The following is a 57,671-nucleotide window of genomic DNA, read 5'->3' as shown; positions in this document are numbered from 1 at the left end:
ATCAACATGCAATGTTTGTGTTAAATCGCCCTCTGAACTTGCCAAATTATCAACCCGTTGCTGTATCTGCTGAAGAGGAGCGACGATAGTACGGATCACCAGCAACATGATCACAAAAGCAGCGCCTGCGATAATAATTCCGGTGACTAAAATCAATCCTCCAAGCGTATTAGCATTTTCGCTCATGCTGTCAGCTAATGCTTGCGGCCCTTCAAGAGCAAGTTCAGTCGGCACTTCGATTAATAAATTCCACTGCTTTTTAGCAAGCTTAATGGTGATGGGGTAGTTAACTAAATACTCGTCCTCGACCTTAAAAATTCCGTTTTGTTTTTTTAATCTGTTGTAGTTATCAAGCATATTTTTAGGCACGACTTCTTTAAGTGGTCGGCCTAATTTATCTTTGTAATGACTGCTCCCTACAACCAAATCAAGCGAGCTTAATAAGGTTACGCGCGCTTTTCCGTTATACAGCTCTTTTGACAGTTTTTCTGTCATTGTTTGGAACACGGGTAACGTTAAATCAACCCCTGCAACACCAATGAACTCACTATTTCTAATAATAGGCACCGTAAGTGAGGTCATCATTTCTGAATAACCTGGCGAAATTTCGTATAGGTACGGCTCCATAATGCACGGGACTTTCGTGTCTTTTGCACAAAGGTACCATTCGGCTTCTCGTTGACCGAATTCACTCAGTTTATCTACATATTTTTCTTCTACGTCTTCAACCACTTGCTGCTCAATAGCACCATCACGATTACGCGTAAAATAAATTTCTAGGGTACCTGCCCCTGCAACTGAATGATCATAACCACTTATAAAATTCGCATCACGGCCATCAAAACCATTGCGTTCGAATTGGGTATAGATAGATGAAAGAAGTGTATTTTTTTCTAATAATGCGCGGTTTAATTCAACCACAGCATCACGCGTAATGGCATTTGCAGCTTGTTCATCACCGAGGATAGCTGCAAATGAATAAGGCACACGGTAAGCTTCATTTATAAAGCCAGCGACTTGTTCGCCATATGCTGCCGCATTGGAAGAAAGTTTATCTTCAACCTCTGCAACAATTAATTTTTCAGACTGCCCAGCAAGTTGCTCATTACTTTGTGAAAGCTGCCACCAGAGCACACTAGAAAGTACAAACACTGTAATAAAAATGCTTCCTACGGTAAGCCATAAAAGCTTTTTTGCTAATGCTAACTGCCGCATTGAATATTCCCGTTTTTATTGTTTATTTGATAATAGTTTAGACTATCTTGCTAAACTAACAGCAACAAACATAAAAAAAAGTATGAGTTTTTACTTTTTATTCAACGACCAGGTCGTAACAGATGCCATTGCTAATAAAGCCACACTCACCCATAAACACGCAACCAGCCCGAACACCTGAAACACCCAACCAGAGAGCACCGTTCCCACTAGTCGTCCTAACGCATTTGCCATGTAATAAAAGCCCACGTCGAGCGACACGCCATCGTTGTCTGCGAAACTAACAATTAAGTAGCTATGCAACGATGAATTGACCGCAAAAATGAAGCCAAAAATCAATAAACCAATCAATAAGCTTAGTTGCATAAACACGTTTAATGTCAGTGCTGTAGCCAACAAACAAGTGAATAGTGTTAATGCAGTTACCCACATTGCAGCTTGGCGTGTTGGCAAAAAACCTACTTTTTTATGGCCTGTGATACGCGGTGCCTGAGTTTGCACTAAACCGTAACCAATTACCCAACACGCTAAAAAGCCACTCACCCACCAGTGTTGCCAACCAAACTGCGTTGCCAAATACACAGGCAGTGCCACTACAAACCACACATCTCGCGAAGCAAATAAGCACATTCGGGCAAAGCTGAGTAAATTAATTGCCCGCGATTTTGAGAATAAGGTTTTAAATTTTGGCTTATTCTTAGCTTTTCCGATGTCAGCATTAAGCGTAAGCAGGCTTAAAATCCAAACCACTCCCAGCATCACTAACATGGCAAAAATAGCGCCTGTGAAACCAAATAATGTGAGTAACACGCCGCCTAAAAAGAAGCCGAGTCCTTTCAACGCATTTTTAGAGCCGGTTAGAATAGCAACCCATTTATACAGGGTTGACTCTCCCTCATGGCCTTTAGGTACCAAATACTTTATCGCACTTTTAGCACTCATTTTATTCAAGTCTTTAGCAATACCACTCAGCGCTTGTGCAGTCATGACAAACCCGACCGTTAACCAGTGACTGGGCGCACACAACATGGCGAGCGCAACAAGTTGCAACAATAATCCCAAATTCATGGTTTTATTGAGCCCCAAACGTGCCCCGAGCCAGCCACCGACTAAGTTGGTAATTACACCAAATACTTCATAAAACAAAAACAGCATGGCAATTGCTAATGCTTCATACCCAAGCTGATGAAAATACAGCACCACCAGCATTCTGAGCGCCCCATCGGTGAGGGTAAACGCCCAGTAATTACCGGTTATTATTAGGTATTGTTTTAATTCGTTTGGCAAAGCTGCCAATTGTTCACGCATCAAAATACCTTAAGACAATGCCACTTTACGAACCAGCTCAGCAGTGCGATTTGCATAACCCCACTCGTTGTCGTACCAAACGTAAAGCTTTAATTGGGTATCGTTAACAACCATTGTTGAGAGCGCATCGATAATGCCACTGCGAGGATCGGTTTTATAATCAATAGACACTAATGGCTTTTCTTCATAACCTAAAATACCTTTTAACTCACCATCGGCGGCTTCTTTAAACCACGCATTGACTTGTTTTTCAGTCACGCTTTCTTTTAATTCAAACACACAGTCGGTGATTGACGCATTGGTCAGTGGCACTCGCACTGCATGACCATTTAATTTTCCTTTTAATTCAGGGAAAATATGGGTAATAGCGGTAGCGCTGCCTGTTGTGGTGGGGATCAAACTTGTGCCGCAAGAACGCGCACGACGCAAGTCTTTATGAGGCGCATCAATAATAGTTTGCGTGTTCGTTATGTCATGAATGGTGGTCATTGAGCCGTGCTTAATACCAACCTTTTCCTGTAGTACTTTTACAACAGGCGCTAAACAGTTAGTAGTACACGACGCCGCTGTAACAAGTTGATGCTGTTGTGGATTATAAAGATGATCGTTCACCCCCATCACAATATTTAACACGCCGTCTTCTTTAACCGGCGCAGTGACAACAACCCGCTTTACACCTTGCGCTAAGTATTCATCGAGTAAGGCTTTGGTTTTCATTTTACCGCTGGCTTCAATCACGATATCGCAGTTTGACCAGTCAGTTTCTGCGATGGTTTTGTTGTTAGACACAGCAATTGTATGATGAGCAACACGAATGGTATCGTGATCCACCGTGACAGGCGTCTGTAATCGGCCGTGCACCGAATCAAACTCAAATAAATGAGCATGGGTAATTGCATCACCGGCAGGGTCGTTAATTTGAACGCATTCAAGTTCAGGCCAATTCAGTGCTGCTCTAAGTGTTAAGCGTCCCATGCGGCCAAAACCATTAATACCTATTTTAATTGTCATTGTGCTGTCCTCTTTAACAACAGTGCGCTTGACGTTCGGGGCGATTCCCCATCGTTTCAAGTCGGGTTAAGTCAGTGTCGATTAGCTGAAAATTTGAGTCTAACGTCGCTTTTAGAATTTGCTGCGTCCAGTTAGGTAAATCTGAGTTTAGTTGGTAGTAAACCCACTGGCTTTGTTTTCTATCTGATAATAGCCCTGACTTTCGAAGTAGTGCCAAATGGCGAGAAATCTTCGGTTGGCTCAATGCCAAAGCAGCCACTAATTCACACACACACAATTCTTGCTGATGCATGATCAGCAACAACGTTTTTAAGCGTGTTTCATCTGCTAAGCATTTAAAAAAAGCCGTAGGTTCTAAGTTATTCATAGCATCACCTTCGTTAGATAACGCTACTATATATGGAAAAACGAATATAAAAAACTCATATATGAAAAAACATATATTAAAGTTTTATGACACCCCGTGCTGTGTTTGCCACTGTGTTGGTGATACCCCAAACCAGGCCTTAAAACGACGACTAAAAATAGACAATTCTGCATAACCTAACCGCAAGGCTAAATCGGTCATACTTACATTACCGTGTTGAAGTAGTCGAACGGCTTCTGACTTTCTAACATCATCAAGCAGTTGTCGATAAGTCGTTTCATGCATAGTTAAAATACGCTGTAACTTTTTAGGGTGAACACCCATACTTAATGCCGTGTTTTCTTTACTACAGTCCCCTGTTGCCAATAGCATTTTCATGGCGCTTTCAATATGCAGCATTTCATCTGGGAGCTTATTTATACGCTGCATCTCAAGCTGATCTGCAATGAGGGTATCGAGAATGGCATCATTGAGTTTTGGTTTATACATTAAAAACGCACTCGAAAAATAAATAGCATCAGTATCAGCATTAAATTCAACCTCACAGCCAAACACCTTGGCAAACAAGGCCGTGTGTTCACTCACTGGCGACTGCCGAAGGCATACTTTATCGGCTCGCCACTTGGGACCCACCAGCTCTTTCATTACTTTATTGACTAAACACACAGCCAGTTGCGCTTTTTGAACAAATTCCTGCTTTTCATCAGACAAACGGACAAATCGTACTTCGCAGCTATTTTGCCCATATAAAGCAAGGTTAAGCACAATGCCCTCTGCATGTAGATAAATATATTTTTGGGCTACGTTTAACGCATCAAGAATCGTTGGCTGGCGCGACATATACGCCCCAATAAGGCCCACGGTGCTCATACTTTGTTGACTCCCTAATTTTAAGCCAAAGCATGGTTCGTCGCAGGCTGCTGCAGCGAGTTCTAAAAGCTGTAAATAGTGGCTATAAACAACAAAGCTGTCGGGGTCACGTAATTGTGCAGGTAAAATGCCCGCGTGTTCCAATAGCGTATTCGGGTTTACCCCGTAACGCCTGACTAAACCTTCAAAGCCCGCCAAGCTTGATGAGCGTATTAAACTTTCCACAAAAATACCATATGTCCCAAAGAGTCATTTCAGTGTCCTAAAAAGTCAAATTAACTGCAAGTATTTTATTTAAGCTATCAGTTACCTTTGCTATTAGAGCACCGACATGAACATTGCAAAACATCCAGTCATTATCGACGACATTCTGCACACCACACTTGCAAAGCAACGCGCTTTTGCAAAAGCCCAAGGGATAGAAAGCTATGAACAACGTCGTGAGCACTTACTTGCCTTAAAAGCCTTAATTACCAATAACCAAGAACGTATTATTAAGGCTATTAATCTCGACTATGGTAATCGTTCACGCCACGAAACGCTGCTTGCAGAGATCATCAATGCCTGTGCCGATATTAACAGTACACTCAAGCAACTAAAAAAGTGGATGAAAGTACAAAAACGTCATGTAGATCATCGCATGTACTTTGGAGCTAAAAACCGAGTGATACCACAGCCACTAGGGGTGGTTGGGTTGATCATTCCGTGGAACTTCCCAATAAATTTGGCATTTAGTCAGTTGGCAGCTGCCTTTGCCGCGGGTAATAAAGCCATGGTTAAAATGTCAGAGAATTCCCGTCATTTAAGTGCCCTACTCGCTGAGCTTGTTGGTCATTATTTCAAACCTGAAAAATTAGCCTTTTTTTGTGAAACAGGTGAAGTAGGGATTGCCTTTTCAAAGTTGCCATTTGATCACTTAATGTTTACCGGTTCCGGCGAAACGGGTAAAAAAGTAATGGCAGCGGCGGCAAAGAACTTGACCCCAGTTACCTTAGAGTTAGGTGGTAAGTCGCCTGCTGTCATCGCAAAAGATTACCCAATGCAAAAGGCTGTAGAACGAATAATGTATGTTAAACAGCTTAATGCAGGGCAAATTTGCACTAATGTTGATTATGTATTTGTGCATCAATCGCAATGTGAGCACTTTATAGAAACAGCGACCCATTGGGCAAAAAAACACCTACCCGATATTCACAGTGAAGACTACACAGCCATTATTGATGACCGCGCATTTAAGCGTTTAGTTGATTGCGTTACTGACGCTCAGCAACTCGGTGCCAAAGTGATCACACTGGGTAAACAAGCTGCCGATGCAAAAACACGAAAGTTCCCGCTCACGATCATTATGCATAGTAATGACAATATGCACATTGATACTCGCGAAACTTTCGGCCCTATTTTAATGCTCAAAACTTACCACTCTCCCCAACAGGTGGTTGATTACGTCAGCGAACGAGATAGACCGCTGGCCTTTTACCCGTTTAGCTACGACAAGTCATTAATCAACTACTATATTGATAACATTATGTCTGGTGGTGTTAGCGTCAACGACGCGTTATTTCATGTTGGGCAACATGACTTACCTTTTGGGGGAGTCGGTGCCAGTGGTATGGGGCATTATCATGGCTACGAAGGGTTTTTAACGTTCTCAAAATTACGCCCGGTGTTTTATCAAGCCAGATTTACTAGCATTAAGTTTTTAACACCTCCGTACGGTAAATTTGCTGACCGGCTATTAGCCTTTTTAACCCGAATAAACTCATAACAATAAACCCCAACAGGTGACAACAATGCAGCAAGATAATTTTGATTTTGACCAAATAGTTATTGGTTCAGGCTTTGGTGGCTCTGTGAGTGCCTTGCGTTTAAGTGAAAAAGGCAATCGGGTTTTAGTACTCGAAAAAGGCCTACGCCGAGATGATAAAGCGTTCCCCAAAACCAATTTAGATATTAAAAACTACATGTGGCAACCCGAAATTGGTTTAAAAGGCTGTATTCAATTTTCGTTTACCAATAAAGTCACCGTGTTACACGGTGTGGGTGTCGGGGGAGGTTCGCAAATTTATGCTAATGTGCATTTAATACCGGATGACGAAGTATTTCAATCTCCCGCATGGACACGCATAAAGCCAGACTGGAAAGAAAGCTTAATGCCCTATTATGGGCTTGCTCAGCGTATGCTCGGCAGTGCCAAAAACACCTACACCAATGTCGCCGATGACACACTCAAACATGTGGCAGAAGAAATGGGCCAAGGCAGCTCATTTAAAACCGTCAATACGGGAGTACTATTTGCCAAGCCCGGTGAAGCGTACAATAAAGAAGTACCCGATCCTTACTTTAATGGCGATGGCCCACGTCGTCACACCTGCAACTACTGTGGCAGTTGTATGATTGGCTGTCGTAACAATGCCAAAAATACGCTAATGAAAAACTACCTCTTTTTTGCACAGCGAAACGGGGTTGAAATTAGACCCAGCTCCGAAGTCATTAAAATCACGCCTCTTAATGACGATGGCAGTGCAGGCTATAAAATTAAAATAAAAGATACGAGCCATAAAAACAGCCATATCTACACCCTAAAAACCCGCGGAGTAGTGCTAAGTGCAGGCGTAATGGGCACAGTACCGTTGCTATTGAAAATGCGCGACCAAGATAAAACACTTCCCCATATTTCGCGATGGCTTGGGCAACAAATTCGCACTAACTCAGAAACGCTCACAACCGCAAACAATACAACTAAAAAAGTGGATGACGGCGTTGCAATCAGTTCGTTTATTTCTGTAGATAAAGACACCAATATTGAGATTTGTCGTTTTCGAGAAGGCTCAGATGGTACCTGGCTCTATTTGCCCTACGTACCAATGGTGACAGGCACAGGAGTTAAACGTATTGCAAAATTTTTACTAAACACAGTACGCCATCCAATTAAAACCGCCAAAGTACTCAGACCGAAGGGAAAAGCTCGCAGCTCTATTTTGTTCTTAGTGATGCAAAAATCAGAAGCTTTTATCCACCTTGAGTGGCGTCGAAAATGGTATCGATTATTTAAAAAGGGTATCACCGCAGTACAAAAAGCCGAAGATACCCCACTGACAGTCTCATTTCCAAAAGCAGAAGAAGCCACCAAACGCTATGCGGAGAAACTGGGCGGCGTACCCGGTTCAGCATTAACCGAAGTGTTATTTGGAGCCCCCATGACGGCACATATCATGAGCGGCGTAGCTATGGGTGCCGATGCGCAAACAGGCGTGGTCGACACCTCTGGTGAAGTTTTCGGTTACAAAAACCTACGCGTTATCGACGGTTCAATTATTCCGGGTAACTTAGGTGTTAACCCTTCTTTAACCATTACTGCCCTCTCTGAGTTTGCGATGAGCCAAATACCTGTTTTTGATGAGCAACGCGCAAAAACAATCAAGCCCATTTCGTTTAGCGAACCTTTAGCCGGTCAAACATCATCACTCACAGGCTCTGGTGATTTATTGGCACAAATAAAAAATGTATAAAAAGAACAACACCAAGGACACAAAAATGATAACAAAATTAATAAATCTCAGCCTATTAGCGTGTGTAATGTGTACTCATTACACACAAGCAGAAAGTGACCTAACGAGTAAACCTGCAAGTAAATTCACCGTTCAAAAAAACCAACAGTTGTTACAAACACTCCCTTTTAATGATAAAACTGACTTTGCACTTGCCAGTAAAGGGCTCATTGCTAAACCCCAAAATAAGCACATATTAAATGCAAATGGTGAGGTTATTTGGGACTTCAATCAATTTGATTTTTTAAAAGAACACGACTTTATCCCCTCCATAAACCCAAGCCTTCATCGCCAGGCTTTACTTAATCTAAATTACGGGCTTTTTAAAGTTTCTGAGCATATATATCAAGTAAGAGGCTTTGATTTAGCGAATGTAACTTATGTCAAAGGCGATACCGGATGGATTATATTTGACCCCCTCACCGTTCCTGAAACAGCCAAAGCAGCACACGATTTAATAACAAAGCACCTAGGTGATAGACCCATTAAAGCCATTGTTTACAGCCATGCACATGCCGATCATTTTGGCGGGGTAAAAGGCATTATTAGTCAACAACAAGTCGATAATAACGACGTACAGGTAATTGCCCCCGCGCACTTTATGGAACACGTTGTAAAAGAGTCTGTTTTGGCTGGCAATGCAATGCAGCGTCGCGCTGGGTATCAATATGGAAGTATTATTGGTAAAAATGAACTATCTACAGTTGATAGTGCGCTAGGTAAAGGGATTGCGTTTGGCTATGTTAGCTTAATCGCGCCTACCCGTATTATTGAACAGCCTCAAGAAACCATTGTTGTCGACGGCATTGAAATGGTAATGAAAAACACACCGAACACCGAATCGCCTTCAGAAATGAATACCTGGTTTCCTCAATTTAAAACCTTATGGATGGCCGAAAACACGGTCGCAGGCATGCACAACATCTATACAATACGCGGGGCAGAAACGAGGGATGCATCACAATGGAGCAAAAAAATAAACCAAACTTTACAACAGTTTGGTAAGCAAGCCGACATACTAATTGCTTCACACCATTGGCCTCGATGGGGTAATAAGAATATTGTTCATTACCTTGAAAAACAACGTGATATGTACGGATACATGCATGATCAGGCTCTCAATTTAGCCAATCAAGGGGTTACGATAAACGAAATCCATAACCAATTTACAGTACCGGAAAGTTTATCGAACGAATGGTTTAACCGCGGCTATCATGGCTCTGTTAGCCACAACGTAAGAGGCATTATTAATAAGTATCTTGGCTTTTTTGATATGAACCCTGCCACACTTAATAAACTCAGCCCTGCCGATTCTGCAAAACGATACGTAAAACTCGCAGGCGGTAGCAAGGCAATGCTAAACGAGGCACAAACGGCATTTAATAATGGTGAATATAGATGGGTAGCAGAACTGCTAAATCACTTAGTTTATGCGGAACCTGAGAATCAAGCAGCCATTGCATTACAAGCTGATACATTAGAACAATTAGGCTACCAAGCTGAAAATGCAGGTTGGAGAAATGCATACTTATCTGCAGCTTATGAGCTTAGAAATGGCATGCCAAGCAGTGTAAATAAAACAGAAATTGGGCCAGACATCATCAAAGCAATGAGTACTGAACTCGTCTTTGACTATTTAGGTGTGCGATTAAATGCCGAAAAAGCGGCTCAACATCAGTTTATTATCAATATTCAGCTGCCCGATACCCAAGAACAGTTCGTTATTGAGTTAAACAACGCCCACTTAAACAACTTAGCAAACACACAAAGTGAGCATGCTGATTTAACGCTAACGCTTAATCGTGCAGATTTAGATTTACTTTTAATGAAACAGGTCGACTTTAAGCGCTTACTTGAAAGCAATAAAGCCAGTTTCAAAGGTGATATCCAAAAATTTGCCTTATTGATTAGCTTAATTGACAACTTTGACTATTGGTTTGAAATAGTAAAGCCTTAACGAAGGAGGTGGGCTATTTAAGCCCACCTATCAGCATACTAAATCACTGATAATTCAACAGCAATGTTGCCGCGCGTTGCATTTGAGTAAGGGCACACTTCGTGTGCCTTATTGACTAATGTTTGCGCAGTTTCTTTGTCTAAATCGCCCACTGACACCGCCAATTTAACAGCAATACCAAAACCGCCCTCGATTGGACCAATTGATACTTCAGAGTTGATATGTGTATCACTCGGTAGTTTAACTTTAGCTTGGCCTGCCACTAATTTTAGTGCACCAATAAAGCATGCAGCATAGCCCGCTGCGAATAATTGCTCTGGGTTTGTGCCTTGACCGTCATCACCACCTAACCCTTTAGGTGTTGATAATGCGACATCTAAACGACCGTCATCTGATTTTGCAGTACCTTCACGGCCACCTGTTGCTGTGGCTTTTGCAGTATAGGCAACGCTTTGTAGTTCTTTCATGATTACTCTCCTTTGTGAGTGAATATATTTTGCATACAAAATATATTAGAACAGCTTTTTGAATATTGCAAATATTTTGTATGCAAATTAAAATACACTCACTGATCTTAAGGAATCCACTATGAATTACCCGCAATTAAAACTCGATAACCAACTTTGCCATCGCTTATATATGGCATCGAATAGCATTGCTCGCGCGTACCGTGATTCACTCAACCAGTTAAATTTGACCTACCCACAGTACGTCGTGATGATGGCATTATGGGAAAAAGACAAGATCAGCATAGCTGAATTACTCGAAAAAACAGCCATTGATGGCGGTGCTATGACGCAAATTTTAAAAAAGATGAGCGAAAAGTCGTTATTGAGTATTTACCAAGACAGCCAAGATAAACGTAAACGCCTAGTTCAACTCGAAGCCAAGGGTAAGGCCTTACAAGATGACGCTGCCAGTATTCCTGAACAAATTCGTTGTCGCTTTCCTAGCATCAATGAGCAACAGGCTTTGCAACTTATTCAGCTTCTCGATTTGGTAAATAGCGATCTTGATTAACAAAAATTATTTGAAAGTGAATTTCGATTACACCGCTTTTTAATAGATTTAAATGCGTTATAGTGGGTAAAACCCACTAAAACGGACACGATTATGAAAGCATTTGGTTATAGCAAAGCCACCCCAACGCTTGGTGAACATTCCTTACAAGCAATTGAATTACCAGATCCAGTTGCAACGGGCAGCGATATTTTAGTTGCTGTTGAGGCTATTTCAGTCAACCCTGTTGACACTAAAATCCGCGCAAACGTTTCTCCGCAAAGCGGCTATAAAGTCATTGGCTGGGATGCAGTAGGCACAGTAAAAGCCGTTGGTGAAAACGTGTCATTATTTAACGTTGGCGACCGAGTCTATTATGCTGGCGATTTAACTCGCCAAGGCAGTAATGCGCAGTTGCAACTAGTTGACGAACGCATTGTTGGTAAAGCACCCGCAAGCTTAACCAATGCAGAAGCCGCCGCCCTCCCTCTAACCAGTATTACAGCATGGGAATTGTTATTTGACCGTCTGCAAATTACGCAATCAAAAGACAGCAAACCCGCCTCAGTATTGGTAATTGGTGCAGCGGGTGGGGTTGGCTCAATTTTAGTGCAGCTTGCTAAACAGCTAACAAACTTAACAGTTGTTGGCACAGCGGCACGTCAGCAAAGTGTACAATGGCTAACCGACTTAGGCGTAGATTATGTGCTAGATCACAGCCAAGATCTCAATCAACAACGTATTGACGCAGAACTTGATGAATTTGATTATGTAATCAGTTTAACGCATACCGATAAGCACCTTGACAGTATTGTCGAGGTAATTAAACCACAGGGTAAATTAGCACTGATTGATGACCCCGCAAGCTTCGATATTTTAAAGCTTAAGCGCAAAAGTATTTCGCTTCATTGGGAGTTTATGTATACCCGCTCAATGTTTCAAACCGACGATATGATTGCTCAACATCAACTACTAACAACACTTTCAGAGCTTGTTGATAAAGGCATCATTAAAACCACCTTGGGTGAGCATTTAGGAAAAATAAATGTCGAGAACATACTCAAAGCCCATGCTATTTTAGAATCGCATCAAGCACGCGGTAAGTTAGTGCTTGAAGGATTTTAGCGTTACCAGCTTTCGTTAACATAGCCATTAATTAGCGCTAACGAGTTAGCGCTAATTATGTTCTCCTCTTTTTTTATTTTGTCGATATTCATAACGCACTGCCTTAATAAAACCCACCGCATCATAAAAGTGCAGTTTTTAAGACTTGCTTCACTATTTTAGTGCTTAGAGATTGCTACAAATATTTCCACAAAAAATAAGTCACTGATTTTAAATAATTTAAAATAAAAATAAAGAGTGGCACAGTTCTTCCAATAGTGAAAAAGGAACTTGCACCTAAAAGGAGACGAACGTGACTAACTTTTATCACACTCTTTACTTACTTTGGCGTTTAGATATTAGCACATGGCATGTGCATGAACCGGACGATCCACATACCACTGCAGATAAGGAGCGTCGCTATGTTAAATAACGATCCTGAATTTATAGAAGCACTGCAAAAAGTATCTGTTCATCATCTTACAATTACCGAAGCCGCTGAACAGTATGACATTCCCAAAAGAACGCTTTATAACGCTGTAAGGCAACAGCACGCAAAATTAAATAAGCAAAAAGCTTATTTAATTGCGACACAAAAACGGCTTAAACAACACCTTCGTAATGTTGAAATGGAGTTGGCTCGCTTCGTTTAAAAAAAATCTGTATGGTTTAAAAACACGCATTTAACAAATTGGAATGAGTATGCACGCAGTAGAAGTAAACTTTGATGGCTTAGTGGGGCCAACACACAATTACGCGGGATTATCGTATGGCAATGTTGCCTCATTAAGTCATGCCTCATCACATTCAAACCCTAGAGAAGCCGTATTGCAAGGGTTAGAAAAAATGAAGGCAATGCATGAGCTCGGCTTAGAACAAGGTATTTTTGCACCCCATGCTCGTCCTGATATCAACGTATTAAAACGTTTGGGATTTACTGGCAGCGACAGGCAAATTATTGAAAAAGCATTTAAAGCCGATCCCATTTTACTGCGAGCCTGTTACAGTGCGTCTGCTATGTGGACTGCAAACGCAGCAACCGTGTCTCCCTCTGCTGATACGCTTGATGGCAAAGTGCATTTTACAGCTGCAAACTTAAACAACAAATTTCACCGCTCATTAGAACCGACAACGACAACAGCGTTGTTGAAAGCCATGTTTAACAACGACCACTATTTTAGCCATCACTGTCACTTGCCTGACCAAGGTTTTTTCGGTGATGAAGGTGCTGCCAATCATAATCGTTTATGCGATAGCCATGCAGATACAGGGTTAGAGGTATTTGTATTTGGTGCGAGTAGCTTTAATAATGCACTCCCCAAACCAAGTAAATTTCCTGCACGGCAAACACTCGAGGCATCACAGGCTGTTGCTCGTTTGCACCAATTAAAACCCCACAGCCAGCTATTTATTCAACAAAACCCTGTTGTGATTGACCAAGGTGTGTTTCATAACGATGTAATTGCAGTCGCAAATGGCAATGTTTTACTGTGCCATGAGCAAGCTTTTTTAAACCAAGCACATGCCTTAGATGAAATAAAAAAAGCCTATACCGGTGAAAAAACCCTGCATATTATTGAAGTACCGACCCAAAAAGTAAGTATTACCGATGCTGTAAGCAGCTACTTATTTAATAGCCAACTTATTACACTTGCCGATGGCAGCATGCTGTTAGTCGCTCCACAAGAATGCCAACGTAACTTAGCTGTGCATCAATATATTCAAGAATTAATTTTGTCGGATAATCCGATACAACATGTCCGTTTTTTTGATTTACGGCAGAGCATGCAAAATGGCGGAGGCCCTGCGTGCTTACGCTTGCGTGTTGCATTAAACGCCAACGAGCTTAACGCGGTAAACCCTGCCGTGCGCTTTAGTCACGACAAATATGACCAACTAGTCAATTGGGCTAACACACATTATCGCGATTCATTAACGAGCAATGACTTTGCTGATCCTCAGCTTTTAACTGAGAGCTATCAGGCACTTGATGAGCTTACCTCGTTACTTAATTTAGGTTCTGTTTATCCATTTCAACAACAATAACGCCATGAAAATTAAAGCAGTACATTCAATAAAAGGGGTCGCCAGTTCGTTAAATACCCTGCTCATTAATAGTGTAGAAAGTGGTGCATCCATCGGTTTTATTGCACCGTTATCATTACACGCAGCTCATGACTATTGGCAGGGCGTTAATACTGACTTAGCCACGCCATATCGACGCCTTTATTTAGCTATGGAGGATGAGCAAGTGATTGGCTCTGTTCAATTATCTTTGTGTTCAAAAGCAAACGGAATGCACCGAGGTGAAGTAGAAAAACTGATGGTGCACACTGACTATCAAGGCCAAGGCATTGCAAAACAATTAATGAACACCCTAGAAACCGACGCTAACGCAATGGGGATTAGTTTATTAGTACTTGATACCCGTATGGGGGATATCGCATCCACTCTATATCGTAAGCTTAACTACATTGAAGCGGGCTCAATCCCAGGTTTTGCAAAAAGTTCCGCGGGTACGTTTGATGCAACAGTTTATTTCTATAAGCAAATCGGCTCTCGTTGATGGGGCCGAATTCAATCACTGATGACATAATTTTTCATTGTTATCCTGGGTAAGCATGTTCACTTTTTTTCAATAATAGTAAAAAATACGCACACTATAAGTTTAGCGAAAGCAGAAAAGCCATTATAAGTTGTTAAATTAATATACTGTATATGTAAGATAGCTGCATATTTCATCCTGCTTTTTTGATAAACGCAACGAGTTAATAACAATTCAAGTTCTATTAAGTTTTCGTTACTTATACTTCCTAGCATACACATAACACACTAAAGGAATGAATCATGAACTTTAAGTCAACAATGCTTAGCAGCGCTATCTTACTTGCTCTCGTTGGTTGTGGCTCAGACAACGACAAAAATGACAACATAGCTCAGCCGCAAATGGCTAAATTCACTCTGGGTGTATCTGATGCGCCAGTAACAGGCTTAAAAGCTGTCAATGTCGTATTTGATTCAATCACACTGAGAACGCAAGGCGGTGAAGATATCACTTTTGAAACGCGTGAAGACGATGATGAAACAAAACCTGAAATGGTCAACTTACTTGACTACACAGGCGACGATGTTTTCGCTCTTTTAGAAGATGAAGAAGTGCCTGCAGGCGAGTATCAGTGGATCCGTGCTGATGTTATCAATGGTGATACAAACGACTTAACAATGACATCACATGTTGTGTATGAAGATGACAGCATTGAACCATTAATCGTTAAACGTAAAGGCAACGACGGTGTGGGTGAAATTCAACTTGATGGCTTCACACTTAATCAAGCTGGTAACGAATTTGTTATTGAATTTGACCTTAAAAAATCATTAGTTGACCCGCAAAATAGTTCTGAAATTGTGCTTAAGCCTCGTGGTGTTCGTTTAGAGAACTTGGCTGAATCGCAAGATATTGAAGGCACAGTAAGCGACGTATTAATTGCTAACTGCGAAACCGATAATATTGCTATTGCTGCTGAAGATGGCTCGTTTGGCCACGCTGTTTACCTATACAGCAGTGACGTAGAAACACCAATGGACAACTACGAAGTAAATGAGAACGAAACACCGGCAGATGCACCACTTGCAACGGCTAATGTGGTTTTTGATAGTGAAGATAATCAATACGAGTTCGAACTTGCGTTCATTCAACCTGGTGATTACCAACTTGCTTACACATGCGCTGCACACATTGATGATGCAGAGGCAGAAGACCAAGAATTTACGCTTCATCAAATTAAACCTGTTACCGTTACATCGGGTGAAGACCTAACAGTGTCATTCACATTACCTGAGTAATAAAGGTTAATACCCCACTTAAAAGCCCGCTTTGCGCGGGCTTTTCTATTCTTTATCATATGAAACAGCCAAAGACTAAACCAACAGAGTCTTTCCCTTGTTGCTGTGCTGGTTTTCTCGTTGTGGCTATTTGAATATGTTAATATTATAAGCCTAACCAAAACAGTCTGGGCTATGTTATGACATCGCGTATTTTAAAATCGATTTTCTATTCCTCTCTTATGTTAGGCTCAGCCCTGTTTCTACAAGGCTGCCAAGACCAACCACAATCCGACCATGTAGCAGTAAGTGGCGGCCTTATTCAAGGACAACAGCAAGGGCGAGTTATTGCCTATAAAGGCATTCCCTATGCAGCGCCCCCTGTGGGAAACTTACGCTGGCGAGCCCCTCAACCGGTTACTAAATGGCAAGGTGTCAAGGTATTGGAAAATTATGCCCCCGATTGCATGCAAAAACCATTTGCTGGCGATGCTGCACCATTAGCAACCACGCCATCAGAAGACTGTTTGTATTTGAATGTGTTTAAACCCGCCAAACACAGTGATAGCCTTTACCCTGTTGTAGTTTGGATCCATGGTGGCGGCTTTGTAAACGGTGGGGCTTCACCAGCAGTATACTCTGGCGAAAGCTTTGCAAAACAAGGTGTTATTTTTGTCAGCTTTAATTATCGTTTAGGTCGATTCGGCTTTTTTGCGCACCCTGCCCTCACACGATTTGAAAATGATGCACTGGGTAACTACGCATTAATGGACCAAATTGCAGCGCTTGAATGGGTGAAAAAAAATATCGCTCAATTTGGTGGCGATGCATCAAAGGTGACATTAATGGGTGAATCTGCAGGTGGTGCATCAGTGCATGCGATGATGCAAACGCCGGCTGCTAATAATTTATTTCAGCAAGCAGTTATTATGTCTGCTGGTGGCCGAGACCTATTTAAACAACGGCCTTTACACAGTAATGACGACACGGTGTTAAGCGCAGAACAAATCGGTGAAAACTTTGCTAAGCAGCATACAATTTTAGGCAGCGATGAAAACGCGCTGGCTGCACTTCGTGAGTTACCTGCCGAAGATATTATCGATGACCTCAACTTAAGCACGCTACACCAACAAAATACCGACGTACCAAACTATGTTGGAGGCCCCATTATTGATGGCACCATTATTAGTGCATCAACCGAAACGCGTTTAAGAAAAGGGACATTTAGCCACATACCAGCCATGGTTGGCACTACAGACAGGGATTTAGGGTTTGCAGGATTTGCTTCAAAAGACGCTTTATTCGACAGCTTTGCTGGGCACAGCACACAAGCAAGAATGACATACGACGCCAATGGCGACACTCCACTGCCCGTGCTTAATTATCAGATTGGTCAAGATGCACAAATGCAAGAACCTGCTCGATTTGTTGCTAAACGCATTTCAGATATGGGCAAGCAGGCTTATTTGTACCGCTTTGGCTATGTGGCGCAAACTTTAGATAAACCAGGAGCTGAGCATGCCAGCGAGATTCCGTATTTCTTTAATACGGTGCAAGCAAAATACGGTCATGTTACCACCGAACAAGACAAGCAAGCGGCTAAAATTATGCACCGTTATGTTACTAACTTTATTAAATTAGGCACGCCAAATGGCCCGGGACTCCCGAAGTGGTCTGCGTTTAAACATGATGAGCCATTTTTACTGCAAATGAATAAAACAGGTACCGCAGAGTTTTTACCTGACCCATTACAAGCTCGGTTAAACATCACCGAAGCAAAAGCAGAACAACAATAATCAATAGACGAGGCGCGTAATATAAGCGCCTCGTTAGCTTTTAACCTTGCTGCTGTACGTACTCAAGTGCCGTCATTTTTTTGTAGGTCACATTAGGATGAAACACATGCGTGGGTTCTGGGTCTACCACTTCGATAGGCGTTCCCTGACTTCGTGCAATATTAAGTGCCATTTGCGTAATATTGACACTAAACGAGGTGCCTATAAATACAATTTTATTAGCATCGAGCATACGTTGCTGCGCCTCAGAAATACGATAAAGTTCGGTGTAATACTCATCGAATAACAACACATACGGCTTAAACGATTGATTAACAATAGGACTTTCATTACTAATGTTGAACACCTCAAGTAATGAATGGTGTAAGTTATCTTCGTTTACTTTATCCCATGGAGCGTTGAAGGCCATCACTTCATCACCTTGATTGTGAAAGACCGTCATTTGATCTAAACGACCGTGAATCGCAATGTAATCGGTGTTACCCGCCTTTCCATCAAGGCCATCAATGTTTTGTGTTATAAGGTTTTTATCGCTCAACCAATGATGAACTTCGTTCGGACCATGATGTCGGTACGTTGCAAAGCGATGGTAATACCACGCTAAAAATTCGCGTGGGTTGTTTTGATACATCGCACGTGTTGCCATTTCCATCGGCGTGTAGTTTTTGCTGCCAATGGTCCAAAATCCATCTTCGCCACGAAAAGTTGGGATCCCGCTTGCGGCACTCACCCCTGCGCCTGTGATATAGAGTGTATTCATAATGATAACTGTACCTTGTAGCCTAGCGCATCGGGTGTTACTTGCTGGTTATTGTTCATGCCCCCAATGCGATACAAACTGCCTTGATGTTCTAATAATCCGCGGTGATCCATACTGGCGGTATTTGCCTTTGGCATCGCGTGCCAATCATTGCTGTCGACATCAAAACGCCACACATGATCGCTTGCAGGGGCTGGTTTACCATCGTAACCCATGCCATTGTAATTATAGGGATTCGCTGAACCACCCATCATATATATATCGCCATTAAAGCTGGTTGCTGCCATGCGATAATGTGCCACGCCAGTGGGATGAGGAATCGTTCGCCAATCAATTTTTAAGGGGTTATTAGCATCAATGGTTCCTTTTAGGCACTGTGGAACCGCAGCAAACGAGCGACGTTTATCAGCATTCGCTTTGGTTTCTACGCCATCACAAACCAACATAGTATTGCCGCTAATGGCAGCCGCTTGACCAAACACCGGTTTCCCTAAAAATGGTGAAGCCTGTTGCCATGTATCCGTTTTAATATCGTAAACTTGCACTAAGTTTACGTTACCATCGTTATGCCAACCACTGACTAAATAAATATAACGTTGTTTATATGCCAAAGCGACACTGTCATCTACCGGCACTGGCATGCTGGTAAGTGGGGTGTATGAATTAGTAATCACATCATAACGATACACATCTGGGGTCGATACCTCTTGATGATCATGGCTTACTGTATAGCCACCAAACACATAAGCCTGTTCACCAACTCCTACCGCGGTACTTGCTAAACGACCCGTTAAAGGTTGAGTGCTCGGTACCTCTTTAGCTGCGTGCCAAGAATCATCACCAACTTTGAGTACCCATACTTTATTGTGAATATCATGATGTGCTTTACCCTTACCTAGTCCCATAAAACTTAAAAAGTAAGCTTGTTCATGAATAACTACTTTAGCAACCGCATTATTGGCTACCGGTTCTGGTAAGGCTGGAATTGTTGCAAGTGCAATAGAAAATAGCAGGCTCATAAGATGAATAAACGACTAAAAACAGACGTTAAGAATACCATTTTATGAGCCCGAGGAAAGGCCTAGTAAGCAATACTAATACGTTGATTTAAATGTGCTGCAGATTGCGCTTCATCAAGCATGGCTTTAGCATAATCGGTTACTGATATTTTGCTTTCGCCGTTTGAGTCAGTAAAGAAGCTGTCGCCTCCTACACGATAAGGGCCCTCTGAATCACCAGGATAAATTACCGCAGCAGGGGATACAAAGGTCCAAGGTGTATCTGCTGTTGATGTTCTAAACACCTCAAGCGCTTCACCTTGCGCACGTGCTTCATCTTTATATTCAGCTGGAAAATCAGGGCTAGAGATCAACGTGACACCCGGTGCAACCTCTAAACTACCGGCGCCCCCTACCCATAAAATACGTATGCCAGTGCCAGCCAATGCACTCAGTAATTGTTGAGCACTGTTAGCCACAATCTCATGATTACCAAGAGCACGACCACCAATAGCCACAATTACTACATCGCTGCCTGCTGCGGCGTTTGCTATATCGTCTTTTGTTAAATCAAATTCAGTTACCGTGACATTATCTTGGGTTACTTTACCTGCGTCTCTTACTAACACATTAACTTGGTGACCGCGTGTTAATGCTTCTGAAGTAATGTGGCTACCAATCCAGCCTGATGCGCCTAATACTGCTAATTTCATGAGGAATACTCCGTTGTTTGTTTCATTAACAGCAGTTTACTTGTTCACCATTTACTGATAAATACACTACATAGATACACATTGTTTCATATTAAGATACCAATGGATAAACTCAATTCAATTACAAGCTTTGTCGAAGTGGCGCGCACAGGGAGTTTTACACAGGCCGCTGAACACTTAGGTTTAAGCCGACTACAAGTATCAAGACATATTCAAGATATTGAAAAGTGGCTTAATTTAAGATTGTTTCATCGAACAACGCGTAAAGTCAGTTTAACTATTCAAGGCGAAGAAGCGCTAAGCTATTGCCAGCAAATATTAAATCAAGTGTCTGACTTACAAAGCCGTGCTCACAGTCATAACAATGAATTAGTCGGTACAATTCGACTCGCATCTCCCATTGGTCTTGGGCAACATAAACTGTTTGAGGCCATTGAAGCATTTACCAAGCGCCATCCACAAACTCGGTTTGAGTTATTACTGTCCGATAGTCTATCGCAGCTTGTTGATGACCGCGTAGATATTGCCCTGCGCTATATCCACCAGCCTGATGAAGGGTTAATTGCTCGCAAGCTTATGTATATAGCAACAGCGGTATGCGCATCGAAGGCGTATTTAGCACAGCACAATACAATAAGCGACCCCAATGACTTAGCTACGCATAATTGCCTTGTCCATAAAAAACACAGCGTGTGGCAGTTTCAACGTAACGGTAATACACAAAAGGTCACCGTTAAGGGCAACATAGTCGCCAATGATATGGGCGTATTACTCAAAGCAGCTAAACAAGGAATGGGGATTGCTCACTTACCCTGCGATTTAGCGAATGATCATTTGTTATCCGGTGAGCTTATAAAAGTGCTGCCAGAGTATACAACCGTTGGTTCACATATATGGGCAGTGTATTTATCGCGAAATTTTCAACAAAATGTAGTGCGAGCCTTTATCGACTTTTTAGCAGAGCAGTGGCATCACGATATTTTGTAATCTAAATGCGCTGCAGGCACGTACAACTAGCAAAAAGGAGTCGTAATGCAGCACTTAGACCACGAAATATCACGCATCATTGAAATGGCGTGGGAAGACAGAACCCCGTTCGAAGCAATAAAGCAACAATTTGGCTTAAATGAAAAAAGCGTGATCGCTTTAATGCGCCAGCAGCTAACAAACTCAAGCTTTAGACTCTGGCGAAAACGCGCAACAGGCAGGCAAACCAAACATTTAAAACTTCGCCACCCCGATATCTCAAGAGGTTACTGTAAGACCCAATATAAGCACAGGTAAACCTGTAGACATATCGGTTTAGTACAAAGGCGATTCGTTGTTAAAAAACGCCAAACAGACTTAGCTATGTTGCCTCAGTTGTTAGCTGTACATATTTTTCAGCAAGCTCATCGAGTGACTCGCGGTGATTTGGATCAGGCTTAATACAATCAATAGGACACACACTAACACAGGTCGGGTTATCATAATGCCCGACACACTCAGTGCATTTATTAGGATCAATTTGATAAATCTTTGCGCCCATGTAAATAGCTTCGTTCGGACATTCTGGATCACACATATCACAGTTAATACATTTGTTATTGATGAGTAATGCCATGACAAACCTTACAGGAAGATAAAGAAGTTACGCTTTTAAAACCTTCACCGAAAATTTCAAAACATAACAAAAATTGCAGCCGCGTAATATAGTTTGCAATGAGCAAACATTCTTTGATCTAGATCAAGCTCTACACCCGCATCACGCTCTAATCATTCAAGATTGAATGATTAACTTTAGTCAGGAGCCATCAACCGAACATAAATTGCGTAAAGAGATTAGTGAGCTGTTTTATAACATTTAGAATTGGCTTATCCCTACCAGCGTTGTTAGCAAACTCCACATAAGAAACAAATTTTTCGCAGAAATGTGGCTATGAGGAAGGGTTCTAAATTGGACTTAACCGAGTAATGTCGGGAGATATAATTTTAGGAGTCCTATATGAATAGCAAAGTTGGTATTTTTTGGTTCGTTGAAAACACATTAGTCTATAAAGCTCAAAATGCTATCGACTTAAAGGCAGATCAACTTGGTTTTATCGATAGCCCACTGCAACACCAAGTCGAATGGGAGGAGAATAATATTTACCAATTGTTTGGGTTAACACTATTCAACAGTGACTACTACAACTTTCCCAGAGGCCGAGTTATTTTTAATACAAAGCTCAATACATCGTATGTCTATTTAGACAAAAAATTGTTTAAAAAGTATATAGTTAAAAAGATAAAAGCTAATTTTTTTTGGCGCATACAAACATCAAGTTCTTTACAGATCCTCATTACCATTGCTTTGGTAGTATTTAGTAAAAGTTAAATATTATCTAAATCTGAGCGCTGATACACAGTGTATAAGCGCTTAAAAGTTACAAAGCTATTTACCTGAAGGTGCGGGAGATTGGCTACGTATAAATGCTGGAATATCAAAAATATCATTTTTAGTAGATACAACTCGTTTAGGCGCTTTTTCTGGCTCGGCTTGAGGTGGCGTTTCTTCCCATGAATTAGATTTAATAAGCTTACTTTTTGCACCTGTAGCAATCACTAATATTTCAAAATTATTAGCAAGACTAGTTATTTTGGAAGCACCGCAAATAACCACCGCATTCGGGCTCACTTGTTGGCGTACTGTATCCATAATGGTGTTGTAACTGCCTAATGAAATCTCATCGACACAATTAATTTGTACAATAACACCTGTGCTTGTACTCATATCAACACTACAAACCAGAGGGTTGCTCAGAGCTTGCGTAAGAGCTGTTTGTAAATCGCTTTCATCGGCGCATTTACCTACCCCCAAGACAGCATCGCCTTGTGCATCCATTACTCTTTGAAAGTCGCGAAGATCTACGTTAATTAATCCCTGATAACACAACATATCAATAAGAGACGTAATTAAAGAATGTAAAATTTGATTGCTGTGTTTAAAGGCATCAAATAAGCCTATGTCATTGCCTAGCACTTCAATAAGTTGATCATTTGGCAAAGTAACTACAGCATTAGCATATTGCTTTAATTCATCAAGCCCTTGCTCGGCTACTTTTCGCCTAAAGTCCCCCTCACTGGTAAAGGGTAAAGTGGCAATACAGATTACGGGCTTATTTAGATCTTTGGCTAACTTAGCTATGTATGGGCTTGCGCCTGTACCTGTGCCTCCGCCTAAGCCAGTTGCGCATAAAAGAATATCGCAGCTTTTAATAAGCGTTAATAATTGCTCTTCACTTTCTTGTGCGGCGAGTAGCCCTATTGCTGGGTCTGCACCAGCACCATAGCCGTTTGTAAGCTCTGCACCTATCAACACAAAGTCATCACTTTGAGAGTGTTCTAATACAACCTTATCGGTATTAACGTTATAAAACTTCGTTTGTGGATTTTGAACCTCATTAAAAATGGTATTAACTGTGTTACAGCCACAGCCGCCAATACCAAACACGCCAATAGACAAGCCATCTAACTTTTCAACTAATTCAAACATTGCAGCTCCTTATTTTTTAAAGAGCATAGCAACAAGGTGCGTCAATATTTGACGCACCTAAACTTACTGATTATAAATATTAGCGGCAGCCTTTATTTTTTTAATGACTCTGTTACGAATAACCACAGGCTCGATGACCTCTAACCAATGAGCTAATTTAAACAATTCATCAATTAATTGTTGAGTATCATCTACTTTAAAAGTGAGTAAGGAGGTTTGTGCGTCTAATTGCTGCTTTTCGATTAGCTCTCCAAGCTCTATAAACCCTTGATTAATTGCCGATTGAGTAGGCACTTTGATGACCAAGTTAATTGGCTCTTGGCGTTTACCTTTATTAATTGCCAATCGTAATGAGCTTAACTGCTCAAGATTTGGTTCACGCCGTGTTTTTTGGAGTACCTTAACATTACGAATCCGATATACTGGCATTTGATAGCATTTATCGTGAAGCTCACCCACCATAAACTGCGCCATTAAAATACCATTGTCTTCCTCAAGCCCATAAAAACTGAGTTCAGAAAAGGCCAACCAGTGCGCTTGGTCATATAAAACGCGATAAATCTCAGCACTAGCTGAACGATTATGTTTTATTGCATGCTCGATTTGTTCAACAACCTTGCTGTCAAGATTCACCTCAATCGAGCTATTACTTTTTAGCTTTAACCACTCAGGTTTGATGCCATTTAGTCGCTGTAACGCAATATCAGCTTTAGCATGAATTGCTTGTTTAATATCTACAGGAATATTTTGCGGCAGAAGCTGCTCAAGCATTAAGTAATGCTGAGCAAGCTCTGTGCTCATCACTGTCGAATTTCCACGCCATTCCTTACTAATAGACCAACCATAAGGCTTTGTTCGCGTGTCTTTTTCAAGGCCAAAACAGCCTTGCTCGTATAAAGATTGCAGGTCGCGTTGTAGCATGCGAGTAGAGAGCTTAATGCCACTATCAAAGAGTTTATTTTTAAGCTGGTTAATAGAGATAGAGCTTGGCTGTGAAGGCAAAAGCTCTAGAATTGTTAAATGGCGTTGTGAGCTCATGGTAAAACACTAATTATGTAATTATATTTCATCATCTTCGGAGTTTTTATAAAAATATCTCAACCTAGTTTTAAAAATATTATTCATTAAATACTAAATCAAAGTGCTCTTCTAATGGTTCAATACGGCTTTCAAACCAACTTAAAAGCTCTTTAATAGCCTGCTGATTTTTAGTAAACAAATCTATGTTGTGGTAGTTCACATTAAATTGCCCATCTTTATAGAATAAGCTTTGCTCTTCATCAAATAATCTATTCGATATACCGTTTTGATTGATTATCCACCCCTCTGGTGGGGTATCATCTTCATTAAGGTCCTCAAGGAAAAACTCGTTTGTTATTGAGCAAAGCATAATGCCAAAAAACACTAAAATTTCGTATGTGCTCAAGCTACAATGAGAAAAAGTTAATGGCTTTAAATTTAAGGTAAATAATAAAGCCTGCCTCATATCATCATATTGCTCTTTCGAAGCAATACTTCCGAAAACAGAAATTTCATCAGTATCAATAACAACTTGGCAAACATCGTCGTCTTCACTCTGGTAGTTTATTTCTAGCGTGTCATCAAATCTAACAATTTCTATTGTATTACTTTCGTATCTAATGGTTTGAATTAATTCATCTACATTATTTTTAATTCCCAACACTCTTAATTCTTTAATACTGTCTGCTAATTGATAATGAAGAACTTCAATAATTTTAAAAAAGTCTTTGGCTAATTTTTTGCTCTTTCTTAATTCGTAAACGTGAGTAATAACGTCACCCTTCAATAAAAAAACTAATTGAAGAAGGTTGTTTTCATCAAAAATTAAAGCTTTATTTTTGTAAGCCTTATATTTATATGGAGTTCCTAAAACATTTTCATCAGGAATAATTCCATTACCGTTTTTATTTAAAAAACTATCATTAACGTGATTGTCTTTATGTCGAACGCTATGCTCTGAGTACTCATCAGAATAGCTATTCCAAGGGATGTTTTGCATCATAAATTCGTATGCTTCAGGGCTATTACCTGGCGCTTGAATTTTAACGTCATGCTTTCTTGCTGATAGCTGCCTTACTAAGCAGCCAGCTTTGAGTTTACTGTTATATGAGCAAATTACTTGTTTAGTCTGTAATGTCTCAAAGTAATCATCTACGACCCTTTCGTATACTTTAATTCGTTGATCTTCTGATTCATCAATTAGTTTCCACCCTTGCTTTGGTTTTAGAACTTTCCCGTTAGAGATAGTAGGGGTAAGGTGTACATTTCCGGTTTGACTGTGCATGAGATCAGGAAACGCATCAATATGTTTGCAAATAAATTTAAGTTCTCTATTTCGTTGTTCTTTACTTGCAAATCTTTGAGCAAATCTATTTCTATTATCGACAACGTGTGAGCCATCTAGGTCATGACTGGTTAATTTTTTTACCCCCCATTTAGAGTACTGATACCATAGCTCACCGTCTAACTCAGAAAATACAAAGTTACAATCTGTAGAAAATTTATTTGCTGTTGGGTCTTTCCAATATAAACCACTGCTTGAAAACTCTTGTAATTGGCTAAGATCAAACCACTCTGGCGTGATTTTGTTATCGTAAGCTTGAATTAACGCTACGCAAATTTCATCTATTACCTCAGGGGAAACATCTCTATTTAGTTCATATTCAATATCAAACTGAAGTGAAGGTGATGTTTGCTCACAAATAGAGCCTAACTGAAAGGGGATGATACATTTAAGTAATTTAGAATATATTAACAGTGTCTGTTCTTTTTCATCGAACATGGCATAAGCCGGACTATCGTCGTTATATATTTTTATATCTGTTTGGCCGTGTATTTCCAAAACCTCGGTAGCATCTTCGGATGTGGCGCTGTAATTATTGAACTTAATAAGCTCAAGTAACTGTTCTCTATATTGAGCTGCATTTTCTAATCGTTCATCGCCATCTTTACCTCTGCTCTCAAAATCCGCTAACTGATTATCCATAAAAGCAGCTACAGCTAGTAAATTTTCAGAACGAGAAAACAGCCCCCAAATTTCAACTTCACCATTTTCAAGCTCATCATGGTAATGGCCATCTGCTAAGCAATTCCCTCCCAATCGCTGGCCCCAACGCTCTATTTCTGAAGTTTGGCTTGCAGGTGACCAGAAGTAATCCCCTAGGTCCAAGTCTTTCTTTGCTTCGTTTGTATTTTCTAAAAACACCTTGCGGTCAATATTTCTAAACCAATCTTCAGCAAGATTTAATAAGCCTTTAAAATGGGAGTGTTCAATGGAACGCATGTTTTTTAGTGCTTTTGCATGTAAATCGCCCTTAGTTTTCTTTTTACTAATTTCAACGAGTTCATTGATAAACTTTGTAATTTTATGTAGGTCTTTTTCTAGTTGCTCATTTGGTTTAAAGCGATGGACCTCTTCACCTTTACTCAATAGTGAATTCGCCCAGTCTGGTAAATGATCTTTACTTATTTGGGACTGGATAGCAAAAGAGTCATTTGCTTTTGCATATTTAACTGTTTTAGAAACGATTAAGTCTCGGTAGTCCGCTGGTAGCTTTTTAAACTTAGATGCTGCATAAGCTTCAATTGCTTCTGGGTAAATGTAATTAGGCATGAGTTTATTCCATCCTTGTTAAAATATTTATATTTATAACCTTTCAAAGTAACAGCCAAAAATTATCAGTTATTAACTTAGCCTTTACGCACCAAAAAAGGTATATCGCTTAATAGTGTTTCGAAAATATTCTTGAAAACAAACCAACAAACCAACAAACCAAATCCTACATATCATATTAAAACTCAAAAGATAATTCCCTTTTTAAGTTCTGAGGAAATTCCATTACTATTACATAGTACTCATTTATTTCTTCAATCAAATACCTAAACTCATGCGAGTTTAGAGCAGGCCTTTCTTTCCCACACTTGACCATAAAAAAATTGCCGTATAACTCTTCAAACTTCCCTAAAGTGTCTAATGCACTTAACGTAAGAACGGCTAGATGCACTAAGCCCTAGCTTTAATCAATTCCTGACTTTTTATATTCTTCAACAACTCCGTTTTTAATTCTATTTTTATCAATCAACATAAAACTTAACCTTAAATTTTTACACGTAAAATGACTGTATACTTTTTAACGCTCAAAACGGTAACTCTATACGGTTTTCACTTTTGGGATTAATATCAAAAGGAACAACCCAGAGCTTTAACGTGCCACCTTCATAATTAAAACTGTGCGGGAACGCGCTAGTAAACACTTCCGTTTTTGGGTAAATAAGCACTAGAAAGCCTTTACCCTTTAAGTAAGTATGGCCATAGCCAAGCATCTGGTAAAAGTCAGCTTGAGAGAGACCAAACTTGTCTCTTCGCGCTGAATGTTTCTCGTTTATTACCTTCCATTTAGTATCCAAAACAATGTCACTATCCACTTTACGTGATATGTATAAATCAGGCTTTAGTAAAAAGTAAGGTATACTATCGTAATCAACTAACGATTTAGAGCCAACCTGCGCAGACAACTCGCCAATACCGGTTATATGCTTTTTTAAATACTGAGCAACAAAGCTTTCAAACACTGCTTCCATTGGAAACAACAACGAAAATGCATTACTTTTGCCCTGCAAAGTTAACGGGGAAAACCCATCAATAATTAGCTTTGTCCACGCCAGTGGGGCTTCGTAATACTTCATTCCTCTATCTAGCTTAACGCTGGCAAAGTCATTTTTTACATTATTACTTAGTGGTATGTCTGCAAAAGCAAATAATAACTCTTGCAGTAATTTTTGGTTATTAGCACAGCGGCTATAACCTTTCACCTTCACAAGTGCGGTGTGTATTAATCGATTAACAGGTCTATCTTGTAAATACTCTTCGTACTCAACATAAAACTTATGTTTATTGATAAAGTTATGCTTAACTTGCTTACCTACCAAAAGCTTACCTTTTAAAAAGGCAACGTTACCTTCTTTTAGTACATAGTCACTTTTAAGCCCGCGCTTTATTAAGGTATTTACAGAAGCTAAAAACTGGCTTATAAAAACCTCTAGTAAAGGTATTTTATTTTCAGCTAAATTAGCGTTATTAGTTTGTAAGTGCCTAAACTGCTTGAGTGATTTAAGCATCATTAGTAATGACGCACGCGAGGTGCTTTCATCACTATTTTTAGCTACTTTAGGCAATACCTCTATTTGAGTTCCATCGGGTGTGAAAATCACACCAGCATAGTTTTTAACTTGTAATACTTCACAGTTATCAACTTGCCCCAAGCGCATAAATCGACTTTCTGAGTCATCACATAAACATAACTTTCTTAAATATCTATATGCATTTCCAGAAATAGGTTGTATTTTAGGTGATGCTTGCGCTTTGACACTTATCTCATCATCATTACCTAAATAGCCAAACTCAAAAACTGTAGTTTGCTTTTTAACTTCCGACATTACTGAGCACTCAAAGGTATAACTTCACCTGCATCATCACTAATATTCGCAGGCCTTTTAAGCAATGTATCATCATAAATAGCCTGATAAGCTTTCGGGCTATTCCATACTGAACCTTCAGCGTTAAAATCAGCTAAGGTGTATGTGGTTTTAGTGTCTTCGTAGGTTTCTAAGCCATGATTTTCACCAAAAATATGGTTATATTCTTCGCTTTTAGATTCCACAAAAATATATTGTTTTAATTCACTTTTTTCTTTTCTGTTGTCACCTAAAACTAAGCGAATTTTATTCCAATCTTCAAAAAAGTACTCTTCAAGTAGCGGGATGATTTTATTTTTAAACGTGTTTTTAAGTTCACCAAAGGCTTTTTCTTCAGAACTATCTTCACTATTTAAAGCGTCTAAAACAGGAATTAAAAAAGCATGCCCTAATGTATGCTCTCGATCGTAAAGCACCTCAATACGCTTATTCATTGTTTTAAGTAACTGTTCTAAATTAATCCCCTTAACCACTTTATCTTTGAACAACTCAGGTTGTGGCATCATTTCAACAAAATCAAAACGGCGGCGCAGTGCCGTGTCCATCATGGCTAATGAGCGGTCAGCTGTGTTCATAGTGCCAATGATATAAAGGTTTTCTGGTACTGAAAATTTATCACCAGAGTATGGCAACCTCACTTCAAGGGCTTCATGCTTTCCTGAACGTTTAGATGGTTCGATTAAAGTGATCAACTCACCGAAGATCTTTGAAATATTTCCTCGGTTAATTTCATCAATGATTAAAACGTAGTTATCGGCTTGTTTTACTCTATGTGCAGTTTCTACATTGATACCCTGCTCAAGTAAATATGATAATGTGTTATTTACATTAAACCTGGAAAGTAAACAAAAAGTTGGGATGTGGAAGTTCTTACTATCATTTAAGCTTTTTAAATCAATTGAAAGATCTTTAGCTAACCATTTCACCGGAATTTGGTGGCAAAAATCAGGCCTTGTTGGCACTCCTCTTTCATTAAAAAAGTAATCTCCAGTTATAACACCAATCGCTTCAATTGAAGATTTACTATTTATACAAAGAATTAAATCGCCAACATCAGCTTCTTGAGTAAATGAAGTCAATGAGTTCTGATTGTTAGAACCAAGTCCATTAAAATAATCATTACGTTCCCCCGTACTTAAGTCACCAGTATCACTCCAGCCTATGACTGCGATATCGTTTTCATAACTATAAGTTTTTGCAGGGTTTTTGTTTGTACTTTCTATTGATATTTTCCAAACATTTCCTTTTGGATTAATTAAACTATCGGTGTCTAAATCAACTTGTTTAGTGGCAACATTACATATCTCTTTAAATATGCCGTCTTTTTTATAATAACTTAACTGCTCATTTTCAGTTTTAGCGCTAAGCCCCTCAACAAACTCTTCATACCCATAGCTTTGGTGAAATGTCACAAAACGAATACGATCATCATCTACCAAAGATTTGTAGAGTTTTGTAATCTCTTCTCTTTGTGTTTTTGCTGTACTCATAGCTGGGTTTCTTTTTAGCGCTTTGTATTTCTCTGGCTCAGCGGCTCTTACTGCGGCTTCAATTGTATGATAAGTTTTACCTGTTCCTGGAGGGCCATATAAAATTTGGTTTAAAGGACATAAAGAATCGTCATACTCACAGCTATCATTAATGAACTGTTGCTCTGTAGTATCTTGCTCTGTGGCTTCCTCATCCCCAGAATAATCTTTAGGGTTTCTTTGGGCCCCATCCATTTCACCATTTAATTGATCCTTTATATTTTCTAAAAATGGCGATAGCTCTTCAATTGAGCTTGGTTCTATAATTTTTCTTTCTTTAAAAAAATGTCTATTAACAGATACTCTTAATGTATCTGCAAAAAAACTTACTGAAATTCGTGGCTTTCCCTTTCCGTTTCTATCTTTTACACCAAACTTAAAGAAACGTTTTTTTTCTTTGGCGTTGTGTGTTGTGTAGCAATCACACTGTGGGAAATACTGACGAATCAAACCATAAACTTCAGTAAACAGTGCTTGCTGATCACTACTTCTAGACTTTAAGAACTCAGAATTAATTTCACTCATATAAGTACTTAAAAACTCTTCAAACTCCATTGTCACTCCTTTTATATTTTTTTGCTACACAATAATGCTAGCTTCAATAACTGTAGCGATGCATCTAATACATCGCTATTTATATGGCTTTGCATTCCGTAAATACATTTAGATTATTAATTATAACGTTTAAATCCTTGCTTAATTTTTTCACCTGTCATGCGCCAGTTGTGGAAGTTGTCACATGGCATATCCTAAGTACTGGCATCAAAACAGGTTGACCGTTTTGATCTTCAATACGCCAAATATTTTTCTCAGAAAACTCAATCTCTGGTAATTTGTAGTCTGTTAATAACTGTTGAAAATGACCTTGTTTGAATAGCCCATCTACCAGCAAAGGCTTGGCACTTTGAGTAGTGATTACATATAGTTCGTTTGGCAGACTTTTACCTTGCTTATGGATAGCAAACAAGGTTTCGGTAAGTACTTGAGGGCTAGCCCCTGTGATGATGAGTAATATGTGTTTCATTCAATTTCCTTTTGATGAAACTGAATAATATCTGAATATTAAATAAAATCAAAAAGTATGAGACTAATGCTATTTTTATGACTTATTGACGATAAATGTTTTGCGAACTTTCTCTAATACCTAAATTTAAAAAAAGAGTAGCACGCTACTCCTTCATTGCCCTCAAGCCACGCCTTACATTATCGTTGGCAATACGCTTTGCATTACCAAAATAGAAAAGTATATTTGCATACAATTCCCTCACTCGTATTATCAGAGTGAACTCAGATCTAGATCAAACAACACACCCGCATCACTCTCTAATCATTCAAGATTGAATGATTAACTGTAGTCAGGAAATACCAACCTAATTAGACAGTGAGACTAGTAAGGCACTTGAAGGTTAAAAATTAGGTTTTTAAATACACAGAAGTATTAAAAGTAGGCTTTGCAGATGTTCAAGAGAACTATATACACAAAAGGGAGTTAATAAATTAATTGGGTCTTTTATTAAGCACTTATATCTTGCAAAGTTAGTCTAACTTCAACGTAAATCCTAAAAAGAAGCTACGACCGCTTTTAGTTGTATTATAAGCACGATCATTAGAATCACTATACAGCTCTTGCCTTTCATCTGTCAGATTCAAACCTTCAAATGTGAGCTCAAGTTGATCAGAAAGCTTATACTTCGCCGAGAAGTCAATATAGTTTGTAGCATGATAACCAGACTCATCTTGGTCTGTATTACCAGACTCTACTGAAAGTATGTAGTTGCTCCTATAGGCCGATGAAATTCTCGCTTCCCAATCATCGGATTCATAATAAAAAGTTAGGTTATAACTTTGTTTTGATAAGCCTGCGAATGTTTTGAACTGATTCTTACCGGAGCCTTGTACGTTGCGATAAAGGGTTTTTCCATCTGCCCAAGTAAAGTTTGCATTGATACCAAAATTACTAAATGGGGAAGGTAAGAAATCAAAGTCTTTAATTAATGAAACTTCGAAGCCTTTTATGGTGGATGAGTCTGAGTTAACTGGTTTTGAAACCATAAATAAGTCATCAATTGAGTCCCCACTTTGTAATAATGAGGGTGGTAACCCCAATTCACTGTATTTGATCAAATCGACTTGTTCAATGACAAAGTTATTTATGTTTTTATAAAATAATGAAAATGATAAAAGGCCTTGATCATTAAAATACCATTCGTAGGACGAGTCAATATTCACAGACTCGAACGGGCTTAGTTCAGGGTTTCCAATTGAAATATTCCCAATTTGACCTTCCGCTCTCGATGCTTGAGAAACATTCGCAGAATAAGACAAATCAGATAACGAAGGGCGTGTAATATTTTTACTCGTTCCAAATCTCAGCAACATCTCATCTGCAAAGTCCCAAACCACGTTGAAGCTTGGCAGCCATTTTACGTAACTTCTATCACGTTGAGTTAGATTACCTTTTGAAAGCCCAATAGAGCTTAAATCTGTTTGAAACCAACGCAGGCCTATTTGGTAGTTTATAGGGTAAGTATCAGTGTTATTTTCTGATTTTAATACTGCATAGAAAGCGTTTGTTTTCTCTTCCACATTAAAATTTGTTGAGGGTATAACATACTCAGAACTCAATGAAAGATCGTTTAGGCCATAATAAGATTGAATTTCATCGATATCGGCTTCCACCCATTCCAAATCTGGATGTTGGCTAAACACCTGTGTGTTTTTCGATGACAATAACCCACTCTCACCATGTTCTGCTGATTCAGCAGTCGGATAATAAGAAAATACTCGGTCATGCCCTGAATTTTTTAAAGTACTATGAGTTAAGCCTAATTGCAGCTCTACCTCATGATTCACATCGTAAATAAGCTCTATTTTTGAGTTAAATACATTTGTGTCGACATAATTCTCCTGAAAATAGAGATCTTTTACTTTAAATTTTGAAGGATTAGTTGTATCAAAATTAGGTGAGTAACTAGTACCATAAAAAGGATCTTGCCTAAAATCAGTTATGATATGTAGATCATCCGCAATAATATTAACTTTATTTAATTTAGGCTGTTGATAGTCTGAGTCATTTGCCCCGATTACAAGGTTCAAACTCAAATCATTCTTCACAGTGTAATGTGTATCAATTGAAATTTGCTTGAAAACTGACTCATTAAAATCTTTACGGTTTTCAATTCTCCATGATGCATCTGGATACTCTGCATAAATTACTTCATTTTCAGTATTGTTTTCTTCCCAGATTACATTTGCTACGCGGTAGTTATTTTTAACCGCAAGATGATGTTCATCTAAGTCATTTTTTAGCGAGTTATACAGTAGATGTATTGCAGTCTCGAATTTACTGTTAGGCTTAAATTGAAATGCAGCTGTAACTCCCAACCTTTTTTGATTGTTATTCCATAAGGAGTATCGATGTCCCCTCGGATACCATAAACCTAATCTATCGAGGTACTCTTGCTGGTGGGCTAGTTTACCAACATACTGTTTATTTTCTTGCCTCCAACGAGTTGTATTTGTTCCATATTCTGTAGCGTTCCTTTCAGAGTATGTCGTTAAAATTAATCCACCCCAGTTATTCCATAAACCAGAATACATCATAGATACTCGGGGATCTGATTGCGGATTATTTGAATTGATACCATGTCGATATGAAAAAATACTAACGGGCTTTTTTAAATCGAAAGGTAAGGGGGTGCTTAACGCTACATTACCGCCTATTCCGCCTTCAAGCATGGAAGCGACGTACGATTTTTGTACATCAACTTGGCTAAACAATTCAGCTGAAAATAAGTTAAAGTCAAATGCCCTCGTACGTGATACAGCTCCTCTAGCATCCATTGGCGATGAGGTCATGCCCAGAGCTTCAATGCCATTGATTGTTACTTTTGTAAAATCAGGTCCAAGTCCTCTTAATGATATTTGCCTTCCTTCTCCTGCCTCCCGCGTGATAGAAACACCTGACACTCGCTGTAAAGAATCAGCCAAGTTTAAATCCGGAAAATCAGCAATATCTTCTGCTAAAATTGAATCCTGAGAGATTAATGCCAGTCGCTTGAGCTCACTCGCCTTTTTTAATGAATCGCGAAATCCCATAACAACGATTTCTTCGGGAATAGGCGAGCTTTGAGAAACGAAAGTATTTTTTAACACAGGCACGGAAGAAGGTTGTGATTTTTTTTGTTTAGGACAAATTGACAATACCCAACCAGAATTAATTTCACTCGCGCACAGTGGCGTCTCTTTAAGTAATCTAGAAATTAGCTGTCGCGCTGTAAAAGTTCCACTAACTGGGCCTGATTTATAACCTTGAATAAGGTTAGGATCATATAAAATTGTCTGTTCAACAGTCCGAGAAAACAAGTTTACAGCTTCCTCTAAAGACTGCTGTTCAAATCTAACCTGATATTGACTCAGCTGTGACGCCCATGCCCCACTCGACAGCAATAATAATCCCAATACCCAATATTTTATTAGCATAATCTCATGGCGTTAATATGAGGTAGTCATTGTTTTCTGAGATATTTAGTGAGTACATTTGACTCAACATATCTACAACTTGGTCTGTATCATCTAGACGAAAGCGACCTGCTACTTTCTGGTTCATTAGCTGCGTTGTTTTTAGAATTATTTTCTTTTTACTATATCTATTTAAATGCTCAATCAAATATGCCAAGTTTTGATCTGATATTTCAATCCACCCTGAACGCCAATCAACGATGTTTGCTAGATCAACTTTACTTATCTCACTCGTTAATTCAGCTTCAATACGAACCCTCTCACCTGCTTTTACGAGCGTGTGACGACCATTTACTCTGTTCTTCACTTCAACGATGCCTTCGTACACCGTTAATTCAGCAAAAGACGGGTGTGTATCGACATTAAATTGGGTTCCTACAGCTTTTATCTCACCAAAATCAGTCGACACAATAAAGGGCCGGTTTTTATCTTTTGCAACAGAAAAATAGGCTTGCCCGTCTTGGAGTAGAAGCTCTCTAGTTGATGACGAGTACGCAACTTTAATCGCACCCGATGTTTGCAATTCTAATTGGCTTCCATCTGAAAGTTTATATGTTACAGACTGATTTTTAGCCGTTAATAAATAAGCTTCTGGCGTTTGCTGACTGGGGTAAAAAAATACGGCAAAGCACAATACAATAGCACTACAAAATGAGGCGACTAGCATACCAAATTGATATTTAGGTTTTGCTTTTATTGCCTTCAACTGTTTAAAAGCAATTTCAATATCAGGGTCTTGCCATGTTGCTAACATAGATTCAAAAATCTGCCTATTCTGTGGTGTTAAATCAAGCCACTTTATAAACCGGCGTTTTTGTAAATCATCAAGTTTTCCATCTGCGAGCGTATCAATCCACAATGCGGCTTCTTGGTACACATGCTCATTCATTTTTTGAGTGTCTTTTATTGGCATTTACTTTATCTTTTCATCTAGGTAGCGCTGAATATCAACCATTGCTCTTGATATATGACGTGTCACGGTTTCTGATGAGATATTCAGTTGATTCGCGATAGACTCTCTACTTTCTCCGTGTAACCTTCTTAATTCAAAAACACGCCGGCGCTGCTCTGGCATTCTCTCTAATGCTTGATAAATTAACTCTAGCTTTTGTGTTCTTTGTAAATTTAGCTCTGGATTTGTTTGAGTTGTTGAAAGTTCTTCAATTCCATCATCATTATGTGGTGTTCGTTGAGACAAAAGATTTTTAGCAATACTGATAGCATAAGCAATAGGATTAGAGATAGGGCTTTTTTTAGCCTGCTCTAGCACACGAACAACTGATTCTTGATAAATATCCGCCGCTTCATCTGAGCATTGTGCTCTTCGAGATAAGTACCTTCGTAATTGACTACTTTCTGAAAGAGACTGCTGCTCACGTGGCTCTTCAACTTCAGGCATTTTGATTACACTTTTGGGATTTGTTTGCGACAGTACAACAGCATTATTACAATTGTATTGTCGATTATAGTTCTGCATTTTCATAAGTTACTTTATGTACACGGGGTTGCTATAAAACCATAAGTCATCCCAAGGATTTTCACCTTTTAGATCAACTTCTGGTTCTAATTCGTTGAGAAGATTAGTTCCTCTAACCCTGATATAACCTTTTTTCGTTCCCATGGGTAAAGTAAAAGACATCACCTGATAATCGCCTTGCTCTTTCCAGTCTTTAGGATAAAAGCGCTTCACTACTTTTGTTGTTGGATTAATGTTTTGCTTAATAAACTTTTTATCCTTTAATACCTCACCATAAATTAGATCTACTCTTGCTACAGAGGGGGAGTCGCCATTAAAGTTTTTTTGTTTTGGGGTTTTAAATGCAATGTTTACGACAAGAGGAGCTGAGTTATTATTCGTTAGTGACTCTCCAATTTGTGCCTTTTGTTCACCTTGTGAAACAGAGACAAATAAGCTATCGATGAGATCACCTGTAGTTATAAACACATTTCCTGCTCTAAATGCCTCTAATACGCTAGCGTAATCTTTTTTAGCATACACATAGGTTTTCGCATATTCTCCTGGCCAAAAGTCTGTGCGCCCTTCAGTGTAATGTGCATGGCTATCAGAAACACCTGTGACACTCCATTTGCGCCCCTCACCCAATAAACTATCCCAAACACCCCCTACAATCGCCGACATTTGATCTGTTCCACCATGGGTTGGGTAGCCATAATATTCAGCACGTTCGGCTGTGGGATCATTTGAACCATCAGGGTTAATACTTGCAGCCTGATGACCTGGAATTGCAGTCATACCGGTAATAACATCCGGTGCAGCATCTTGCCATTGACGCATCTTTTCAGGCGTTACTTTAGTAAACACATTTAGTTTTGGTGCTTGTCGTGAGGGGTGATTAACTGCCAATATGGGCTTGGGTGACATTGTTTGCATATACTCAAGCGCTTTGAGCATAAACGCTTGCGTACCTCTTAAATACTCATGAGGTGATACTTCTCGACGATTAAATTTACTTTCAATTTCGAAAAGTTGTTCAGCCTCTTTTTCACTCTTTGGAATAATTAAACTGCCATGACGAGCAGATGGCATGTCAAACTCCATACCATAAAACTGTAATACCTGCGGAACAGCCTTTCTTGAATCTAGCAATTCTGGGTAAGCCTGCTCTAAATTCAGTTTACTGTGCCCGGGGCCACCATGGTCTGTCGTCACCATCCAATCTAAACCATGCATTTTCGCCATCGTCGCATTGAGCGCAGTAAAATAATGTGCGTCGCCAAAGAGAATTGGAGTCGGAGGGGTTGTTTCTAAGTTCCATTTTGCACTGTACTTACCGTGGATGTGATGATCACCGGCTAGCCAAGTCCTGTCTCCTTCAGGGATGATAAATTCTTCATGCGGGCTTTGAGGTGAATGAGTTGAACAGCCAGAAATAAAAGTTACAAAAAAAAGCGTGTATCGATTAATCATTATAAAAATCTCAGCAAAGCCACAAAACAGGTGTTTTGTGGCTTTTAAATAAAGTTAAAATTCAGCTGTCAAGCCGAGCATATAAGTACGTCCACTTGTCGTCGTGTTATACGCTCTGTCATGTGAGTCGCTATAAAACTCTTCGCGCTCATCAGTTAAATTAATACCTTCAAGGCTTAACTTTACACTGTCTGTTAACTGATAAAATGCTGAAAAATCAATATATGTTGTACTATGGAAGCCACTTTCATCTTGATCACCACTTGATGACGCTCCTGCAATATAAGGACTACGATAAGCAGCTGAAACGCGCGCTCCCCATGAGTCAACTTCGTAATAAAGAGTAAAGTTATAACTATTTTTTGAGAGGCCTGTGAATGGCTTAGTTTGGTTATTACCTTCAACCCCGTAAATGTCACGATACATAGCTTCACCATCGGCATAGGTATAATTTGCGACGATACCCAAGTTGTTAAATGGTGCACTTAAAAAATCAAAGTCTCTAGAGAATGCAATTTCAGCGCCTTTGATTTTTGATGAATCCATATTTTCAGGCCGTTGTAAGTAAAATATACTGTCCATCGACTTATCCGCAGGTAGCAGTTCTGCGGGTAAACCTAAAGATGAATACACAACTTCCGTTGTTGTACTTACAATAAAGTTATCAATGTCTTTGTAGTAAAAAGCAGCTGATGCGTAGCCAACATCTTCGAAGTACCATTCAAACGAGGTATCAAAGCTCACTGACTCGAACGGCTCTAGTTCTGGATTACCCATATTCACGCTAGTAATCGCCTCACCGGAGGTTTGAGACACTGTCGCGTTATAACTTAACGAGCCCAGTGAAGGACGAGTGATATTCTTACTGGCAGAAAAGCGCCATAAAATATCTTCATCTAGCTCATAAACCATGTTTAAGGTAGGTAATATATCTGAGTAGTTTCGCGTTGACTCAATATCGATACCATTTGAGATACCCGACGCTTTAATTTCTGTATCAAAGTAACGCAGGCCAGCACTAACATGTAAAGGCTTACCTGCTATAGAACTTTCAAATTGATACTCAGCATAAGCAGCCTGGGTTGTTTCACTTACTGGAGATTTGTCATTTTCAGTTAGCATTGAGGCGTCGATTCGATAGTTAGATAAACCATAAAAATCTAGTAATGCACTTAAATCGCCTTGTACCCATTGATGATCAGGATGCTGAGTAAATACGTTTACAAGGTTATCGTCTAAAGTAAGAAAACCTGTATTTTGATTCGCAATATTTTGCGCGTTACTTTGCGTAAGTTGGTAGGCACTGTTTTCAAACTTTTTATAATTTAACCCGAACTTCACTGTGCCGGAGTCACCTACTAAATAAGTGAAATCAACTTTAGCTGTATCAAAATCATTTGTTATGTAGTCTTCTTGAAGGTAAATATCTTTTATCTCGAACTGATCACGGCTTGTCGTATTAAAATCCGGCGAGTAGCTAAGGCCATAAAATCTGTCTTGGGTAAAATCAGTAATAATGTCAACTTTACCTTTTGCATGAATATTAGACTTTTGAACTCGTGGTTGATCAAAATCTGAAGAACTCGTTCCAACGAGTGCCATCATGCTTAGGTCATCATTTAAGGACCAATCCAAAGTTAGCGTATATTGATCAAATACAGATTCGTTATATCGTGCTGAATTTTCATTACGCCACGTTGCATCTGCGTAACTCGCATAGATGACTTCCTTTTGCCCATCATTATCAATCCACTCTAAATCTTTAACTGTTTTATTATCTTTTACCGCAGAGTGATGCTCATTTTGCTCGTTTTCTAATTTCGCATGTAATACATCAAGCGTTAAACTTACGTCATCACTTGGCTTAAATTGAAGTGCGGCCGTAACACCTAATCTTTTTTGATTATTGTTCCATAAAGAGTATCTATGACCTCTTGGGAACCAAAGCTCTGTAGAATCCAATTCAGCTTGAAGTTCAGTGTTACTTTCATCTGCCGTTATTTTTCCACCTTCTTTACGCCAACGAGTTGTATTTGTACCGAACTCAGTTGTTGAGCGCTCGCTGTAAGCAACAGAAGCTAATGCACCGAAATTCCCCCAAGTATTAGAAAGCAAGCCTGCAAAACGCGGGTCAGTTTCTTCGCTATTATCGTTATAACCGCCTTTAACTGAAATTGCCCCCTTGGCACCGTCATAATCAAATGGTTTGGCTGAATACAAACCAACAGTTCCGCCGATCCCCCCTTCTTCTTGATCAGCAGAAAATGTTTTATTCACGTCGATACGGTTGAACAGTTCTGCTGCGAATACATTAAAGTCAAAACCACGTGTTCGACTTACTCCGCCTTTAGCATCCATAGGAGATGATGATGTTCCCATTGCCTCCATGCCATTGACTTGTACGCGAGTGAAATCAGGGCCGAGACCACGCAAAGAAATTTGTCTTCCCTCACCGGCTTCACGTGTAATAGTCACACCTGGTACACGTTGCAGCGCATCTGCTAAATTCAAATCTGGAAAATCTGCGATATCCTCAGCCAAAATAGAATCTCGGGCAATCATAGCTTCTCTTTTCATATCTTTTGCTTTGATAAGAGAGCGTCTGAAAGAGGAAACTTCAATCACTTCCATATCTTTTATTTGCTCATCAGCTTGTGCAGCTACTTGGGGAGTAATACTTAACGCCGATAAAATAGCGCTTGAGATAATGCTTTTCTTTAATAGAGTGTCCATAAAAATTCCGTGTTACTGGTTAAATAGTTAAATGGCAGAACACTCTTAAAGAGCTTTTTTTTTCAAAAAGCAGACAATTTTTATGATGAAGAATTTATTACAGAGGCTGTTTTCTATGAAGATTACATATAGCGAAAACACATACCCTCCTAAAGTGAGCTTTAAGAAGGCGAACTTACAAAGGGATTAATTAATATTTATTTCTTTTATATCAGTTAGTTGATATTTAAAATAATACTATCACGTAGTATAAATTCCAAAAAGATTATAGTTTCATTGCCAATGACATAAGAAAGCATATTTATTTTACTCTATTCCAAAATAGAGCTTACAATAGTAATGTCGAGAGAGATAACTGTAGGCTCCCCTACATGAACCAGGAAGTTGGTATATTTATAGCTTTAAAGCGCTAATCTATCTATTTTTAAAACAACGGCTTCGTTCATGCATATTCAGTGCTTAGCTACTACAGCAGCAGGAGTGAAAATTTATCATTTCCTGGCCTACACAGTTTTTAGGCACATTGGTGCCTAAAGACTGGTTCTAAACTGCCCGACGGCCTCAACAACTTCCTTAGCCCCTTTTTGAATATCATTAATAACAGAGCCTGATTTCTTTGATAACTCCAAGGCATCTTTGGCCTCTGCTAAACTAGACTCAATTTCGGTTACCGCATCTTGAGTAAGCGCTTTATTCTCAGACACGACGTTGATTATTTGCTCTGTGGCCAAACTCGTTCTTGATGCCAGTTGCCTAACTTCATCTGCAACAACGGAGAAACCTCGTCCTTGGTCACCCGCCCTCGCGGCTTCTATAGCAGCGTTTAATGCCAGCAAATTAGTTTGATCAGCAATACCTTTAATACTTTCGACTAATTGAGCAATCTTAGACGACTGTACGTCGAGGTTATTAACACTTTCGCTGGCTACTTCGAGTTTCTTTGATAAGTTATTCACTGTAACAATTGTTTGCTTTACGACACCTAACCCTATTTCAGCGTCGGCATCTGTTCGTTTAGAAATGTCATAAGCAATACCAGCCGTTTCAGATATTGCAAATTCTCTTTGCATCTGATCGGTTATTACTGTTGCAAACTTTACGACTTTATAGAGTTCTCCATCATTGTTATGAATTGGATTGTACGAGGCTTCTAACCATACTTCGTTACCGTAACTATCTAATCTTTTAAAACGATCAGAAATAAACCGTCCGTGTTTTAATTCAGACCAAAACTGTTTATAAGCGTTCGATTTAGCTTCTTCAGGGTCGCAAAACATACTGTGGTGTTTACCCAATATTTGGCTTTTGGAGTAACCCATAGAGGTCAGAAAGTTATCATTGGCGTTTAAAATAATACCGTCTAAGCTGAATTCGATAACCGCAGATGAACGACTCAAAGCCGCAAGCATATCTTCTTTTTCTCTTGATTGAGAAATAGTGCGCGTAAGCTCTGCCGAGTAAACAGCTAACTCATTATTAATTGGTTGTACAATACTTCTAAGCCATAACTCACGCCCAGACTGCGTTACGAGCTGCAAAGCGCCATGCCAATGGCTCACTTTTTTTATGGCTGAAAGCATTTTTTGTGTGTGAGGTTTTTTGAGCGACTTTTTAACAATCAGGTCATTGAAATTTAAACCAACAAGCTCACTTTCTTTGTATTCTATCGCGGTTGCAAATAGTTGATTAACTTCGAGAATACGGCCATCTTTGCTTAGCAAAAAGTACAGCATTTCCTCTTTCAATTCTTGCTTTATATTTTCAAACTCAACTGTTTGCTTTTTTAATTCAGCAATTTCAGACAGCAACTTGCGATTAGTGAACCACATAAACTGGTTTCCTTTAGGTTACATACGCTAAAAGTAGAGCACTCAGAATCAAGTGTCTAGGAAGATTACGTTTTTTGCCAATAACTGTATTTAATAAAGGTAAGGCATGACTACATAAAAGGTCGGGTGAAATGAGGTTATACGTGTAAAACACGACCCCATGTGATTAACGCTGTTTCATACATTGAGAGATTAATTAACTTTAACGATTAATAAAAGTGTTATACGAAGAACTGGAGGGTTTTGATCACGACTGATTAAAGTATTTTACTCTTGCTTTTATTTTTACAATAGCGTTTTTACAGTGAGCGCTGCGTTTTAATATCCTCAGATAGGTGCGCTCACGTTAATTTAGCTGACTTTAAATACACACTAAAACACGTTTCGTGCTCGTCGGAGTAAACTTTTATCGCGCCATCATTGGCCTCTGCGAGCGCTTTAACAATGGCTAAACCGAGCCCCACACCATCACTGTGTTTTTGTCTTGATTTATCCGGCCGATAAAAACGGTCGAACAAATACGGTAAATGTTCAGCGGGTATTTTCTCACCGGGATTCACAACCGAAATACACACTGTATCTGCGCTTACTTTTTCGCTTTTAACTGAAATTGAAGCCCCTTTTGGGGTATACCGAATAGCGTTAGAGAGTAAGTTTGATAACAGCTGTCTAAAATGTAACTGATCACAGTAAAAACGCAGGTTTTCACCCTCTGTTTTAAAACAAATACCTACTTCTTCCGCCAACGCATCAAAGTAGTCAAATAGCGACGCTATCTCGTCATGACTTTGCAAAATTTGTTGTTTTGGCTTTATTAAACCGTTCTGAGTTTTTGCAAGCCACAGCATGTCATTGACCATTTTTGTTAATCTTTCTAACTCTTCAAGATTTGAGAATAACAGCTCTTGATAGTCAACAACCGCTCTTGATTTTGATAAGCCCACCTGCGTTTGGGTAATGATATTTGTTAAGGGGGTTCTTAACTCATGAGCTATATCGCTGGAAAAGTTAGATAAGCGAATAAACTCACTTTGCAGCCTATCTAACATCACATTAAAAGACTGCACCATGTTTTCAAGCTCAACAGGAACATTATTATGATCTAACCTGACATCCATTTTATTGGTTTGTATATCAAGCATTTTTTGAGTTAACCCACGTAAAGGGTTAAGACCTTGATGTATAGCAATCCATGCGACAAGCAACACTAACACAGCCGAGCCTAACATAATGACCCATAAACTCTGTTTAAACTGGGTTAAAAAGCGCAGATGGAAGCTCATATCAATCGCAACGGCTATTTTATAATGCTGTTTAGATGTCTCTAGCTCACTGACTAATGCACGATACGCCTTACTGCCTGTATGCCATGTAATTATGTTCTCCTTTTTAAACCCCTGAGAAGCTTTCGCGCGCATTGCTAATTCAGTAAAATCATTATGGGAGCTTTGATATACAAGCTCTCCCTCTAACGTATTTACTTGGTAGTACACCCCATGATGCCCAACAACAGCAATCGACAATGCGTTTTCAAGCTGTTTTTGTGATTGAAAAGGCTGTGATAATACAGACTCAACTGATTGCGTGATAACCTGTAACTCGCCACTGTCTTGTTGCAAAAAATGATGCTCTATTGAGCTATTTATGAGTGAGGCCACAAAGGTGAAACAGCCAATAATTGTTATTGCTACAAATAACAAAACTCGCATCGTTAATGACAAGGGTCGCGTGCTAACTCGCATTAGGCATTGCCTCTAACTTGTATCCCATCCCTCTTACTGTGTGTATTAGCTTTACTGTAAAATCATCATCCACTTTGCTGCGAAGCCTTCTTATTGCAACATCAATCACGTTGGTATCACTATCAAAATTCATGTCCCACACTTGTGAAGCGATTAATGAACGAGGCAGTACTTCCCCTTCACGGCGCAGTAATAGCTCGAGTAAACTAAACTCTTTATTACTTAAGGTAATGCGTTGGCCTGCACGTTGAACTTTTCTTTTTGGAATATTCATTTCTAGGTCGGCTATTTTTAAGACATCTTCTACTTTTTGTGTGCCGCCTCGCCTAAGTAAAGTGCGCACTCTTGCTAACACTTCAGAAAATGCGAATGGTTTAATTAAATAATCATCAGCCCCTAGTTCAAGCCCTTTAACTCTGTCATCGACACTGTCTCGCGCTGATAAAAAAAGAACAGGGGTCTGTTTTTTTGCTTCGCGAAGTGATTGTAAAATTCGCCACCCAGATACATCAGGTAACATCACATCGAGAATTATTACGTCAAATAATTCTGTCATGGCTAAATGATGACCATCGAGTCCATTTCGCGCTAGTGACACTTGAAAACCGGCTTCAGTTAAACCTTGTTTTAGGTAATTTCCTGTTTTTAATTCGTCTTCAACTATTAGTAAGCGCATTTCAATCCTTCATCAAAATCATAGCCGTTATTATTATGGTGTTTTAATCACAACAGCAACATGACACCAAGATTACAACTTTGTCATGTTCACGTCATGCTGAAGACAGGTCAACTTTCTAAACTTATGGCATGTTTTTCTATTTATTAACAGAGTCAGTAATCGTTTTTTACGTCACACTTTGTTGCAATCTGTTTAATTTTTAATAACAAGTAAGAAGGTAATTATGAAATTTTTTAAGTATGTCGCACTCATGTTCGTACTAACAATGCCATTTATGGCATCGGCTCATGTCTCAGTAACACACACTCTGCCACAAGATAAAGCAATGTTAATGAGTAGCCCTGAGCAGCTATCGCTCGCGTTTAGCGGAAAAGTAAGATTAGCAAAAATAGTCGTTCAAGATGCACATAAACAACCTATCGACTTCGATTTTAAGCCTACAGCAGCTCCAAGTAGTGATTTTAGTTGGCCTCTGCCACACTTAAAGCAAGGCAATTACACGGTAAAATGGATCGCACTCGGTGGTGATGGCCATAAAATGACAGGGGAATTCACTTTCATGATCCATGCTACAAAGCATAGTAATAAAACAAAAATGCCAGAAAATGGCCACGGTAACCATAATCACTAGCCTTAGGTCATGACAATGCAATTTAGTGAGTGGTCGCTGCTTTTACTGTTAATGAAACTAGCAAACTATACGGCTATAGCAGCACTTGCAGGTACATTATTGATACGCTTTATTAGCCATTTTCACCTTAATGGAAACCAGCATACTGCGTTTTTATATTTCTTGAAGCACTGGCAAATCAAATGCTTAATGGTTGGTTTAATAGCGGCTATTTTGCAAACACCAATAGAGGCAGGTGCCATTGCCGAATCAGGTTTTATGGGAATGTTAGATCGCCCAATGCTCGAGATTGTTTGGTACTCGGTTATTGGCGAGCAAGCGCGTTTAAGGATTGTTAGTTTCTTAGTCGCACTTATGGTTGCCTCCTTGTGGAATGTGAAGGCAGAAAATAACAACGCAGAAAAATTCAACTTTGCTCTTATGCTAATCATAGCGGCTCTTATTGCGTATAGTTTTTCTATTACTGGTCACAGTGCCAATGAAAATGGCTTAGTAAAAAGTATTTTGACCTTTCATCTTGCGGCTTTAGCCTGTTGGATTGGCGCATTATGGCCATTGCTTAAAAGCTGCACCTTGCTTATCAAAACCGACGTTGAAAAAATAATGCATCACTTTGGACAAATGGCCATCATTATTGTGGTTGTATTGCTTGTGTCTGGCTTGGCGCTTTTACAACAGTATCTGCACTCATTTTCTGCATTATTTACTTCAACTTATGGCCAATTAATTTTACTGAAGTTACTGCTTGTCAGCGCCATGCTTTTGCTTGGCGCATGGCATAAACTATTTTTAGTCCCTAATATTAACCGGCAACGGTATTTTGAAACCTTAAAAGGCTCTATCGCTGTTGAAATGGTCATAGCGCTTTTTGTACTTATCACAACAAGTGTTTTTACCACTCTTGTTGGCCCTCCTATTTAACTATGAAGTAGAGAAAAAACGCATGCTAAAAAACACATCACAATTAAAAATGATATCACTGCTACTTTTAGGTGCACTCAGCTCGTTTGCTGTTAACGCACACGGTGATGAAGCTCATCCAAACAAAAGCACCTTATTTGTTGGTATCGACAGTGAACCCGCACACACTGTAACCGCGTTTAAAAAAGCACTAAAACAGGGTGATCAAGTCACAGCTCGTAAACTACTCGCTGACAATGTTATTATTTTTGAAGGAGGCGGTATTGAACGCTCAGCAGATGAATACGCAAATCACCATATGCATGCAGATATGGCATTTTTAAAAGCCATTGAAAGCACATTATTAGAGCATCAGGTATTCACGCAGGGCGATATAGCTTTCTCAATTGCCAGAAGCTCAACCGAAGGCAGCTACAAAGGGAAAGAAATAAAGAGTATTGGAATGGAAACAATAACACTCAAAAATACCGACAATGGATGGAAAATCACTCATATCCACTGGTCCAATTAAGGAGTACAACATGCGAACAGCTTACCTTGCTTCATTACTACTTTTTATGAGCAATTTGCCAGTGATGGCAACAACTAGTAATCAACCCTTAACCCATAACAGCAATCAACACACACATGATTCAAATAGTGAACTCACTGTGTATAAAAGTAAAAATTGTGGCTGTTGCAAAGAGTGGGTCACACATATGAACAAAAATGGCTTTAACACAACAGCCATTGATGTTGTTGATATGGGCACCATAAAAAATAACTATCAGATAAAACCAAATCAGCGCTCATGCCACACGGCGGTGTCAGCCGATGGCTTTATTTTTGAGGGGCATGTTCCCGCTAAATTTGTTAAGCAATTCTTATCAGAGCAACACCCTGAAGGTACGATAGGCTTAAGTGTTCCTGCCATGCCCGTGGGTACGCCAGGGATGGAAATGGGGAACGTATTCCATAAATACAACATTAATTTACTAACAATAGATTCACCCGCTGTAAGTTATCAATATATTGAACAATATGCCGAGCAATTTTAATGAATTAGGCATACGCTATAACTAGGTGATTACAAAAATAGTACCTCACTTCATCATTTTTACGACACTGTAAAATTAATGAAAATAAAGCCCAAAAGCAACCATCTCACTAAGCTAAGGGCTTTAAGCAAAAAGGAACACCGCATGAGTAAAGCCGGAACAGAGCAGCAGCTAATCATTGAGGGCGCAGGCTGCGCCAGTTGCGTAGGGAAAATTGAAGCAGCACTGCAAAACACACCTGGCGTGAACAGCGCAGAGATGAATTTTGCAGACCGAACCGTACTCGTCAGTGGGACAGCCAATTCCCAAGACCTAGTTAAAGCCATTGAATCTGCTGGATACAATGCCAAACCGTTCAATGACAGTTCGCACACAGACTCCCTTGATGAAAAAGAAGCAGCCGATTGGGCATATTATAAAAAGCTGATGCGCGACACCATTATCGCACTCTCACTGGGTGTGCCTCTTATGATCTATGGTATCGCTATTGGCGAGATGACCGTAGCAACAAATACTGAGCGGCTCGCGTGGTTAATTGTTGGTCTTTTAACGCTTGCGGTTATGTTTTTCTCTGGTAAACATTTTTATATTGGCGCATGGAAAAGCTTTAAAAATCATTCAGCCAATATGGATACCCTCATTGCACTGGGCACCGGTACAGCATGGGTCTACTCAATGCTGGTTGTCTTTATTCCCGATGCTATTCCGCTAATGGCAAGGCATGTATATTTTGAAGCCACCGCCATGATTATTGGCTTAATCAACCTTGGTTTAGCGTTAGAGCTAAAAGCACGAGGAAAAACCTCAGAAGCAATCAAACGCTTAATCGGCTTACAAGCCAAAACCGCCACTGTTGTTAGGGATAACAAAGACGTTCAAATAAATATCGACCAAGTGTTGCTCAATGACATTATCAAAGTCAGACCGGGTGAGAAAATCCCCGTTGATGGTGAAGTAATCGAAGGCCACACCAGCATTGATGAATCAATGCTAACAGGTGAACCCATGCCTGTTGAAAAATCAGAAAAAGACGACGTCACCGCGGGTACGCTCAATAAATCTGGCATGATCCTATTTAAAGCAACACGGGTAGGAAAAGACACCGCGCTTGCACAAATTATTGCGATGGTAAAACGTGCCCAAAACTCAAAACCCCCAATAGGGCGACTAGCCGATGTTATATCTGCGTATTTTGTGCCGGTTGTCATGATTATATCTATCGTCAGTGCACTAGCATGGTTAAACTTTGGCCCAGAGCCCACTCTTGCCTTTGCAATTGTGTCTGCGACAACGGTGCTTATCATCGCGTGTCCTTGTGCGTTAGGACTTGCTACGCCAATGTCGGTTATGGTCGGTGTGGGCAAAGCAGCTGAGGCCGGTGTTCTTATTCGAAATGGTGAAGCACTGCAAACAGCTTCCAAAATTACAGCCATGATTTTAGATAAAACGGGCACCATTACCGAAGGCTCCCCCAAAGTCACTGACGTTATTTTAGCAAATGAGAGTGATGAAAAAACCATATTACAGCTAGCAGCCAGTTTAGAAAGTGGCTCAGAGCACCCTCTTGCGCAAGCAATTGTCGAAAGTGCCATGGAGCAAGAAATCGAGCTGCTGAAAATAGACGCCTTTAACGCAATTACTGGCTATGGTGTCGAAGCCACGTGTAATGGTAAGTCGCTGCTATTTGGCAATAGTAAATTAATGAAAATGAAAGAAATTGAACTCTCTGACTTCACAACGAAAGCACAGGCCTTAGCGAAAGAAGCAAAAACGCCAATGTATTTTGCTGTTGATGGGCAGGTAGCCGCAATTATCGCGGTAGCGGACCCGATGAAGTCTGATTCACTTTCTGCAATCAAACGTCTTCAAGCCAATGGTATCCGCGTTATTATGCTTACTGGTGATAATAAAGAAACCGCCTCGGCGATAGCAAAAAAAGCACAAATTACTGAATTCTTTGCTGACGTTCTACCTGAAGACAAAGCCAATAAAGTGCGCGAACTCCAACAACAAGGCGAAATTGTCGGTATGACAGGCGATGGGATCAATGATGCCCCCGCACTTGCCCTCGCCGATGTTGGTTTTGCGATTGGAACAGGCACTGATGTTGCCATTGAAAGTGCCGACATCACACTCATGCGAGGCTCTCTTCATGGCTTAGCTGATGCCATTGCAGTGAGCAAAGCCACGTTACGCAATATAAAACAAAACCTATTTGGTGCATTTATCTATAACGTGGCAGGTATTCCAGTGGCGGCAGGTATTCTGTATCCATTTTTTGGTCTACTGCTGAGCCCTGTTATCGCGGGTGCTGCGATGGCTTTTTCTTCGCTTACCGTGGTGACGAATGCAAACAGGCTTCGTTTATTTAAAGCACAAGATCACTAAGGAGCCACATTATGATGATTATTAACTTTATCGGTATTTCACTCATCGCGCTGATCATTTGGTGGTTTTGGCTGTATAAACCAAACAACGTTGTTGCAACTAGTACCGACGTACTCATTGAGGTAAAAGAAGGGGTTTATTCGCCTGCTTCTCTACAAGTTACAGCTTACCACCCAATAACCTTATCTTTTTTGCGAAAAGATCCGTCACCTTGCTCCGAAACACTGCTCATTCCCTCCTTAGATATAAGTGAACAACTGACCCTGAACAAAGTGACAAAAATACACCTGCAAAATATCCCACCGGGAGAACATGTTTTTCACTGCCAAATGCAAATGTACAAAGGTGTTATCACTGCAGTCGAATGAAATTGTGAAGTGAAAATAAAACAGCTTGGAGAGATTATTATGAGTGATTTAGAACATAGAGTCGGCGTAAAAGAAGCAAACTTAGTCGTGCGCAATCTGCGGCTGTGTAAAGTGACAGATGAAAATTGTGATGCACTCATTGAAGAGATTGATAGACTCTTTGGCATCGATGAAGTGAGCTACAATATTCGTGAAAACGTAATACACTTGGCCTATGACGCAACCCACCTAAACTTAGAAGGGATCGAAAACGTTATTCGCAAACACGGTGCCGATCTTCACAATGACTGGTGGACACACACCAAAGAAAGTTACTACCAATTTGTCGATCAAAATATAAAAGATAACGTCTCTCACAAACCCTGGAGTTGCCATGCAACCCCACCAAATAGGCACAATAAACATAAAGAGTAAGGTTTCCCCATGACAGGAAACCTGTGAATACTTTTTACATGTTGTTAAATGAGTAACCGTTACTAATTAAGTAAGCCTTGATCTGGTCTGTCAAATTCGAAAATGGGGTTTAATCACATCTGACCGTCGCAAATGTGCAAAAAGCGAACCTTCAATCATAACTCGTTTATGCCCCAAAATGAGTTTCGAGAGTCAAGACGGTAGATTATTTAATTATTAAGTCGTTCACACATCTTTTAATTGAATGATCAGTTGATTCTCTTTTAGTACATTAGGCATATTCTTTATTTTATGAGTTTTTGCAATGTCCCGAAGTCAACGCCTTCTAGATCTTCTTCAACTACTACGACGCTATAAATACCCAATCTCAGCTGAGAAACTGGCTAGTCAGCTTAATGTAAGTGTTAGGACTATCTATCGTGATATTGTCACTTTACAAGCTCAAGGAGCAGATCTCGAAGGAGAAGCTGGGCTGGGTTATATCTTAAAGCCGAGCTTTGATTTACCACCTATGATGTTTAGCTTTGAAGAGCTTGAAGCCCTCAGATTAGGAGCAGAATGGGTGGCGAAGCAAGCTAACGGAGAATTTAGCGAGGCTGCCATTGATGCACTTGCTAAAATCTCAGCAGTGTTACCCTCTGAGCACAGAGCTAAGCATACTGAGAGTGTCGTTAGAGTTGCTTCAGCTCTCAAAGTTCCGAAGCTAATGATCTCGCTAACAGAGTTGAAAGCAACAATTCAAAAAGCGCATAAAGCTGAAATTGTTTATGAAGATGCCAAAGGGGTTATCAGAAAAAGGGTTGTGTGGCCAATACTTATAGGTATGTTTGAGCAATACAATATTTTGGTTGCATGGTGCGAAACACGAAGCGATTACCGTAACTTCCGGGTGGATAAAATTCACTCTTTTTCTCAACTTAATTCTCGATACGAACGTTCTCGCAATGAATTGCTAACTGAGTGGGAGGCTTTAGAGGGAATCGAGCATAAGCATTTTTTCTACTGACAAAAACTGTCAGTGCTTTTGTTTATACTTAATTTAGTATTCAACAAATGCAGGTATATTAATATGTTCGCTATTGACTCTATAGTTCTTTACGTAGAAAACATCCAACTTAGCATGGCTTTTTATGAGGAAGCATTTGAATGTCAGCCAAAGCTTTTATCGCCAACTTTTGCAGTATTAGAGTTTGCTGAAAATGTGAAGATTACTCTGAAACAAGTTAATGCACTTACACCAAGTAGCTCAGTTAGAGGCGGTGGTACCGAACTTTCAATCCCTGCAACGAGCCGCGTCGATCTAGATAACTTGTTCAAGCAGTGGAAGCAACTAGGTGTGGAATTTGCTCAGGAACGCGAAGAGTCTGTATATGGCGTTAACTTTGCTGCATTAGACCCAGATAGACACCGCTTAAGAGTGTTTGCGTAACGGCACCTTATTTTTTAAGCCGCATCTTTGCTGGCACACTTTTGTCTATCGAAGAGTTATGAATATAACTCGCCTTTGCCCCGAAATCACTTAGATTAAATACTCTACACAATTAAAGAGGGCGTGCTTTTACCCTACTAAAACTTATTCGATTGAGCTGATAACGCTTCATTTTCGTCATCACCAAGACCTAACACACTCCCCCTTGTGTATTGCATGTGAGCGCAATAAAAAAACGAAAGCTATTGAGTCTATTTTTTGTGCTTGCAAACTATGCATTAGGGAAGATGCGAATAGGACAGTAAACGTAGAAGAAATAGCTATAAGAAATTGACATTAATAATATAATTTTTTAGTTTTTGTGAGAGGAATACTTAAGCGCACCTTCCCTAAAGCATGTTACTTAATGGTGATTTATTTCACGAGACTTGGACGTTAGTAGAGTTAGAATGAATATTAAACTAGAAAACCCTAAAGACATTTACGACAAAATCAATATTGAATTGTTAAAGCTAGTCACTAGCTTATCCCTAGAGTCATCAGATGAATCACTCAACAAAGCACAAGAGGATGCACGCGATAAAATTTTTGGTCTTCAAGTTAAGTTAAAAAACAAACTGGAAGAGCTTGAGCTAAACTCGGAGTGGAATACGTTTACAATAGCATTTTATGGTGAAACAGGTGCAGGTAAATCTACACTGCTTGAAACGCTGCGCATACTTTTAAACGAGCCTACAAAGCTTGAAAAACGCGACGCATTCCGAAAACTCAAACATTCTTATGATCAGGCTATTTGTCAATTACAAGAGATAGAAGAAAAACTATTTACATTAGATAAAGATTTAGAACAGATAAATGAGCAACTGAATTCGCTGTCTGAGCAATATCAAAGAGAAGAAAGTCAGTTGGAGCAGGAGTTTGAAGTATCAGAAAAAACACTTTGCATTGAACATCAAAAAGCTGCAGAAGCAGTACAAGCTCGAAAAAGCGAACTTTCAACCCTTAAGTACAAAGTTGCCGAGTTACAGCGGTCAATAGTTCAAAAGAAAGCTCAAGCATCATTTTGGCAAAAAATAGTAAATATTTTCAAAAAACTTCCGGAAGAGCATGAGTTTTTAGCAGCTATCTCAAATCTTCCAAAACTCGAAGATATGCATGTCGCAGAGGAAGAAAAGTTAGCCGATGCACAACAAAAGCTGAGTGAGACACGCTCGCTACGCAAAGAAAGGAATGCTGATTTTATAAAAAAGTTTGACCTTCCTATAAAGGCTTTGGAGCGTGACAAAGGTCTAGTTGAACAAACCAAGAGCCTTGCAAGTCAGCAACTTGAATTTACCTCGAAACAAGTTTCTGCTTTGGAGCTTGAGCTGAATAACTGTGCAGATGGTAAAATTATTGGTGATGGTCGAGCGGACTTTACTCGTAAAACATTAAGTTATCGCTTTGATATTGAACAGTGTGATTTTAATCTACTTGACGTGCCTGGCATAGAAGGGAAGGAAGGTCTTGTAGTTGATGAAATTGAAAAAGCGGTACAAAGTGCACACGCTGTTTTTTACGTAACTAATAAAGCCGCTCCGCCGCAAACTGGTGATTCAGAACGCCAAGGCACAATAGAAAAAATAAAAACGCATTTAGGTACACAAACTGAGGTGTGGTCTATTTTTAACAAAAAAATTACGAGTCCTAAATTTGCGTTTAAAAATACTGAGCTCCTTACCGATGATGAGCAAGCAAGCTTAGTTGATATGGATAAAAAAATGGCTGAACAGCTTGGTCGTAATTACCAAGGCTCATTTTCATTGACCGCATTGACTGCGTTTATCGCCTCGACCGATTACTTTGCTCCAAATTCGGATATGTTGAGAAAGCGAAATAAATTTCTTGAGGATTTCTCAGCTGAAAGTCTTTTAGAGCGTTCACAGTTAAGTGCGTTCATTCAGTTATTAAAAAATGAGTTGTTAGTTAATGGTCAGAGTAAAATAAAGATAGCTAATTTCAATAAGGTTAAAGGTGAGTTAGAACGTACTACTCATGATTTAGATGATATTGAAAAAGTTTATAAAGTGGTGGCGGAGGATGTTAGTGGTAATAGTGAAAGTGCGTGCCATCAATTGCAAGCTAGTTATGCAATTTTAAACTCTCAGCTGTATGGCAAAGGAAATGATCTTATTAGATCTGCTGTACAAAATACCAGAAAGAATATATATAGTGAAATCGATAAAGATGTCAGCAATGAGCAGTTTAAAACAAGCCTTGAAAGTCAAGCTAATAAATGTGTTAACGACATTCAGGCTCAATTACCTAATGTAATTGAAACGTCTGTTAAAGAATTTGAATCTTCTGTAGTGTCAATTTTTGAACGCTTTAGTGAGTTAAGTGAAGACTTTTTGTCTGTTGCAGATCAGCTTGGAAAAAGCAAACTTGACGCGGAATTCAATATAAAACTCAATATGGATAGCGGGCTCAAAAAAGGTGCACTTTTTGGTGCTTTAATAGGAGCTGCGTTGGCCCCATTCACAGCAGGTACAAGCTTATGGTTTGCTGGAGCAGCTGCGTTTACTGCCGTACTTGCTTTTGGAAAAGCTATATGGGGTTATTTCGATAACGATTTTAAAATGTCTGAACAGAAAAAGGCTGCTGATACGAATCTACGTAATTTAGAAGATAAACTAAAAAAAGCACTTCAAGATAGTCTAGATGAAGGTAAAAGCGATATGCAAGCTTCAATTTACAAGCTTGATACTGAACTTAGGGCACCAGCAAAACAGGTGGCAAAAACTAAAGAGTTACTTGAGCGCTCGAACCAATCATTAAAATTACTTTCGAAGCAAATTGATCACATTGGAGAATGTTAATGAAAAGCACGCTGAATAGCTTTAAAGAGATTAAATTACTAGAACGACTAAAGTCGTTCTTGGAAAAGGGAAAGGAAATCGGCATTGAGATTGATTCCGCATTTTTCAGTAAATTGCAAAGTAATTTAAAGAAGGTTGAGGGTGATAAACTAAAAGTTGCTCTTATTGGTGGCTTCTCGGAAGGTAAAACATCCATTGCAGCAGCCTGGATGGAAAAGCTTGATAAGTCGACAATGAAGATAAGCCATCAAGAATCGTCTAATGAAGTGAAAGTTTACGAAGTGGGTAGTGACTTTGTACTGATAGACACTCCAGGTTTGTTTGGGTTTAAAGAACAAATCAATGCTGATACCAATACCCTAGAAAAGTACAAAGACATTACTAAAAAACACGTAAGTGAAGCGCATTTGGTGCTTTATGTCATGAATTCAACCAATCCCATTAAAGAAAGCCACAAAGAAGATTTACAATGGTTGTTCCGCACGCTAAATCTATTGCCTCGAACTATCTTCGTGCTGAGCCGGTTTGATGAAGTTGCTGATGTCGAGGACGAGGTTGACTATCAGTCTAATTTAAAAATAAAGCGTGAGAATATCACTGGTCGTCTTCAGGATATGATTAACTTAAGTCATGAAGAGCTAGAAGCATTATCTATAGTTGCTGTCGCTGCCAACCCCTTTGACCAAGGAATAGATTATTGGTTAAGTAATATTGAAGAATTCAAAGCGCTTTCACATATTTCAAATTTACAAGAAGCCACTAATAAAAAAATTCAAGTATGTGGAGGAGTCGAAGAACTAGACTATGATATGCGCTCTAGCATCATAAGTGATGTACTTTACAAGCAATTGCCAGTTGCAATAGAAACAGATGAAAAAGTGTCAGAAGAAGTTGAAAAATTAAATGGATTACTAAAACGATTAGAGGACCAGTTACAAACCACTGAACATCAAATTAGCGTGTCAAGGACGAATTTGAGAGACTTTATTACAAGTTACTTCACAGACCTGATTATGCAAGTTAAAGGGTGTAGCTTAGCGACATTTGCAGACTTTTGTGAACGTGAAATTGGTTCCGAAGGAATTGTTCTCAACCAAAAATTGCAAAGTGAATTTGATAGACAAATAGGGGCTATTACGCTTAATGTTGAAAAAATGAACGCAAGTTTTGATGGAGAAGTAAATCATTTTAATACGACGGTGAGAGAGCTAGGTAAAAGTGGTATAAATCACGCCCTTAAAGGTAACTTCATTAACAATCAGACGGTAATTGCAACACGAGATGGTATTGTTTCGGTTGCTAAAACAGTAGGCTTTGACATTAGTAAAGCTCTGAAATTCAAACCTTATGGCGCCATAAATTTAGCAAAGGGTATAAATGGAGCGTTAGCCTTTGCAAATATTGCTCTAGAAATTTGGGATTCCTATGACCAATATACAAAAGAACAGGAGTTCATTAAAGCTGTTGGAAAAATGGAAGAGGATTTCAATAAGCAAAGGAAAGAGTTGCTAGAGTTAGTTGGTTCTGACGAGTTTAAACAAAAGTTTTTCCCAACCTACATAGAGCTAACAAACAAGTTGCACGAACTAAATGAGAACATTGCAGCAAGTAACGAACGCAAGAGTCTCTTTGCAAATTGGCGTGAAGAAGCGCTTTTGATTGAAGGCGAATTCAAAGCTTTAGCGTAACAAGATTAAAATAGACTGATAGTCTAAATTTAGCTTCTCAACCTTGCAACCTCATAAAAAAACAGCAAGTTGTACACTAAGTACTCTTGCTGTTCCCCTCCACACGCTGTTTTAGTCAGAAACCCTCACTAGTCCCAAAACAGCTTTGAAAGTTTGTGTGATCTGCACCAGCGAAACTAGACACTTCACTAAGCGACTTTTCCATATCTAAAGTTATCCGCATTTCCTAATTTGAGTGATTATACCATTCCGCTTAAATATCTGATCTAATATAGGCTATATAAAATCACCGGTTAATAACATTGAACCAAAACATAGCTGAACAGCTTTTAGCGCTTTCGCGAAAAGAACCAAATGCACGAAAACGCATACGATTACTCGCAGTGTCATTATTTTATGAGGGGAATAGCAGAACTGATATTGCAAAACGTCTTAACATAGCACGAAGTAGTGTTAATAAATGGGTTTCTAGTTACCTAGAACAGGGGCTGTATGGC

General features: G+C 39.6%; 49 protein-coding genes (1 of these 49 running past the window's edge). 25 read left to right on the top strand and 24 right to left on the bottom strand.

Translation table 11 applies throughout. From position 1 onward, the window contains the following. From JIG41_RS14135 to JIG41_RS14115, 5 genes are all read right to left on the bottom strand, one after another. Nucleotides 1-1,215 carry the 5' portion of a methyl-accepting chemotaxis protein gene (locus JIG41_RS14135; protein ID WP_065978940.1) on the bottom strand. It extends 909 nt beyond the left edge of the window, so 1,215 of the gene's 2,124 nt are visible here — the first part of the coding sequence; the start codon lies at nucleotides 1,213-1,215; its stop codon lies off the left edge, out of view. 90 nt (nucleotides 1,216-1,305) lie between these two features. After that, entirely contained in the window at nucleotides 1,306-2,523 is a 1,218-nt protein-coding gene (gene arsJ, locus JIG41_RS14130; RefSeq protein ID WP_118845175.1) for an organoarsenical effux MFS transporter ArsJ, read from the bottom strand. A 9-nt stretch (nucleotides 2,524-2,532) separates the two neighbouring features. Beyond that, entirely contained in the window at nucleotides 2,533-3,534 is a 1,002-nt protein-coding gene (locus JIG41_RS14125) for an ArsJ-associated glyceraldehyde-3-phosphate dehydrogenase (RefSeq protein WP_180311711.1), read from the bottom strand. Between the two features lie 13 nt (nucleotides 3,535-3,547). Then, complete coding sequence (locus tag JIG41_RS14120; RefSeq protein ID WP_036972337.1) at nucleotides 3,548-3,901, bottom strand: metalloregulator ArsR/SmtB family transcription factor; 354 nt, start codon at nucleotides 3,899-3,901, stop codon at nucleotides 3,548-3,550. 84 nt (nucleotides 3,902-3,985) lie between these two features. Next, nucleotides 3,986-4,996 (bottom strand): AraC family transcriptional regulator, encoded by a 1,011-nt coding sequence (locus JIG41_RS14115; protein WP_199524975.1) that lies wholly within the window; start codon nucleotides 4,994-4,996, stop codon nucleotides 3,986-3,988. A gap of 106 nt (nucleotides 4,997-5,102) precedes the next feature. Here JIG41_RS14115 and JIG41_RS14110 point away from each other — a divergent pair, with 106 nt between their 5' ends. The 3 genes from JIG41_RS14110 to JIG41_RS14100 are packed head-to-tail and all read left to right on the top strand — an operon-like array spanning nucleotide 5,103 to nucleotide 10,276. Continuing rightward, nucleotides 5,103-6,536, top strand: a complete 1,434-nt coding sequence (locus JIG41_RS14110; RefSeq protein WP_199524974.1) for a coniferyl aldehyde dehydrogenase — start codon at nucleotides 5,103-5,105, stop codon at nucleotides 6,534-6,536. A 25-nt stretch (nucleotides 6,537-6,561) separates the two neighbouring features. Next, the gene (locus tag JIG41_RS14105) at nucleotides 6,562-8,280 is read left to right on the top strand and encodes a GMC family oxidoreductase (protein ID WP_065978936.1); all 1,719 of its coding nucleotides are present in this window, start codon (nucleotides 6,562-6,564) and stop codon (nucleotides 8,278-8,280) included. 25 nt (nucleotides 8,281-8,305) lie between these two features. Further along, nucleotides 8,306-10,276 (top strand): alkyl/aryl-sulfatase, encoded by a 1,971-nt coding sequence (locus JIG41_RS14100; RefSeq protein WP_180311714.1) that lies wholly within the window; start codon nucleotides 8,306-8,308, stop codon nucleotides 10,274-10,276. A gap of 38 nt (nucleotides 10,277-10,314) precedes the next feature. On the opposite strand, the gene JIG41_RS14095 is transcribed toward JIG41_RS14100, so the two are convergent. After that, the gene (locus JIG41_RS14095) at nucleotides 10,315-10,743 is read right to left on the bottom strand and encodes an organic hydroperoxide resistance protein (RefSeq protein WP_036972342.1); all 429 of its coding nucleotides are present in this window, start codon (nucleotides 10,741-10,743) and stop codon (nucleotides 10,315-10,317) included. Nucleotides 10,744-10,864: 121 nt separating this feature from the next. Between JIG41_RS14095 and JIG41_RS14090 the strand changes: the two genes are divergently transcribed. The 7 genes from JIG41_RS14090 (at nucleotide 10,865) to JIG41_RS14060 (ending at nucleotide 17,997) form a co-directional block, all read left to right on the top strand. Continuing rightward, nucleotides 10,865-11,296 carry a MarR family winged helix-turn-helix transcriptional regulator gene (locus JIG41_RS14090; protein WP_199524973.1) on the top strand — a complete coding sequence of 144 codons (432 nt, stop codon included), beginning with the start codon at nucleotides 10,865-10,867 and terminating at the stop codon, nucleotides 11,294-11,296. Nucleotides 11,297-11,389: 93 nt separating this feature from the next. Then, entirely contained in the window at nucleotides 11,390-12,400 is a 1,011-nt protein-coding gene (locus tag JIG41_RS14085) for a zinc-binding alcohol dehydrogenase family protein (protein ID WP_036972344.1), read from the top strand. Between the two features lie 401 nt (nucleotides 12,401-12,801). After that, nucleotides 12,802-13,032 (top strand): helix-turn-helix domain-containing protein, encoded by a 231-nt coding sequence (locus tag JIG41_RS14080; RefSeq protein WP_036972346.1) that lies wholly within the window; start codon nucleotides 12,802-12,804, stop codon nucleotides 13,030-13,032. A gap of 49 nt (nucleotides 13,033-13,081) precedes the next feature. Then, nucleotides 13,082-14,425 (top strand): N-succinylarginine dihydrolase, encoded by a 1,344-nt coding sequence (gene astB / locus JIG41_RS14075; protein WP_036972347.1) that lies wholly within the window; start codon nucleotides 13,082-13,084, stop codon nucleotides 14,423-14,425. 4 nt (nucleotides 14,426-14,429) lie between these two features. Beyond that, nucleotides 14,430-14,945: a GNAT family N-acetyltransferase gene (locus tag JIG41_RS14070; RefSeq protein ID WP_036972348.1), complete on the top strand. Its 516-nt coding sequence runs from the start codon at nucleotides 14,430-14,432 to the stop codon at nucleotides 14,943-14,945. Between the two features lie 281 nt (nucleotides 14,946-15,226). Further along, on the top strand, nucleotides 15,227-16,222 hold the full coding sequence (locus JIG41_RS14065) for a DUF4382 domain-containing protein (RefSeq protein WP_036972350.1): 996 nt from the start codon (nucleotides 15,227-15,229) through the stop codon (nucleotides 16,220-16,222). Nucleotides 16,223-16,401: 179 nt separating this feature from the next. Beyond that, complete coding sequence (locus JIG41_RS14060; RefSeq protein ID WP_199524972.1) at nucleotides 16,402-17,997, top strand: carboxylesterase/lipase family protein; 1,596 nt, start codon at nucleotides 16,402-16,404, stop codon at nucleotides 17,995-17,997. A 40-nt stretch (nucleotides 17,998-18,037) separates the two neighbouring features. Here the strand turns inward: JIG41_RS14060 and JIG41_RS14055 are convergent, their stop codons facing one another. The 3 genes from JIG41_RS14055 to JIG41_RS14045 form a co-directional block, all read right to left on the bottom strand. Continuing rightward, nucleotides 18,038-18,757 carry a Sir2 family NAD-dependent protein deacetylase gene (locus JIG41_RS14055; RefSeq protein ID WP_074988568.1) on the bottom strand — a complete coding sequence of 240 codons (720 nt, stop codon included), beginning with the start codon at nucleotides 18,755-18,757 and terminating at the stop codon, nucleotides 18,038-18,040. Continuing rightward, nucleotides 18,754-19,776 (bottom strand): kelch repeat-containing protein, encoded by a 1,023-nt coding sequence (locus JIG41_RS14050; RefSeq protein ID WP_199524971.1) that lies wholly within the window; start codon nucleotides 19,774-19,776, stop codon nucleotides 18,754-18,756. The genes JIG41_RS14055 and JIG41_RS14050 overlap by 4 nt, the downstream gene beginning before the upstream one ends. Nucleotides 19,777-19,838: 62 nt before the next feature. Continuing rightward, nucleotides 19,839-20,468 (bottom strand): NAD(P)-dependent oxidoreductase, encoded by a 630-nt coding sequence (locus JIG41_RS14045; RefSeq protein WP_036972354.1) that lies wholly within the window; start codon nucleotides 20,466-20,468, stop codon nucleotides 19,839-19,841. A gap of 102 nt (nucleotides 20,469-20,570) precedes the next feature. Here JIG41_RS14045 and JIG41_RS14040 point away from each other — a divergent pair, with 102 nt between their 5' ends. Beyond that, complete coding sequence (locus tag JIG41_RS14040; RefSeq protein ID WP_182396442.1) at nucleotides 20,571-21,455, top strand: LysR family transcriptional regulator; 885 nt, start codon at nucleotides 20,571-20,573, stop codon at nucleotides 21,453-21,455. A 45-nt stretch (nucleotides 21,456-21,500) separates the two neighbouring features. Further along, nucleotides 21,501-21,752, top strand: coding sequence for a TIGR03643 family protein (locus JIG41_RS14035; RefSeq protein ID WP_036972356.1), 252 nt, complete (start codon nucleotides 21,501-21,503; stop codon nucleotides 21,750-21,752). A gap of 64 nt (nucleotides 21,753-21,816) precedes the next feature. Here JIG41_RS14035 and JIG41_RS14030 read toward each other — a convergent pair whose 3' ends face one another. Further along, nucleotides 21,817-22,071 carry a YfhL family 4Fe-4S dicluster ferredoxin gene (locus JIG41_RS14030; protein ID WP_065978819.1) on the bottom strand — a complete coding sequence of 85 codons (255 nt, stop codon included), beginning with the start codon at nucleotides 22,069-22,071 and terminating at the stop codon, nucleotides 21,817-21,819. A gap of 381 nt (nucleotides 22,072-22,452) precedes the next feature. Here JIG41_RS14030 and JIG41_RS14025 point away from each other — a divergent pair, with 381 nt between their 5' ends. Continuing rightward, nucleotides 22,453-22,824 carry a hypothetical protein gene (locus JIG41_RS14025; RefSeq protein ID WP_182396751.1) on the top strand — a complete coding sequence of 124 codons (372 nt, stop codon included), beginning with the start codon at nucleotides 22,453-22,455 and terminating at the stop codon, nucleotides 22,822-22,824. Nucleotides 22,825-22,881: 57 nt separating this feature from the next. On the opposite strand, the gene JIG41_RS14020 is transcribed toward JIG41_RS14025, so the two are convergent. The 14 genes from JIG41_RS14020 to JIG41_RS13955 all read right to left on the bottom strand — a co-directional run bounded on the left by JIG41_RS14020 (nucleotide 22,882) and on the right by JIG41_RS13955 (nucleotide 45,437). After that, a complete protein-coding gene (locus JIG41_RS14020; RefSeq protein WP_182396750.1) occupies nucleotides 22,882-23,982 on the bottom strand; it encodes a cell division protein FtsZ in 1,101 nt (366 codons plus the stop codon). 63 nt (nucleotides 23,983-24,045) lie between these two features. After that, nucleotides 24,046-25,020 carry a YafY family protein gene (locus JIG41_RS14015; RefSeq protein WP_199524970.1) on the bottom strand — a complete coding sequence of 325 codons (975 nt, stop codon included), beginning with the start codon at nucleotides 25,018-25,020 and terminating at the stop codon, nucleotides 24,046-24,048. Between the two features lie 79 nt (nucleotides 25,021-25,099). Beyond that, nucleotides 25,100-27,616 (bottom strand): hypothetical protein, encoded by a 2,517-nt coding sequence (locus JIG41_RS14010; protein WP_199524969.1) that lies wholly within the window; start codon nucleotides 27,614-27,616, stop codon nucleotides 25,100-25,102. A gap of 524 nt (nucleotides 27,617-28,140) precedes the next feature. Beyond that, on the bottom strand, nucleotides 28,141-29,439 hold the full coding sequence (locus JIG41_RS14005) for an McrC family protein (protein ID WP_199524968.1): 1,299 nt from the start codon (nucleotides 29,437-29,439) through the stop codon (nucleotides 28,141-28,143). Next, complete coding sequence (locus tag JIG41_RS14000) at nucleotides 29,439-31,562, bottom strand: AAA family ATPase (protein ID WP_118845132.1); 2,124 nt, start codon at nucleotides 31,560-31,562, stop codon at nucleotides 29,439-29,441. The genes JIG41_RS14005 and JIG41_RS14000 overlap by 1 nt, the downstream gene beginning before the upstream one ends. Before the next feature lie 157 nt (nucleotides 31,563-31,719). After that, nucleotides 31,720-32,031, bottom strand: a complete 312-nt coding sequence (locus JIG41_RS13995) for a CRISPR-associated ring nuclease (protein ID WP_199524967.1) — start codon at nucleotides 32,029-32,031, stop codon at nucleotides 31,720-31,722. A 512-nt stretch (nucleotides 32,032-32,543) separates the two neighbouring features. Continuing rightward, entirely contained in the window at nucleotides 32,544-35,489 is a 2,946-nt protein-coding gene (locus JIG41_RS13990; RefSeq protein WP_199524966.1) for a TonB-dependent receptor, read from the bottom strand. 4 nt (nucleotides 35,490-35,493) lie between these two features. Continuing rightward, entirely contained in the window at nucleotides 35,494-36,441 is a 948-nt protein-coding gene (locus JIG41_RS13985) for a FecR domain-containing protein (protein WP_118845126.1), read from the bottom strand. After that, the gene (locus JIG41_RS13980; RefSeq protein ID WP_118845123.1) at nucleotides 36,442-37,011 is read right to left on the bottom strand and encodes an RNA polymerase sigma factor; all 570 of its coding nucleotides are present in this window, start codon (nucleotides 37,009-37,011) and stop codon (nucleotides 36,442-36,444) included. It lies immediately after the preceding gene. 3 nt (nucleotides 37,012-37,014) lie between these two features. After that, nucleotides 37,015-38,457: a phosphoesterase gene (locus JIG41_RS13975; protein WP_199524965.1), complete on the bottom strand. Its 1,443-nt coding sequence runs from the start codon at nucleotides 38,455-38,457 to the stop codon at nucleotides 37,015-37,017. 54 nt (nucleotides 38,458-38,511) lie between these two features. Beyond that, the gene (locus JIG41_RS13970; RefSeq protein ID WP_199524964.1) at nucleotides 38,512-41,190 is read right to left on the bottom strand and encodes a TonB-dependent receptor; all 2,679 of its coding nucleotides are present in this window, start codon (nucleotides 41,188-41,190) and stop codon (nucleotides 38,512-38,514) included. Between the two features lie 530 nt (nucleotides 41,191-41,720). Continuing rightward, entirely contained in the window at nucleotides 41,721-43,019 is a 1,299-nt protein-coding gene (locus tag JIG41_RS13965) for a PAS domain-containing methyl-accepting chemotaxis protein (protein ID WP_199524963.1), read from the bottom strand. A 341-nt stretch (nucleotides 43,020-43,360) separates the two neighbouring features. Then, nucleotides 43,361-44,761 carry a heavy metal sensor histidine kinase gene (locus tag JIG41_RS13960; RefSeq protein WP_036972380.1) on the bottom strand — a complete coding sequence of 467 codons (1,401 nt, stop codon included), beginning with the start codon at nucleotides 44,759-44,761 and terminating at the stop codon, nucleotides 43,361-43,363. After that, a complete protein-coding gene (locus JIG41_RS13955) occupies nucleotides 44,751-45,437 on the bottom strand; it encodes a heavy metal response regulator transcription factor (protein ID WP_036972381.1) in 687 nt (228 codons plus the stop codon). The genes JIG41_RS13960 and JIG41_RS13955 overlap by 11 nt, the downstream gene beginning before the upstream one ends. 226 nt (nucleotides 45,438-45,663) lie before the next feature. On the opposite strand from JIG41_RS13955, the gene JIG41_RS13950 reads away from it, so the two are divergent. The 12 genes from JIG41_RS13950 to JIG41_RS13895 all read left to right on the top strand — a co-directional run. Next, nucleotides 45,664-46,071, top strand: coding sequence for a copper resistance CopC family protein (locus tag JIG41_RS13950; RefSeq protein ID WP_065978807.1), 408 nt, complete (start codon nucleotides 45,664-45,666; stop codon nucleotides 46,069-46,071). A gap of 15 nt (nucleotides 46,072-46,086) precedes the next feature. Next, complete coding sequence (locus tag JIG41_RS13945) at nucleotides 46,087-46,992, top strand: copper resistance D family protein (RefSeq protein ID WP_199524962.1); 906 nt, start codon at nucleotides 46,087-46,089, stop codon at nucleotides 46,990-46,992. 22 nt (nucleotides 46,993-47,014) lie between these two features. Continuing rightward, nucleotides 47,015-47,503 (top strand): DUF4440 domain-containing protein, encoded by a 489-nt coding sequence (locus JIG41_RS13940; RefSeq protein WP_199524961.1) that lies wholly within the window; start codon nucleotides 47,015-47,017, stop codon nucleotides 47,501-47,503. 10 nt (nucleotides 47,504-47,513) lie between these two features. Continuing rightward, a complete protein-coding gene (locus JIG41_RS13935) occupies nucleotides 47,514-48,029 on the top strand; it encodes a DUF411 domain-containing protein (protein WP_227006877.1) in 516 nt (171 codons plus the stop codon). A gap of 144 nt (nucleotides 48,030-48,173) precedes the next feature. Beyond that, entirely contained in the window at nucleotides 48,174-50,417 is a 2,244-nt protein-coding gene (locus JIG41_RS13930; protein WP_199524960.1) for a heavy metal translocating P-type ATPase, read from the top strand. A gap of 11 nt (nucleotides 50,418-50,428) precedes the next feature. Continuing rightward, nucleotides 50,429-50,785, top strand: a complete 357-nt coding sequence (locus JIG41_RS13925) for a cupredoxin domain-containing protein (RefSeq protein WP_065978803.1) — start codon at nucleotides 50,429-50,431, stop codon at nucleotides 50,783-50,785. A 39-nt stretch (nucleotides 50,786-50,824) separates the two neighbouring features. After that, on the top strand, nucleotides 50,825-51,199 hold the full coding sequence (locus tag JIG41_RS13920; RefSeq protein WP_180311739.1) for a cation transporter: 375 nt from the start codon (nucleotides 50,825-50,827) through the stop codon (nucleotides 51,197-51,199). A 304-nt stretch (nucleotides 51,200-51,503) separates the two neighbouring features. Continuing rightward, a complete protein-coding gene (locus JIG41_RS13915) occupies nucleotides 51,504-52,205 on the top strand; it encodes a YafY family protein (protein WP_199524959.1) in 702 nt (233 codons plus the stop codon). Nucleotides 52,206-52,268: 63 nt separating this feature from the next. After that, nucleotides 52,269-52,628, top strand: coding sequence for a VOC family protein (locus JIG41_RS13910; RefSeq protein WP_199524958.1), 360 nt, complete (start codon nucleotides 52,269-52,271; stop codon nucleotides 52,626-52,628). Between the two features lie 449 nt (nucleotides 52,629-53,077). Continuing rightward, a complete protein-coding gene (locus JIG41_RS13905; protein ID WP_180311742.1) occupies nucleotides 53,078-55,486 on the top strand; it encodes a DUF726 domain-containing protein in 2,409 nt (802 codons plus the stop codon). After that, entirely contained in the window at nucleotides 55,486-57,174 is a 1,689-nt protein-coding gene (locus JIG41_RS13900) for a LeoA/HP0731 family dynamin-like GTPase (RefSeq protein WP_180311743.1), read from the top strand. The genes JIG41_RS13905 and JIG41_RS13900 overlap by 1 nt, the downstream gene beginning before the upstream one ends. 302 nt (nucleotides 57,175-57,476) lie before the next feature. Continuing rightward, on the top strand, nucleotides 57,477-57,671 hold a 195-nt coding region (locus tag JIG41_RS13895; RefSeq protein WP_199524957.1), incomplete at its 3' end, for a helix-turn-helix domain-containing protein.

The sequence above is a fragment of the Pseudoalteromonas sp. bablab_jr011 genome (assembly GCF_016464045.1).
Classification (GTDB): domain Bacteria; phylum Pseudomonadota; class Gammaproteobacteria; order Enterobacterales; family Alteromonadaceae; genus Pseudoalteromonas; species Pseudoalteromonas lipolytica.
The sequence above is the reverse complement of the archived record's forward strand: the minus strand, read 5'-3'. Positions and strand labels throughout refer to the sequence as shown.

Excerpts from the sequence above, each read along its gene's own strand:
- JIG41_RS14005 (WP_199524968.1), bottom strand. The coding sequence starts at position 29,439 with ATGTCGGAAGTTAAAAAGCAAACTACAGTTTTTGAGTTTGGCTATTTA.
- JIG41_RS13945 (WP_199524962.1), top strand. The coding sequence starts at position 46,087 with ATGCAATTTAGTGAGTGGTCGCTGCTTTTACTGTTAATGAAACTAGCA.
- JIG41_RS14010 (WP_199524969.1), bottom strand. The coding sequence starts at position 27,616 with ATGCCTAATTACATTTACCCAGAAGCAATTGAAGCTTATGCAGCATCT.
- JIG41_RS13975 (WP_199524965.1), bottom strand. The coding sequence starts at position 38,457 with ATGATTAATCGATACACGCTTTTTTTTGTAACTTTTATTTCTGGCTGT.
- JIG41_RS13900 (WP_180311743.1), top strand. The coding sequence starts at position 55,486 with ATGAAAAGCACGCTGAATAGCTTTAAAGAGATTAAATTACTAGAACGA.
- JIG41_RS13935 (WP_227006877.1), top strand. The coding sequence starts at position 47,514 with ATGCGAACAGCTTACCTTGCTTCATTACTACTTTTTATGAGCAATTTG.
- JIG41_RS13905 (WP_180311742.1), top strand. The coding sequence starts at position 53,078 with ATGAATATTAAACTAGAAAACCCTAAAGACATTTACGACAAAATCAAT.
- JIG41_RS14000 (WP_118845132.1), bottom strand. The coding sequence starts at position 31,562 with ATGGAGTTTGAAGAGTTTTTAAGTACTTATATGAGTGAAATTAATTCT.
- JIG41_RS14085 (WP_036972344.1), top strand. The coding sequence starts at position 11,390 with ATGAAAGCATTTGGTTATAGCAAAGCCACCCCAACGCTTGGTGAACAT.
- JIG41_RS13985 (WP_118845126.1), bottom strand. The coding sequence starts at position 36,441 with ATGCCAATAAAAGACACTCAAAAAATGAATGAGCATGTGTACCAAGAA.
- JIG41_RS13915 (WP_199524959.1), top strand. The coding sequence starts at position 51,504 with ATGTCCCGAAGTCAACGCCTTCTAGATCTTCTTCAACTACTACGACGC.
- JIG41_RS13955 (WP_036972381.1), bottom strand. The coding sequence starts at position 45,437 with ATGCGCTTACTAATAGTTGAAGACGAATTAAAAACAGGAAATTACCTA.
- JIG41_RS14100 (WP_180311714.1), top strand. The coding sequence starts at position 8,306 with ATGATAACAAAATTAATAAATCTCAGCCTATTAGCGTGTGTAATGTGT.
- JIG41_RS13960 (WP_036972380.1), bottom strand. The coding sequence starts at position 44,761 with ATGCGAGTTAGCACGCGACCCTTGTCATTAACGATGCGAGTTTTGTTA.
- JIG41_RS14060 (WP_199524972.1), top strand. The coding sequence starts at position 16,402 with ATGACATCGCGTATTTTAAAATCGATTTTCTATTCCTCTCTTATGTTA.
- JIG41_RS14045 (WP_036972354.1), bottom strand. The coding sequence starts at position 20,468 with ATGAAATTAGCAGTATTAGGCGCATCAGGCTGGATTGGTAGCCACATT.
- JIG41_RS14015 (WP_199524970.1), bottom strand. The coding sequence starts at position 25,020 with ATGAGCTCACAACGCCATTTAACAATTCTAGAGCTTTTGCCTTCACAG.
- JIG41_RS13990 (WP_199524966.1), bottom strand. The coding sequence starts at position 35,489 with ATGCTAATAAAATATTGGGTATTGGGATTATTATTGCTGTCGAGTGGG.
- JIG41_RS14080 (WP_036972346.1), top strand. The coding sequence starts at position 12,802 with ATGTTAAATAACGATCCTGAATTTATAGAAGCACTGCAAAAAGTATCT.
- JIG41_RS13995 (WP_199524967.1), bottom strand. The coding sequence starts at position 32,031 with ATGAAACACATATTACTCATCATCACAGGGGCTAGCCCTCAAGTACTT.
- JIG41_RS14020 (WP_182396750.1), bottom strand. The coding sequence starts at position 23,982 with ATGTTTGAATTAGTTGAAAAGTTAGATGGCTTGTCTATTGGCGTGTTT.
- JIG41_RS14050 (WP_199524971.1), bottom strand. The coding sequence starts at position 19,776 with ATGAGCCTGCTATTTTCTATTGCACTTGCAACAATTCCAGCCTTACCA.
- JIG41_RS14065 (WP_036972350.1), top strand. The coding sequence starts at position 15,227 with ATGAACTTTAAGTCAACAATGCTTAGCAGCGCTATCTTACTTGCTCTC.
- JIG41_RS13940 (WP_199524961.1), top strand. The coding sequence starts at position 47,015 with ATGCTAAAAAACACATCACAATTAAAAATGATATCACTGCTACTTTTA.
- JIG41_RS13920 (WP_180311739.1), top strand. The coding sequence starts at position 50,825 with ATGAGTGATTTAGAACATAGAGTCGGCGTAAAAGAAGCAAACTTAGTC.
- JIG41_RS13970 (WP_199524964.1), bottom strand. The coding sequence starts at position 41,190 with ATGGACACTCTATTAAAGAAAAGCATTATCTCAAGCGCTATTTTATCG.
- JIG41_RS13980 (WP_118845123.1), bottom strand. The coding sequence starts at position 37,011 with ATGAAAATGCAGAACTATAATCGACAATACAATTGTAATAATGCTGTT.
- astB (WP_036972347.1), top strand. The coding sequence starts at position 13,082 with ATGCACGCAGTAGAAGTAAACTTTGATGGCTTAGTGGGGCCAACACAC.
- JIG41_RS14120 (WP_036972337.1), bottom strand. The coding sequence starts at position 3,901 with ATGAATAACTTAGAACCTACGGCTTTTTTTAAATGCTTAGCAGATGAA.
- JIG41_RS14110 (WP_199524974.1), top strand. The coding sequence starts at position 5,103 with ATGAACATTGCAAAACATCCAGTCATTATCGACGACATTCTGCACACC.
- JIG41_RS13965 (WP_199524963.1), bottom strand. The coding sequence starts at position 43,019 with ATGTGGTTCACTAATCGCAAGTTGCTGTCTGAAATTGCTGAATTAAAA.
- JIG41_RS14040 (WP_182396442.1), top strand. The coding sequence starts at position 20,571 with ATGGATAAACTCAATTCAATTACAAGCTTTGTCGAAGTGGCGCGCACA.
- JIG41_RS14095 (WP_036972342.1), bottom strand. The coding sequence starts at position 10,743 with ATGAAAGAACTACAAAGCGTTGCCTATACTGCAAAAGCCACAGCAACA.
- JIG41_RS14105 (WP_065978936.1), top strand. The coding sequence starts at position 6,562 with ATGCAGCAAGATAATTTTGATTTTGACCAAATAGTTATTGGTTCAGGC.
- JIG41_RS14125 (WP_180311711.1), bottom strand. The coding sequence starts at position 3,534 with ATGACAATTAAAATAGGTATTAATGGTTTTGGCCGCATGGGACGCTTA.
- JIG41_RS14030 (WP_065978819.1), bottom strand. The coding sequence starts at position 22,071 with ATGGCATTACTCATCAATAACAAATGTATTAACTGTGATATGTGTGAT.
- JIG41_RS13910 (WP_199524958.1), top strand. The coding sequence starts at position 52,269 with ATGTTCGCTATTGACTCTATAGTTCTTTACGTAGAAAACATCCAACTT.
- JIG41_RS13925 (WP_065978803.1), top strand. The coding sequence starts at position 50,429 with ATGATGATTATTAACTTTATCGGTATTTCACTCATCGCGCTGATCATT.
- JIG41_RS14055 (WP_074988568.1), bottom strand. The coding sequence starts at position 18,757 with ATGAATACACTCTATATCACAGGCGCAGGGGTGAGTGCCGCAAGCGGG.
- arsJ (WP_118845175.1), bottom strand. The coding sequence starts at position 2,523 with ATGCGTGAACAATTGGCAGCTTTGCCAAACGAATTAAAACAATACCTA.
- JIG41_RS13930 (WP_199524960.1), top strand. The coding sequence starts at position 48,174 with ATGAGTAAAGCCGGAACAGAGCAGCAGCTAATCATTGAGGGCGCAGGC.
- JIG41_RS14090 (WP_199524973.1), top strand. The coding sequence starts at position 10,865 with ATGAATTACCCGCAATTAAAACTCGATAACCAACTTTGCCATCGCTTA.
- JIG41_RS14035 (WP_036972356.1), top strand. The coding sequence starts at position 21,501 with ATGCAGCACTTAGACCACGAAATATCACGCATCATTGAAATGGCGTGG.
- JIG41_RS14070 (WP_036972348.1), top strand. The coding sequence starts at position 14,430 with ATGAAAATTAAAGCAGTACATTCAATAAAAGGGGTCGCCAGTTCGTTA.
- JIG41_RS13950 (WP_065978807.1), top strand. The coding sequence starts at position 45,664 with ATGAAATTTTTTAAGTATGTCGCACTCATGTTCGTACTAACAATGCCA.
- JIG41_RS14025 (WP_182396751.1), top strand. The coding sequence starts at position 22,453 with ATGAATAGCAAAGTTGGTATTTTTTGGTTCGTTGAAAACACATTAGTC.